General features: G+C 65.4%; 40 protein-coding genes and 1 pseudogene. 22 read left to right on the top strand and 19 right to left on the bottom strand.

Annotation, left to right across the window (positions count from 1 at the left end; translation table 11 throughout):
• Positions 1-131 precede the first annotated feature (131 nt).
• The 7 genes from KZZ07_RS24215 (at position 132) to KZZ07_RS24185 (ending at position 7575) form a co-directional block, all read left to right on the top strand.
• On the top strand, positions 132-818 hold the full coding sequence (locus KZZ07_RS24215; RefSeq protein WP_219518597.1) for an adenylate kinase: 687 nt from the start codon (positions 132-134) through the stop codon (positions 816-818).
• 73 nt (positions 819-891) lie between these two features.
• A complete protein-coding gene (locus KZZ07_RS24210; RefSeq protein WP_219518592.1) occupies positions 892-1179 on the top strand; it encodes a DUF4212 domain-containing protein in 288 nt (95 codons plus the stop codon).
• 6 nt (positions 1180-1185) lie between these two features.
• Positions 1186-2973 (top strand): sodium:solute symporter family protein, encoded by a 1788-nt coding sequence (locus tag KZZ07_RS24205; RefSeq protein ID WP_219518589.1) that lies wholly within the window; start codon positions 1186-1188, stop codon positions 2971-2973.
• Positions 2974-3228: 255 nt separating this feature from the next.
• Positions 3229-3795, top strand: coding sequence for a dihydrofolate reductase family protein (locus KZZ07_RS24200; RefSeq protein ID WP_219518586.1), 567 nt, complete (start codon positions 3229-3231; stop codon positions 3793-3795).
• The gene (locus KZZ07_RS24195) at positions 3795-5618 is read left to right on the top strand and encodes a DUF294 nucleotidyltransferase-like domain-containing protein (RefSeq protein WP_219518584.1); all 1824 of its coding nucleotides are present in this window, start codon (positions 3795-3797) and stop codon (positions 5616-5618) included. The genes KZZ07_RS24200 and KZZ07_RS24195 overlap by 1 nt, the downstream gene beginning before the upstream one ends.
• A 45-nt stretch (positions 5619-5663) precedes the next feature.
• Complete coding sequence (locus KZZ07_RS24190; protein ID WP_219518582.1) at positions 5664-6164, top strand: hypothetical protein; 501 nt, start codon at positions 5664-5666, stop codon at positions 6162-6164.
• 4 nt (positions 6165-6168) lie between these two features.
• Positions 6169-7575, top strand: a complete 1407-nt coding sequence (locus tag KZZ07_RS24185; protein ID WP_219518579.1) for a 3'-5' exonuclease — start codon at positions 6169-6171, stop codon at positions 7573-7575.
• Here the strand turns inward: KZZ07_RS24185 and KZZ07_RS24180 are convergent.
• The 17 genes from KZZ07_RS24180 to KZZ07_RS24100 all read right to left on the bottom strand — a co-directional run bounded on the left by KZZ07_RS24180 (position 7572) and on the right by KZZ07_RS24100 (position 23933).
• Positions 7572-8183 carry a 3-hydroxyacyl-CoA dehydrogenase family protein gene (locus tag KZZ07_RS24180; protein WP_219518576.1) on the bottom strand — a complete coding sequence of 204 codons (612 nt, stop codon included), beginning with the start codon at positions 8181-8183 and terminating at the stop codon, positions 7572-7574. The genes KZZ07_RS24185 and KZZ07_RS24180 overlap by 4 nt on opposite strands.
• Positions 8176-9072 carry a helix-turn-helix transcriptional regulator gene (locus KZZ07_RS24175; protein ID WP_300444152.1) on the bottom strand — a complete coding sequence of 299 codons (897 nt, stop codon included), beginning with the start codon at positions 9070-9072 and terminating at the stop codon, positions 8176-8178. The genes KZZ07_RS24180 and KZZ07_RS24175 overlap by 8 nt, the downstream gene beginning before the upstream one ends.
• A gap of 122 nt (positions 9073-9194) precedes the next feature.
• Positions 9195-9362, bottom strand: coding sequence for a hypothetical protein (locus KZZ07_RS24170; RefSeq protein ID WP_168246594.1), 168 nt, complete (start codon positions 9360-9362; stop codon positions 9195-9197).
• Positions 9363-9498: 136 nt separating this feature from the next.
• Entirely contained in the window at positions 9499-11295 is a 1797-nt protein-coding gene (locus tag KZZ07_RS24165) for a feruloyl-CoA synthase (protein WP_219518572.1), read from the bottom strand.
• 10 nt (positions 11296-11305) lie between these two features.
• Positions 11306-12067 (bottom strand): SDR family NAD(P)-dependent oxidoreductase, encoded by a 762-nt coding sequence (locus KZZ07_RS24160; protein ID WP_219518569.1) that lies wholly within the window; start codon positions 12065-12067, stop codon positions 11306-11308.
• Between the two features lie 93 nt (positions 12068-12160).
• Positions 12161-13477: a TRAP transporter large permease gene (locus tag KZZ07_RS24155; protein ID WP_219518566.1), complete on the bottom strand. Its 1317-nt coding sequence runs from the start codon at positions 13475-13477 to the stop codon at positions 12161-12163.
• The gene (locus KZZ07_RS24150; protein WP_219518565.1) at positions 13474-14082 is read right to left on the bottom strand and encodes a TRAP transporter small permease; all 609 of its coding nucleotides are present in this window, start codon (positions 14080-14082) and stop codon (positions 13474-13476) included. The genes KZZ07_RS24155 and KZZ07_RS24150 overlap by 4 nt, the downstream gene beginning before the upstream one ends.
• 65 nt (positions 14083-14147) lie before the next feature.
• Positions 14148-15203, bottom strand: coding sequence for a TRAP transporter substrate-binding protein (locus KZZ07_RS24145; protein ID WP_219518562.1), 1056 nt, complete (start codon positions 15201-15203; stop codon positions 14148-14150).
• Between the two features lie 46 nt (positions 15204-15249).
• Entirely contained in the window at positions 15250-16284 is a 1035-nt protein-coding gene (locus KZZ07_RS24140) for a TRAP transporter substrate-binding protein (protein ID WP_219518559.1), read from the bottom strand.
• Positions 16285-16606: 322 nt separating this feature from the next.
• Positions 16607-17599, bottom strand: coding sequence for an inositol 2-dehydrogenase (gene iolG, locus KZZ07_RS24135; protein WP_219518555.1), 993 nt, complete (start codon positions 17597-17599; stop codon positions 16607-16609).
• Between the two features lie 187 nt (positions 17600-17786).
• Complete coding sequence (locus KZZ07_RS24130; protein ID WP_219518552.1) at positions 17787-18077, bottom strand: putative quinol monooxygenase; 291 nt, start codon at positions 18075-18077, stop codon at positions 17787-17789.
• A gap of 70 nt (positions 18078-18147) precedes the next feature.
• A complete protein-coding gene (locus KZZ07_RS24125) occupies positions 18148-19116 on the bottom strand; it encodes a 2-hydroxyacid dehydrogenase (RefSeq protein WP_219518551.1) in 969 nt (322 codons plus the stop codon).
• Positions 19117-19259: 143 nt separating this feature from the next.
• The gene (bhcD, locus tag KZZ07_RS24120; RefSeq protein WP_219518548.1) at positions 19260-20252 is read right to left on the bottom strand and encodes an iminosuccinate reductase BhcD; all 993 of its coding nucleotides are present in this window, start codon (positions 20250-20252) and stop codon (positions 19260-19262) included.
• Between the two features lie 89 nt (positions 20253-20341).
• Entirely contained in the window at positions 20342-21505 is a 1164-nt protein-coding gene (gene bhcC, locus KZZ07_RS24115) for a 3-hydroxy-D-aspartate aldolase BhcC (RefSeq protein ID WP_219518543.1), read from the bottom strand.
• Positions 21506-21577: 72 nt separating this feature from the next.
• Positions 21578-22552, bottom strand: coding sequence for a beta-hydroxyaspartate dehydratase BhcB (gene bhcB, locus KZZ07_RS24110; RefSeq protein WP_219518540.1), 975 nt, complete (start codon positions 22550-22552; stop codon positions 21578-21580).
• 10 nt (positions 22553-22562) lie between these two features.
• Entirely contained in the window at positions 22563-23753 is a 1191-nt protein-coding gene (gene bhcA / locus KZZ07_RS24105; RefSeq protein ID WP_219518537.1) for an L-aspartate--glyoxylate aminotransferase BhcA, read from the bottom strand.
• A gap of 18 nt (positions 23754-23771) precedes the next feature.
• A complete protein-coding gene (locus KZZ07_RS24100; protein WP_219518521.1) occupies positions 23772-23933 on the bottom strand; it encodes a hypothetical protein in 162 nt (53 codons plus the stop codon).
• On the opposite strand from KZZ07_RS24100, the gene bhcR reads away from it, so the two are divergent.
• The 15 genes from bhcR (at position 23932) to KZZ07_RS24025 (ending at position 39830) form a co-directional block, all read left to right on the top strand.
• Positions 23932-24753: an HTH-type transcriptional regulator BhcR gene (gene bhcR / locus KZZ07_RS24095; RefSeq protein WP_219518519.1), complete on the top strand. Its 822-nt coding sequence runs from the start codon at positions 23932-23934 to the stop codon at positions 24751-24753. The two genes, KZZ07_RS24100 and bhcR, sit on opposite strands and share 2 nt — an antisense overlap.
• 111 nt (positions 24754-24864) lie before the next feature.
• Positions 24865-25461: a Hint domain-containing protein gene (locus KZZ07_RS24090; RefSeq protein ID WP_219518517.1), complete on the top strand. Its 597-nt coding sequence runs from the start codon at positions 24865-24867 to the stop codon at positions 25459-25461.
• A gap of 281 nt (positions 25462-25742) precedes the next feature.
• Positions 25743-27068, top strand: a complete 1326-nt coding sequence (locus tag KZZ07_RS24085; RefSeq protein WP_219518514.1) for a serine/threonine-protein kinase — start codon at positions 25743-25745, stop codon at positions 27066-27068.
• 16 nt (positions 27069-27084) lie between these two features.
• Entirely contained in the window at positions 27085-27987 is a 903-nt protein-coding gene (locus tag KZZ07_RS24080; protein ID WP_219518511.1) for an FHA domain-containing protein, read from the top strand.
• Positions 27980-28873 carry a PP2C family protein-serine/threonine phosphatase gene (locus KZZ07_RS24075; RefSeq protein WP_219518508.1) on the top strand — a complete coding sequence of 298 codons (894 nt, stop codon included), beginning with the start codon at positions 27980-27982 and terminating at the stop codon, positions 28871-28873. Before KZZ07_RS24080 ends, KZZ07_RS24075 begins: the two co-directional genes overlap by 8 nt.
• Positions 28870-29988 carry a hypothetical protein gene (locus tag KZZ07_RS24070; RefSeq protein WP_219518505.1) on the top strand — a complete coding sequence of 373 codons (1119 nt, stop codon included), beginning with the start codon at positions 28870-28872 and terminating at the stop codon, positions 29986-29988. The genes KZZ07_RS24075 and KZZ07_RS24070 overlap by 4 nt, the downstream gene beginning before the upstream one ends.
• Before the next feature lie 47 nt (positions 29989-30035).
• A complete protein-coding gene (locus tag KZZ07_RS24065; protein ID WP_219518502.1) occupies positions 30036-32021 on the top strand; it encodes a dynamin family protein in 1986 nt (661 codons plus the stop codon).
• Complete coding sequence (locus tag KZZ07_RS24060; protein ID WP_219518500.1) at positions 32018-32890, top strand: P-loop NTPase family protein; 873 nt, start codon at positions 32018-32020, stop codon at positions 32888-32890. The genes KZZ07_RS24065 and KZZ07_RS24060 overlap by 4 nt, the downstream gene beginning before the upstream one ends.
• A gap of 75 nt (positions 32891-32965) precedes the next feature.
• Positions 32966-33307, top strand: a complete 342-nt coding sequence (locus tag KZZ07_RS24055; RefSeq protein WP_219518498.1) for a hypothetical protein — start codon at positions 32966-32968, stop codon at positions 33305-33307.
• On the top strand, positions 33304-34086 hold the full coding sequence (locus KZZ07_RS24050) for a hypothetical protein (protein WP_219518495.1): 783 nt from the start codon (positions 33304-33306) through the stop codon (positions 34084-34086). The genes KZZ07_RS24055 and KZZ07_RS24050 overlap by 4 nt, the downstream gene beginning before the upstream one ends.
• Positions 34087-34283: 197 nt before the next feature.
• Positions 34284-35900 carry a peptide ABC transporter substrate-binding protein gene (locus tag KZZ07_RS24045; protein WP_219518492.1) on the top strand — a complete coding sequence of 539 codons (1617 nt, stop codon included), beginning with the start codon at positions 34284-34286 and terminating at the stop codon, positions 35898-35900.
• 132 nt (positions 35901-36032) lie between these two features.
• Positions 36033-36962, top strand: coding sequence for an ABC transporter permease subunit (locus tag KZZ07_RS24040; RefSeq protein WP_219518489.1), 930 nt, complete (start codon positions 36033-36035; stop codon positions 36960-36962).
• Complete coding sequence (locus KZZ07_RS24035; protein ID WP_370631251.1) at positions 36959-37894, top strand: ABC transporter permease; 936 nt, start codon at positions 36959-36961, stop codon at positions 37892-37894. Before KZZ07_RS24040 ends, KZZ07_RS24035 begins: the two co-directional genes overlap by 4 nt.
• Positions 37891-38844, top strand: a complete 954-nt coding sequence (locus KZZ07_RS24030) for an ABC transporter ATP-binding protein (RefSeq protein WP_219518486.1) — start codon at positions 37891-37893, stop codon at positions 38842-38844. Before KZZ07_RS24035 ends, KZZ07_RS24030 begins: the two co-directional genes overlap by 4 nt.
• Entirely contained in the window at positions 38841-39830 is a 990-nt protein-coding gene (locus KZZ07_RS24025) for an ABC transporter ATP-binding protein (protein WP_219518483.1), read from the top strand. The genes KZZ07_RS24030 and KZZ07_RS24025 overlap by 4 nt, the downstream gene beginning before the upstream one ends.
• Positions 39831-39836: 6 nt before the next feature.
• On the opposite strand, the gene KZZ07_RS24020 is transcribed toward KZZ07_RS24025, so the two are convergent.
• Complete coding sequence (locus tag KZZ07_RS24020; protein ID WP_219518481.1) at positions 39837-40634, bottom strand: glutathione S-transferase family protein; 798 nt, start codon at positions 40632-40634, stop codon at positions 39837-39839.
• A 103-nt stretch (positions 40635-40737) separates the two neighbouring features.
• A pseudogene (locus tag KZZ07_RS28160) lies at positions 40738-40814 on the bottom strand (aldehyde dehydrogenase family protein); the annotation flags it as partial.

The raw sequence follows: 40814 nt of genomic DNA, 5'->3' as shown, positions 1-40814 counted from the left end.
ACTACGGCGCCCTCGGCGACACATCCACCCTCGCCGACCCCTCCGTCGTCGACGACCTCATCGAAAATCGTATGAACCGCCCGCGCTCAAGCAGCGAAGCGGTAGCGCAAGAAAAAGGGGCCTGACCGATGATGGATGGAGCAAACACCCCCGCCACCGCCCCAGTGCTGATCCTGCTGGGCCCTCCGGGGGCCGGCAAGGGCACCCAGGCACGCATGCTGGAAGAGACATTCGGCCTGGTGCAGCTGTCGACCGGCGACCTGTTGCGCGCCGCCGTTGCGGCGGGCACCGAGGCCGGGCAACGGGCCAAGGCGGTCATGGAGGCCGGCGAGCTGGTCAGCGACGACATCGTCATCGCCATCCTGCGTGACCGGCTGGCCGAAGCGGATTGCGCCAAGGGCGTGATCCTCGACGGGTTCCCGCGCACCACGGTTCAGGCCGAGGCGCTGGACGGTCTGCTGTCCGAGAGCGGGCAGAAGATCAACGCCGCCGTCAGCCTGGAGGTGGACGACGCCGCGATGGTGACTCGCATTTCCGGCCGCTACACCTGCGGCGCCTGCGGCGAAGGCTATCACGACAGCTTCAAGCAGCCCGCCAAGGCAGGCACTTGCGACAAATGCGGCGGCACGGAATTCAAGCGCCGGGCCGACGACAACGCCGAGACCGTCGCCGCACGGCTCGAGGCCTACCACGCCCAGACCGCCCCGCTGATCGACTACTACGCCGCGCAACACGCGCTGATCGGTATCGATGCGATGGGCGAGATCGAGGACATCGCGGGCAAGCTTGCCGCGATCGTAAAGACGGCCACCGCCTGAGGCGGGGCCAGACAAACCGCCCGCCGCGACCCCAGCGCGGCGGGTTCCTGGAGGAAAGAGGAGGACCCGCATCATGGCGGATCAAACTAATCACGGCGCAGAGGCGACCCAGAAGTCCGACGCGGCTTACTGGTCGGCCAACGTGCGCATCATCATCATCAGCCTCATCATCTGGGCGCTGGTGTCTTTCGGCTTTGGCATCCTGCTGCGCCCGCTGCTGTCCGGCATCGCCGTGGGCGGCACCGACCTGGGCTTTTGGTTTGCCCAGCAAGGCTCGATCATCGTCTTCCTGGCGCTGATCTTTTTCTACGCCTGGCGGATGAACAAGCTCGACCGTGAATTCGGCGTCGAGGAGGAGTAAGACGTTATGGATCAGTTTACCATCAACCTGCTGTTCGTGGGCGCGTCCTTTGCGCTCTACATCGGCATCGCGATCTGGGCCCGCGCAGGGTCCACGTCGGAATTCTACGCCGCGGGACGCGGCGTGCACCCTGTCACCAACGGCATGGCGACCGCGGCGGACTGGATGTCGGCGGCCTCCTTCATCGGCATGGCCGGTCTCATCGCCTTTACCGGCTATGACAACTCGACCTTCCTGATGGGCTGGACCGGTGGCTACGTGCTGCTGGCGCTGCTGCTTGCGCCCTACCTGCGCAAGTTCGGCAAATTCACCGTGTCCGAGTTCATCGGCGATCGGTTCTACAGCCCGACCGCACGCGTCGTGGCTGTGATTGCCCTGCTTGTGGCCTCGCTCACCTACGTGATCGGCCAGATGACCGGCGTTGGTGTCGCCTTTGGCCGCTTCCTGGAGGTGTCCAATACCACCGGCCTGCTGATCGGCGCCTGCGTGGTGTTCGCCTACGCAGTGTTCGGCGGCATGAAGGGCGTGACCTACACGCAGGTCGCACAATACGTCGTGCTGATCATGGCCTACACCATCCCGGCCGTCTTCATCTCGCTGCAGCTGACCGGAAACCCTGTCCCGGCGCTGGGTCTGTTTGGCGAGCACGCTGCAAGCGGCGAGCCTTTGCTGGCCAAGCTGGACGCCATCGTGGCCGAACTGGGCTTTAACGAGTATACGGCGCACCACGGCGACACCTTCAACATGGTGCTCTTCACCCTGTCGCTGATGATCGGCACCGCCGGTCTGCCCCACGTCATCATGCGCTTCTTCACCGTGCCGCGCGTTGCTGATGCACGCTGGTCCGCTGGCTGGGCGCTGGTCTTTATCGCGCTGCTGTACCTCACGGCCCCGGCTGTTGGTGCCATGGCACGCCTGAACATCACCGACATGATGTGGCCGAACGGCGCATCTGGGGATCCGGTTTCGGTCGAAATGATCGAAGGTGACGAGCGTTACAACTGGATGGCCACATGGCAAAAGACCGGCCTGCTGGGCTGGGAAGACAAGAACGGTGACGGACGGATCGCCTATTTCAACGATGGCGATGCCGATACCGTGGCCAAGATGCAGGCGGCCGGTTGGGGTGATGCGAACGAGCTGACCAACTTCAACCGTGACATCCTGGTTCTGGCCAACCCGGAAATCGCCAACCTGCCCAGCTGGGTCATCGGTCTGGTCGCGGCTGGCGGTCTTGCCGCCGCCCTGTCCACCGCTGCGGGCCTGCTGCTGGCGATTTCCTCTGCTGTCTCCCACGACCTGATCAAGGGCTCCATCAACCCGTCGATTTCGGAAAAGGGTGAACTGCTGTCCGCACGGGTCGCTATGGCGGTTGCCATTGCCGTGGCCACCTACCTGGGCCTCAACCCTCCGGGCTTTGCGGCGCAAACAGTGGCACTGGCCTTTGGCCTCGCCGCCGCTTCGATCTTCCCGGCGCTGATGATGGGCATCTTTACCAAGGTGAACAACAAGGGCGCGGTTGCGGGCATGGTCTCAGGTCTGCTGGTCACGCTGATCTACATCTTCCTGCACAAGGGCTGGTTCTTCATCCCGGACACCAACTCCTTTACGGATGCCAACCCGCTGCTGGGCACCATCAAGTCGACCTCCTTCGGGGCCGTGGGTGCACTGATCAACTTCTGCGTCGCCTTCACGGTGTCGAAGATGACCCAGCCGATCCCGCAAGAGATCGAAGAGCTGGTGGAATCGGTCCGCGTGCCGCGCGGCGCCGGGGTTGCCGTGGACGGTCACTGATATGGGGTGGGCTGTCGCATCGGCAGCCCGACCCTTGCGCCTTTGTCCCGTCCGGCTCTCTGCCGGGCGGGGCTTTTCTTTTTGTGATTTTGAGATCGAGTCGCCGCAACCGGGCGCGGAACAAGCCCGCAGTGCGCGGCGCCATCGACGGGCCGCCCCTCTCCCCCTGAGACTGCCCGCCCCATGTCCTTCGCCCGGATCCGGCGGTATGCGTGGCCAAACGCGGCGCCACCTCTGGATCGGAGGACACGACCAATGACCACCGGGCATGTTTTCATCGCCATGAGCCTCGACGGCTATATCGCCCGCAAGGACGACAGCCTCGACTGGCTGACCCCCTACCATGCTCCGGACGAGGACCACGGTTTCGACGCCTTCATGGCCTCTGTCGACGGTCTGGTGATGGGCAGCGGCACCTTTCGCACTGTGTTGGGTTTCGGCGGCGACTGGCCCTATGCAAAGCCGGTCACCGTGCTCAGCCGCAGCCTGACCCAGGACGACATCCCAGACGCCCTGCGCACCCGAGTCACGCTCAGCCGCGAGGCCCCTGCCGCCCTTATGGACCGGCTTGCCTCGGAAGGTTGGCAGCGCGTCTACGTGGACGGCGGGCAGGTCATCCGGTCCTTCCTGCGCGAAGGCCTGATCGCGGACATGGAAATCACCCTGGTCCCCGTCCTGATCGGCCGGGGCCGCAAGCTCTTTGGCGAGATGGACCTCGCCGCCGACATCCGGCTTGACCAGCTCAGGGTGCGCCGGTTCGCCTCGGGCCTTGTCCTGACCCGCTACGCCGTTTCCTCCCCTCCTTCCAGCAAGGACGCCTGATGCCCATCGACCACGCCGACCTGCTTCGCTTTCTTTCCGCTGTTCATCCCTATGACGCGCTGGACCCCGAGGTTCTGGAAGAGTTGCTGCCCGCCTTTCGCCCGCAGGCGATGGCGGCCGGAGAGGCGATCTACACGTTGGGAGAAACGCTGGACGGGCTCTACCTGATCCACAAGGGCGCGGTGGAGGTGCGCGACCAGAACGGCGTTCAGATCTCTCTTTTGGGGCCGCGCAACTCCTTTGGCGAACGCGGGCTGATGCGCGACGGGCTGGCCGCGACCAGCGCCAGCACGCGCGAGGATACGCTGCTGCTGGTCCTGCCCGCGGAGCAGTTCCAGAAACTGCTGGAAACCCAGCCCGCCGCGCGCAAGTTCTTTGATCGCCAGCGCGCGCCGAAACCCCGGCGCGCCGACCTGTCCACCAGCCGGGTCGAAACGCTGATGGCCCCGGCGCCGCTGACCTGCCCGCCGGACACGCCGGTGCAATTCGCCGCCCAGCTGATGCATTCGCGGCACATTTCCTCTGTCTGCATCACCGAGGGCAAGCAGCTGCGCGGCATCGCCACGATCCGCGACCTGTCGGGCAAGGTGGTGGGCGGTGCCCTGCCCTACGACACGCCGCTGTCCGAGATCATGACCGCCGATCCCATGACCCTGCCGCCCTCGGCCATCGGCTCGGACGTGCTGCACATGATGATGGAACGCCGCATCGGCCATGTCCCCGTGACCGAGAACGGCGAACTGGTGGGCATCGTCACCCAGACCGACCTGACGCGCTTTCAGGCCATGACCTCGGCCGAACTCGTGTCCGAGATCGCCCGCGCGGCCAACGCGCAGGACATGGCCCGCGTCACCGCCCGCATTCCGCAATTGCTGGTGCAACTGGTCGCCGGGGGAATCCGGCACGAGGTGGTCACACGCCTGATCACCGACATCGCCGACACGGCCACCCGCCGCCTGCTGGCGCTGGCCGAGGACCAGCTTGGCAAGCCGCCGGTGCCCTACCTCTGGGCCGCCTGCGGCAGCCAGGGACGGCAGGAACAGACCGGCGTGTCCGACCAGGACAATGTTCTGATCCTCTCGGACGAGGTAACCGACGACCAGATGCCCTACTTCGAGGCGCTGGCGACCTTCGTCTGCGACGGGCTGAACACCTGCGGCTACGTCTATTGCCCCGGCGACATGATGGCCACAAACCCGCGCTGGTGCCAGCCGGTCCGCGTCTGGCGTCAGTATTTCGACAGCTGGATCGCCAAGCCCTCGCCCGAGGCGCAGATGCTGGCCAGTGTCATGTTCGACCTGCGCGCCATCGGCGGCACAACAACGCTGTTCGAGGACCTGCAGGAAACGACCCTAGCGCGGGCCGCCAAGAACTCGATCTTCGTGGCACACATGATCTCGAACTCGCTGAAACACACACCGCCCCTGGGCCTGTTGCGGGGTTTCGCCACGATCCGGTCGGGCGAGCACAAGAACCAGCTGGACATGAAACACAACGGCGTCGTGCCGGTGGTCGACCTGGGCCGCATCTATGCCCTGCAGGGGAGGTTGACCCCGGTCAACACGCGCGCGAGGCTTGAAGCGGCCATTCCCGCCGGTGTGCTCAGCCAGTCCGGCGGGCAGGATCTGCTGGACGCCTACGACCTGATCGCCGAAACCCGGCTGGAACAGCAGGCCCGCCAGATCAAGTCCGGCAATGCGCCGGACAACTACCTGGCCCCCGCCGACCTGTCGGATTTTGAGCGCAGTCATTTGCGCGACGCCTTTGTCGTGGTCAAATCGCTGCAATCGGCGGTGGGTCACGGCAAGGGAATGCTGTCGTAACAGCGGCCCGCGCTCGGAGGAGAGCACGGGGGAGGAGGAGAGAGTATGTTTCTGGAATTGATCGCCGTCTTTGTCGCGGGGTTCTTCGGCGCGGGCATCATGATGCTGCTGAACTGGATCTCGGGGCGGCGCCTGCCGCGCTGGTTCGTGCCGCTGGGCGCCGGGGGCGCAATGCTGATCGCCGCCATCGCAAGCGAGTACAGCTGGTACGGCCGCACCGTGGACAACCTGCCCGACGGGCTGAGCGTGGCGCAAACGGTCGAAAGCCGCGCGATCTGGCGGCCCTGGACCTACATTTATCCGCTGACCGACCGGTTTGTCGCCGCCGATACCGCCAACCCGCTGAAAAACACCGAACAGGACGGCCTCTACCTGGTGAACCTTTATTTCTATGGGCGTTGGCGGACCAACCAGGTCGTGCAGGTCATGGTGGATTGCCCCGGACTGCGCCGCGCCGACCCGGTGCTGGGCGATGGCTCGGACCCGCTGTGGCGCGACGTCGGTCCCGAGGACCCTATCGTCAAGACGGTTTGCGCAGAGGTCTGATCCCATGAGCAAGCTCAGCCTGCGCCTGCGTATCTTCCTCTTTTTCTGCCTGCTGGCCCTGGGCGGCACCATCCTGACGCTTGGCGCGCTCTACGCGGGCCATGCCCGCGCGCTGTCCAGCACGCCCGCGAACGGCTTTGTCTTTGCCGGTATCCTGGCCAGTTTCGGCCTCGTGGCGCTGACAACGGGCGTCTGGCTGCTGTTTGACGAGAATGTCGCGAAACCGATCGAACGCCTGTCGGGGCAGTTGCGTGCCCGCGCCCATGCCGGGGCCGGGTTGCAGGTGGACACCGATGCCGCGCGCTACCTGGGGGACCTCGCCCCGGCGGCCAGTGCGATCACCTCCGCGCTGTCGGACAGCGCGGTCAGCACCGCCGAACGCATCGCCGCCGAGACCGAGCGCCTGTCGGCGGAAAAGGCCCGGCTGACCGCGCTGTTGACAGAGATCCCGGTGGCCACCCTGCTGGTCAATGCCGACGATCAGATCGTGCTGTACGACGGACAGGCCGCCGAGGTGCTGGCCCAGCAAGCCATGCCCCGCCTGAACGCCCCGCTGGCTGACTACTTCGATCCCGCAAGCCTGCGCGCCGCCCGCAACGCGCTGATGAAATGCGGCAAGGAAATCAGCCGAACGCTGGAAGGGCTGGATGGAAAGCAGAGCTATGACGCGCGCATGAAACCGACCGAGGGCGGCGGCTACATGATGATCATCGACGCGGCCCATATCGAGATCTCACCCGAGGCGGCGCGCCCGCTGGTCTATGATTTCGACCTGATGCAGGGACGCAGCGGCGCCAAGCTGGACGAAACGCCGCTTTCGGCGCTGACCTTCACCGTTTTCGACACGGAAACCACCGGTTTGTTGCCGCATAAGGACGAGATCGTGCAGATCGGCGCGGTGCGCGTGGTCAATGGCCGGATCGTCGAAGGCGAAAAGATCGACCAGCTGGTCGATCCAGGTCGCCCGATCCCGCCCGCCTCGACCAGGGTTCACAAGGTCACGGACGCGATGGTGGCGGGCCAGCCCAATATCGCGCGGGCCGGACGGCTGTTCCACGGCTTTGCCCGGGACTCTGTCATCGTGGCGCATAACGCGCCCTTCGACATGGCCTTTCTGCAGCGCCACAAAGGGCGGATGGGCGTGGTCTGGGATCACCCGATCCTGGACACCGTGCTGCTCTCGGCGGTGCTGTTCGGGGCCTCGGAAACCCATACGCTTGATGCGCTCTGCGAAAGGCTGGGCGTCACCATCCCCGAGCCGCTGCGTCACACCGCCCTGGGGGATGCGCGCGCCACGGCAGAGGTGCTGGTGCGGATGCTGCCCATGCTCAAGGCGCGAGGGCTGACCACCTTCGGCGAGGTGATCGCCGAGACACGCCGCCACGGCAGGCTGCTGGAGGACCTGAACTAGGGGCGCGGCCCCTCAACCCGCCTCAGGGGCACCTTGCCCTCGTCCAGCACGGCCCGTGTCATCGCGGCCAGCCCCGCCGGGTCCTGCGCCGCCCAGCAGAGCACGCCGCCCCGGTCTGCCGGGAATCCCAACGCCTCGACCGAGACCGCGTCGATGTCGCTGGCCGCAACCCCTTCGGCCTGCAACTCCCGGGCCGCCGCGACAAGGGCCACCAAGAGCCGTTCCCGGATCTCTTCCGGCGTGTAATCGCCCCGGTCCATCCGGTGGAAATGCGCCTCTTCCAGCGCCAGGTCCGCGACGATGGGGTCGTCGACCTTGCCGTTGCCACCGGGATAGCGATACCAGCCGGCCCCGGTCTTGCGCCCCAGCTTGCCCAGCTCCATCATCCGCACCAGGATCGGCAGGCCCTCGGGCGCCTTTCCAGCCTTGCGCCGGGCCCAGGCCAGGTCCAGCCCGATCCGATCCTCGATCTCGAAGGGACCGGCGGCAAAGCCGAACTCCTCCATCGCCTCGTCCACCTCCCAAGGGGTCGAGCCATGCAGGAACACCGCCTCCGCCGCGTCCCGGAAGGGCATCCGCAGCCGTTCCGTCAGGGTGTCGTCAGCCAAGGAAACGCTCCTGCCCGATGAGGGCCAGCAGCCGTTCCAGCGTGTCTTCTACCGCGGCGCCGGAGGTATCCAGCAGCGCGTGGGCCCGTTCATACAAAGCCTCGCGCGCCTGGAGAATGGATTTGAGCTGTGCCATCGCCTCGGGCTGCCCCGCCATCGGCCGTTCATCGCCCTGCGCACGCACGCGCGCCATGTGTTCCTCGGGCGCGGCCTTGAGCCAGATGGTGTGAAAATGCGCCAGGAGGCGGTTGTAGGTGCTCGGCTCTGCCACGATGCCACCGCCCACTGCAAGGATCACCTGGTCATGGGTCGCGATCACGCGGTCCAGCGCATCCGCTTCCAGCTTGCGATACCCCTCTTGCCCGTAAAGCGCCATGATCTCGCCCACCGGCATCCCGCCGACCTCGGCGATCTCGCGGTTCAGCTCGACAAAGGGCACGTCCAGCGCCGCGCCCGCCAGTCGGCCCAGCGTCGACTTGCCCGCGCCGCGCAGACCCACAAGGCAGATCCGCTGCGCGCGCCGCCCGCCGGGGGCCGACTCCAGCAGCAATTCGCGCACCTGCGCCTGAACTGGCCCCTCGGCCTGCCGGTACATTTCGGCCATGTGCAGGGCTTCGGAGGTCCAGGGATCCTCTTCGCCCACCAGCCATTCAATGCGCAGGTCAAGCGCCTCTGCCACCTTGCACAACAGCCCGATCGAGATATTGCCTGCCCCGCTTTCCAGCTGGGCCAGGTAACGCGGCGACACACCAGAGGATTCCGACAGCACCCGGCGCGAGATGCCCCGCTGTTCGCGCGCCTGCCGCACGCGTTGCCCGACGCGGGTCAAAAGGCCCGCGACCGGGCCGCTTTCCGCCGGTTCGATATCGAGGACTGCCCGATCCGCCACCTCAGGTCCTTCCGTTTGCGCCATATGCCCTATGAACTATAGTGCATAGCTCAATTCGAAGGCGCAGGAAAGAACCGCCTTTCCAAGGCGGGACGTAACGTCACGAACAGGGGTTCAGGGGGTCAGTCCCCGCGGCCCAGCACGCTGTCGGGGACGACAAGCGCCTCGATCAGGGCGTGACAGAGGCCGGTGCATTCCTTGCAGCCGATGCAGGTCCCTCCGGTCTCGTAGAATTTCTCTCCGAAGGCACGGGCGCGCGGGGCATGGCCAATGAGGCGGTCGCTTTGCATGGCATCACTTTCTGTTCGCGGCAGAAGATTCGATTTCCCAGCCTAGCGCCTTTGGAAAGGCTCACCTTGTTCCAGATCAAAAAGGGCCGGGTTTGCACCGCAAACCCGGCCCCCTGCCCGTCATCCGGGCATTTTCCTACAGGCGGACCACGGCCGGATCATCGTCGCTGTACAGCCGGTCCAGCAGCGACGCCCGGCGTGCCAGCACCTTGCGATAGTTCAGGTTGCCCTTGGCGGTGATCTCTCCATCGCCCAGCGAGGGCGGTTCTGCCAGCACCATCACACGGTTCACCCGCGCCGCAGACCCGTGATCGGCGCGCAGCGCCAGTTTCTCGGCCAGGGCCGCGCACAGGGCATCGCTCATCAAGGCCCCGTCCTGTTCCGCCCCGTCCCCGGCAAGCGCCAGCGCCTCTGCCGAGGGGAAGATCATCAGCCCCACCTGCGACTTGTCGGCCCCGCAGATCACCATGTCTTGCACGAGGGTGCCGTATTCCTGCAGCAGTTCCAGCCGCAGCGTCGCCGCCCGCACCCATGTGCCGGTCAACAGCTTGAAATCCTCGGAGATCCGCCCGTCAAAGCGCATGCCTTTGTTCAGGTCGTTGTCATCGACGAATTTCACCGCGTCCCCGGTGCGAAAGAACCCCTCTTCGTCGAAGGCCTCGGCGGTCTTTTCCGCGTCATGCAGGTAGCCCGGCATGATGTTGGGTCCGCGCACGCGGATTTCGCAGCGCATGTCCTCATCCGGGATCAGCTTGACCTCGACCCCGGTCATGGGCACGCCGATGATCCCCGACATATGCGTCGGTTCGTGCTGGATCAGGCAGGCCGGACCGGTTTCGGTCAGTCCCCAGGACGAGTTCATCAACGGCACCGCGCCACGCACCTCGCGCGCCATCTGTTCTAGATCGTCCCAGACGTCCTGCGGCAGCGAGGCGCCGGCGTAGAACAGCATGTCGAGATCTTCGAAATAGCTCTTGCGCAGCTCCGGGTCCGCCTTCATCGCGTTGCGGATCATCGCGAACCCCACCGGCACGTTGAAGGCCAGCGTCCCGTTCTTCATCCGGTTGTTTTCGATCGTCTCGGCGATCTTGGCCGGGATCGGCTTGCCCGCGTCGATATAGAGCGCGCCGCCGTTGGCCAGCATCATGTTGAAGTTGTGCGAGCCGCCAAAGACATGGTTCCAGGGCAGCCAGTCGACGATCCGCGGCGCGCGGTCCCGCAGGAAAGGCAGCGCATCGGCAAGCTGGGCCTGGTTGGCGCACATCATCCGCTGCGTGGTGATGACGGCCTTGGGATGAGAGGTGGAGCCGGAGGTCATCAGGTACTTGGCCACGGTATCGGGCCCGACCTCTGCCGCCGCCTTGTCCACCGACACGTCGTCGCTATCGCCCAGCAGCGCGGTCAGTTCCGTCTCGCCCGCCTGCGGATTGCGGGCCACGACGCGTTCCATCCCGTCAAAGAGGTCATGCGCCAGCGCGGTGGCGAAACGCTCGCCGTCATCGGCAAAGACCATCGCAGGTTTGACCAGCTGCGCGCAATGTTCCAGCTGCGGCCAGGCACCGGGGATCAGTGCATATTGCTCGGCCAGCGGCACGGTCGGCACACCGATGTATTGCGCCGCCAGTGTCAGCAAGCCGTGATCCACCCCGTTGCCGGAAATGATCAGGATCGGCGTGTCGGCGTTCATGCCCCGCGCCAGCAGGCTGGAGGCCATGCGGCGCACACTGTCGCGCGCCTGGACATAGCTCACCTCGCGCCAGCCCGCGCCATCGCGTTCGGCGAGGAACACCGCCTTGGGCGTTTCCTTTGCCCAGTGATCCAGCCAGTCGCCGGTCTTTGCCGCGGGCTTGGTCAGCTCGTAGCCAGAGCGCAGGATGATGGTGCCGTCGGCCCGGTCTTCGCGGGTGACGGAATGGGCGCGGTACTTGCTCATCTCCGCCTCCTCAGCGCTGCGGCAGGCGCACCGCCGCGTCGAGGCGGATGGTGGTGCCGTTGAGATAGGGATTGGCGACGATCTGGCTGACCATCTGGGCGTATTCCGCCGGATCGCCCAGGCGATGCGGGAAAGGCACGTTGGCGACGATCCCGGCGGTCACGTCCTCCGGCAGACCTTCCATCATGGGGGTGTTGAACAGGCCCGGAGCAATGGCCATGACACGCACGCCCTGTTTCGCCATTTCGCGGGCGGCGGGCAGGCACATGGCCGCGATCGCCCCCTTGGAGGCGGAATAGGCCGCCTGGCCGAACTGCCCGTCCTGGTAGGCGACCGAGGCGGTGTTGACAATCACGCCGCGTTCACCGGTGTCCTCGGGCTCCAGCGCCATCATCTCGCGCGCGGCGTAGGACATGACAAAGTAGGTGCCCATCAGGTTCACCCGGATCGTCTTTTCAAAGACATCCGTGGACAGCTTGCCCTCGCGTCCGACGATCCGCGCGGCCAGTCCGACGCCCGCACAGCTGACGGCGATCCGGGGCGCCCCCAGCTTGTCCACGATCTCAGCCATTGCCGCGGCGACCGAAGCCTCGTCGCCGACGTCGGTCTGTACCGCATGCCCACCGATCTCTGCCGCGACGGCGGCGCCACGTTCGGCGTCGAAATCCAGGATGCCGACCCGCGCGCCTTCGCTGGCCAGACGCCGCGCCGTGGCCGCGCCCAACCCGCTTGCGCCGCCCGAAACGACCGCAACTTTATCCGTGATGTGCATAGCTTACTCCTCGCGCCAGACGCGTTACATTGGGCTTGAAAGATCTCCGGGGAATGGTCGTGGCGCGGGGCGCGCCGCAACCCGGGCTGCGCCCTACCCCGGTATCAGGAAGAGGGTGATCGCCGGAAAGGCCACCAGGATGACGACGCGCACCAGGTCGGAGATGACGTAGTAGAGCACTGCCTTGTAGGTCTCGACCATCGGTGTTTCCGGGTCCATCGCATTGATGACAAAGAGGTTCATCCCGACAGGTGGCGTGATCAACCCGACCTCGACCACGATCAGGACCAGGATACCGAACCAGATCGCCGCGTGTTCGGGGCTCATGCCGAAATCCAGCGCCATGATCACCGGAAAGAAGATCGGGATCGTCAGCAGGATCATCGACAGGCTGTCCATGAAACAGCCCAAGAGCAGGTAGATGACCAGGATCACCGCCAGCACGGCGATCGGGGACATGCCCAGTTCGACCACCCAGTTCGACAGCTCCTGCGGCACCCGCGTGCGCGCCAGGAACAGGTTGTAGAAGGCCGCGCCGAAGACGATGAAAAAGATCATGGCCGAGGACCGGGCCGTATCGGTGAAGCTGTCCAGCAGGGTCCGCCATGTCAGCCCGCCGTTGACCAGCGCGATGACCCCGGTGCCCAGCGCGCCCACCGCGGCGCCCTCTGTCGGGGTGAAGATGCCGCCGTAGATGCCACCGACCACGGAGATGAAGACCAGGAGCACAGGCCAGACATCCAGGATCGCACGGAGGCGGTCGGCGTAGGGCACGGGCTCTCGGACGCCAGCGGATTCCGGGTTCACCCGGACGTAGATCGACACCGCGATCATGTAGCCGATGGCCGCCAGCACACCCGGAACAAAGGCCGCGAGGAACAGCTTGGCGATGTTCTGTTCGGTCAGGATGGCATAGATCACCAGCACCACGGAGGGCGGGATCAGGATGCCCAGCGTGCCGCCCGCGGCCAATGTCGCGGTCGAGAACCCGCCCTGATAGCCGTAGCGCTTCAGTTCCGGCAGGGCCACGCGGCTCATGGTGGCGGCGGTGGCCAGCGACGATCCGCAGATCGCGCCAAAGCCCGCGCAGGCGCCGATGGCCGCCATCGCGACGCCACCGCGACGGTGGCCCAGCCAGCTTTCGGCGGCCTTGAACAGCGCCTGGCTCATCCCGCCGAGGGTCGCGAAATAGCCCATCAGCAGGAACATCGGCACAATCGACAGCGAGTAGCTGGAGAAGGTCGAATAGGACAGGTCCTTGAGCTGTGCCAGCGGCAGCCGCGTGCTGCCCATGACCAGCCAGAACCCCGCAAAGCCGGTGCCGAACATGGCCAGCCCGATGGGCACGCGCAGGAATATCAGCAGCAGCAGGGCCGGAAAGGAATAGATCCCGATCTCGAGGTTACTCAATGATCCGCTCCCACGGCATTCGGCACGATCACGCGCCCGGACAAGAGTTCAAACAGCCGCACGATGGCGACATAGACAGAGGTGATGGCCGCCAAAACGGCGCCGAACAAGCTGGCCGCATAGGCCCACCAGATCGGAAATTCGAGCAGAAGAGAGGTCTGCGCCGCACCGAACCCGTTCGGCATCTTGCGCAGCATCCCCTCGTAGAGCTGGAGCGCAATCGTCACCAGGGCGACGGCGAACAGCAACGCAATCAGGAAATCAAGCACGCGGTTCACATTGCGCGACAGCATGTTGGTGAAGACATCGACGGAAGCATGCCCCATCGTCACCTGGCAGAAGGGCAGGAAGGCGAAGATGCAAAAGGCCATCCCGGCCTCGACCAGCTCATAAGACCCCCGGATCGCCCCGACGCCGACGTCGTCGATCAGCCATTTGGCCAGCCCCGGCGCAATGCCCATGACAAGATCCGAGTGCAGGCCGGAATTCACGGCGCGCCCGACAATCGAAATGCAGGTGATCAGGATCAGCGCTGTCAGGATGACCCCGCCCAAGAGCGCCATGAAGCGCGCAACTCCCAATACGATGCGGTGCAAACCGGCCATCGTTGACGTCCCCCCTTGTTTCGTGAAGGGCCGCAGAATTCTCCGCGGCCCCGGGTTTCAGAGGCTTACTTGCCCCAGGTGTCCATATCGGGCGTGTATTCCGCCATCAGGGCCTTGGCCTCGTCGATCAGGGCCTGACCGTCGACGCCCTTCTCTTTCATGTCGGCAACCCAGCTTTCGTAGATCGGGTTCACCAGGGCGTCCCATTCCTTGGCTTCTTCCTCGGTTACGGTGACGATGTTGTTGCCCATGTCCACGGCAAACTGGCGCGCGGGGCCGTCCGCATCGGCCTGGGTACCACCGGCGAAGATCGAGAAGGCAAGACCGGAATTGTCGTCGATCACCTTCTGCAGATCCTCAGGCAGGCTCTCGTAGCGATCCTTGTTCATTGCCAGGACGAAGGTCAGGTTATAGAGGGCCGGGCCGTCGAACTCGGTGTGGTTCTTGACCAGCTCAGGCACCTTGAGGGCCGACGTGACTTCCCACGGGATGGTGGTGCCGTCGATCACGCCCTTGGACAACGCCTCGGGGATCGACGGAACCGGCAAACCGATCGGCTCGGCGCCGACGCGTGTCAGCAGGTCGTTCACCAGGCGCGATCCGCCGCGGATCTTCATGCCTTCAAGGTCGGAAGGCACGCGCACGGGAGCGTTGGTGTGGAACATGCCGGGGCCGTGGACCCAGGTGCCCAGGATCTTGAGATCGGCGAATTCACCGTCTTCCATGTGCTCTTCGAACATCTTCCAGTAGGCGTAGGAGGCCGCGCGGGCATCCGACACCATGAAGGGCAGTTCAAAGACCTCGGTCGAGGGGTAGCGGCCCGGCGTGTAGCCGACCACGGTCCAGACGATATCGGCGATGCCGTCGATGGCCTGGTCCATCAGTTCCGGCGGCGTGCCGCCCAGCTGCATCGAAGGGTAGCGCTCGATCTCGATGCGGCCGTTCGAATCCGCCTCGACCTTGTCGGCCCAGACGTCCAGCACCTGCTTGGGCACATTGGCCTGCGCCGGCAGGAACTGGTGCAGGGTCAACGTGACCTCCTGCGCCATGGCCGAAGTGGTCGTCATCATCGCGGCCAGCGCGGCCCCGGCGATGCCAAGAACGGTTCTGCGTGTGGTCATGTCTTACCTCCCTGAATGACCGCCGCTTTCCCTGTTGGGAAGCGGCTTACTTTGCGTATTCCTGCATGAGGGCCTTTGCCTGGTCGATCAGCGCCTGCCCGTCGATGCCCTTGTCCGCCACGTCGGCGATCCAGGCATCGTAGACCGGGCGCGCAAGTTCCTCCCAGCGGGCGGCGTCCTCTGCACTGATGGTGATGATATTGTTGCCCCTGTCCACCGCGATCTGGCGCGCGGGACCGTCCGCCGCAGCCATCGTGCCGCCGGCGAATACAGAGAATTCCAGGCCCGAGTTGTCGTCGATGACCTTCTGCAGGTCCTCGGGCAGACTGTCGTAACGCTCTTTGTTCATGGCCAGCACGAAGGTCAGGTTGTAGATCGCCGGACCGTCGAATTCCGTGTGGTTGTCCACCAGCTCCGAGACCTTCAGCGCCGCCGTCACCTCCCAGGGGATCGTTGTGCCGTTGATCACGCCCTTGGACAGAGCCTCGGGGATCGCGGTGACCGGCAGGCCGATGGGTTCAGCGCCCAGCAGTTCCAGCAACTGGTTCACCATGCGCGACCCGCCGCGGATCTTCATCCCCTCCAGGTCGGCGGGCTCGTCCACCGGGTCGGAGGTGTGCAGCATGCCGGGGCCGTGCACCCAGGTGCCCAGGATCTTGACCTGCGCGAAATCCGTGTCGGCCATGTGTTCTTCGAACATCTTCCAGTAGGCGTAAGACGTCGCTTCGGCGTCATAGGTCATGAAGGGCAGTTCAAAGACCTCGGTGTGCGGAAACCGCCCCGGGGTAAAGCCGTTCACCGCCCAGACGATGTCGGCCACGCCGTCGATGGCCTGGTCGATCAGCTCGGGCGGGGTGCCGCCAAGTTGCATGGCGGGATAGCGTTCGATCTCGATCCGACCGTTGCTGTCCGCCTCGACCTTGTCGGCCCAGACGTCAAGGATCAGCTTGGGCACATTGGCCTGCGCCGGCAGAAACTGGTGCAGGACCAGCGTCACGTCCTGAGCCGCCAGAGGCGCCGCCGACGTGGCCGCCATGAGTGTTCCGAAAATCGCCCCAAGGGCCGCTCTGCGCGTCTTCATCCTGACCTCCCCTTCAGAATGTACCCGGCTTCCGCCAAGCCTATGCACAATTTTGCACGCGGTGCATTATATCGCAATGCATTTCCCGCCCGTGCGGTCGGTTTACGACGTCCAAAGCCTTGTGTCCACTGCCTTGAATGCCGCCCCTACAAGGGAACAGCTTCAACCGGAATTGTCCAGAATAATCCACTAGGAAACAAAGTTTGCGCTGCTGAGAGCGCTCACACCCGCGTTCGAGCCGGGATTTGGAAAGGAAATCTGACCGGTTTCGCGGGTGTCTTGGCAAGGCGCGCGCCCGGGTGTCCCGGGCGCGTCAGCAGAATCACGCCAGGCTCACAGCCTTGCCTGATCGGGCCGATTCCAGAGCCGCATCCGCCAGTTGCAGGGCTTTCAGCCCATCCTCGCCCGTTGTGGGCAGCGCGGCCCCCTCGTTCACTGCTGCGACGAAAGCAGCGATCTCGTTGGCATAGGCGGCGGCATAGCGGTCCATGAAGAAGTTGAGCAGCGGAGGCCGCCCGTAACCGCCGGTTCCAGCCACCTCAACGGTGCTTTCGTGCCGGTTCGCGGCGGCGGCCATGCCCTCGGACCCGTGCACCTCGATTCGCTGGTCATAACCATAGGTTGCGCGGCGCGAGTTGGTGATCACGCATTGCTTGCCGCTGGCGGTCTTCAGGATCACGTTGACGCTGTCGTAGTCGCCCAGGTCGCCGATCTCGGGATCGACCAGGACCGACCCCTGCGCCATGACCGTCACCGGCTCCTCGCCCAGCAGCCAGCGCGCCATGTCGAAGTCATGAATCGTCATGTCGCGGAAAATGCCGCCCGAGACCTTGATGTAAGAGGCCGGCGGCGGGCCGGGGTCGCGCGAAGTGATGACCACCATTTCGACATCGCCGATGGTGCCGGTGTCGATGGCGGCCTTGACCGACATGAAGTCCGGATCGAAACGGCGGTTGAACCCGACCATCAGCTTGGCGCCGGTTTCCTCCACCGTGGCCAAGGCCTGTTTGACCCGCTCTGCGGACAGGTCCACGGGCTTTTCGCAAAAGATCGCCTTGCCGGCGCGGGCAAATTTCTCGATCAGGTCCGCGTGGGTGTCGGTGGGGGTGCAGATGGCCACAGCATGCACATCGTCGCTGTTGGCGATTTCGTCGATGGTCCGCAGGTCACAGCCATAGCGCGCCGCCATGTCGTCGGCGGCCTGCTGGAACGGTTCGGCCAGCGCGACGAATGAGGCCCCCGGCGTGGCCGAGATCGCGCGGGCGTGGGCCTGGCCGATACGGCCAGCCCCCAGAATGGCAAATCCAAGTGTCATGTCTCTCTCCCTCAAAGGGCCGCCGCGGCGCAATCCTGCGCGCCCGTGCGGTCGGACCGATATGCCGCCGCTGCCCCCCCATCGGTCAAGCGGCCCGCCTCATGGATGCGTGATTTTCTATCAACTCTGAGACGGTGAGGGTCAAAACCTCTCATCCGCATGTCATTCCCCGTCACGGTTTCCGCGCTCAGCGAAAGACCTTGGCAAAGGTCTGTACCGACTTCGACATGACCAGCGGATCGATTGCGGCATCGAAGCTGATGAAATGAGAGGTGGTCATATGCGCCTCGAAAGAGGCCCGGTCGTCATATATCTCGTACAGAAACACCTCTTGCGGGCGCTCCGGGTCGACGCAGACATCGAACTGGCGGCATCCGGGTTCATCCCGCACGGAAGCATGGGCATTCTGGCGGACCAGATCCAGAAAGGCCGCCTCGGCCTCGGGCTTGATCTCGAAACGGACGGTGACTGCGTACATGGGTGCTCCTGTTTACGGTGGGCAGGTTAGCCCCCCTGCCCGTCCCGGTCCATGTCACAGGTCAAACCGCTCAGGCCACGCGGTCGCGCGGCTCCCTTCCGGCAAAGAAGTCCTCGAGGTTGTCCAACACGCGAAAGCCCATCGCCTCGCGCGTTTCGAGCGTTGCGCTGCCCAGATGCGGCAGCATGACCAGATTCGGCGCGGCCTTGAGGTCGGGCGCAATCGCGGGCTCACCCTCGAAGACATCCAGCCCCGCGCCGCCGATCCGGCCCGCCTCCAGCGCCCGGGCCAGCGCGGCGCCATCCACGACTTCGCCCCGCGCCGTGTTGATGAGAAAGGCGCCGGGCCGCATCGCCTCCAGCGCCTGCGCGTCGATCAGGTGGCGGTTGGCCGCCCCGCCCGGACAATGCAGCGAGATGAAATCGCTGGCGCCCAGCAGATCCCGCAGGCTGTCCACCTGCCGCGCGCCAAAGCGCTCAAGCACCTCGGGGGCCACCGGCGACCGGTTCTGGACCAGCACGGTCATACCAAACCCGAAATGCGCGCGCCGCGCCATTTCCTGCCCGATCCGGCCAAAGCCCACGATCCCCAGCACCTTGCCGGACACCTTGGTGCCCACCAGATGCGTCGGACGCCAGCCTGTCCACGCCCCGGCGCGCAGCTCACGCTCACCCTCGCCGGCGCGGCGGGCAGCCATCAAGAGCAGCGTCATGGCAATGTCGGCCGTGCATTCGCTGAGAACGTCTGGCGTGTTGGACACCACGATCCCCTGCCCCGCAGCGACCGCGGTGTCGATATGGCTGAAGCCGGCACCGTAGTTGGCCAGGATACGCGCCCGGGGTGCGCCCTCGAAAACCTCCGGCCCCAGGTGATCCGTGACGGTCGGCAAGACCGCGTCGTGTTCGGCCAGGGCCTTGCGGAAGTCCGCAGCGGTCATCGGTGTGTCGGTCTTGTTCAACGTGACGTCATAGAGCTCTGACGCCCGCGCCTCGACCGCCTCGGGCCAGCGCCGCGATAACAGGACCTTCGGTTTGCTCATGCTCTTTCCTTTTCATGCCGTGGCGCCACCTGGTCCACACTGACAATCCGCGCTGCCCGCGTCCAGCATCCGCGTGCCCCGAAAACGATAAACGGGCCCCGGAAATATCCGGAACCCGCCTGTCGCATCAATGCGGCGCCCTGTTACAGGCTGACCCGCTGCGCGCTGCCCTCCTCCTCGGCTAGGCGCGCGGCGACAGATGCCACGGCGAGATCCTGCAGACCCACGCCGGTGCCATCGAACAACGTGATCTCATCGTCAGAGGTCCGCCCGGGATGGGTGCCGTTGATGACGGCCCCGATGGGCGTGATCCGGTCCTCGGTCAGCGAGCCGTGGGCCACGGCGTGCTGGGCCTCTCCGATGCTGATGGATTGCGCCACCTCGTCGGTAAAGACCGTCGCCGCGGCGACCAGCGCGGCATCGACCTCCTGCTTGCCCTTTGTGTCTGTGCCCATGCAGGCGATATGCGTGCCCGGCTTGATCCAGTCCTTCATCAACAATGGCTCAAAGGCCGAGGTGATGGTGATGATGACATCCGCCTGGGCGCCCAGCTCTTCTTGCGTGACTGCCTCGAAGGGCAGGCCCAGTTCCTCGGCCACGGCACCCAGTTTGGGCAGCATCTCGGGGTGCGGGTTCCAGGCCACGACCTTCTCGAAATCGCGCTGTTCGGCGGCTGCCCGCAGTTGAAACTGCGACTGGTGGCCCGCGCCGACCATGCCCAGAACCTTGGCATCCTTGCGCGCCAGATGCGCGATCGACACTGCGGACGAGGCCGCCGTGCGCACCGCGGTCAGGTAATTGCCGCCTACGAGTGCGGCCAGTTGCCCGGTGTCGGGATCGAAGAGGAAGACCGTGGACTGGTGGTTGGTCAGACCCTTGTCCATGTTGCCCGGCCAATAGCCGCCGGACTTGACGCCCAGGACCTTGCCCGCCTTGTCGAAGCCGGATTTGAAACCGTAAAGGGCATCGGCATAGCCGATCGCCTCGCGCACGACCGGGAAGTTGTATGCATCGCCCTTGGCCATCGCGCCAAAGACCGCCTCGACCGCCTCGAAAGCTTCCTTGCGGCCAACCAGTCGCTCGCACTCTGCCTCGCCCACGATGACAAGGCCCTTTGTCTCGGGCATATCCTTCATCTTTCCTGTCCTTCTTACGATGTGACGGCGCCGGGACTGGCCCGGCGCTTTGTCATTGGGTCAGGTCGGGCCGCGGCCCGACCGCGGCCTCAGTAGGCGCGGCCGCGCGCGGACACCGGCCAGAGCGCCTCGACCTTGCCGTTGCGCACGCCGACGTACCAATCGTGGACGTTTGCGGTGGGGTCGCAATGGCCCGGCACCAGCTTCAGCTTGTCGCGCACCTTCAGCACGCCCTTGGGGTCAGCAATCACGCCGTGTTCGTCGGAACACTTGACGTATTCCACGTCGTCGCGGCCAAAGATCACCGGCAGACCGCTGTCGACGGACTGCGCCTTGAGGCCCGCGTCGCAGATGGCCTTGTCCGCCTTGGCGTGGCTCATGACCTGGGTCAGGATGAAAAAGGCGTTCTCCCACTCACCCTGGTCGATGCGGTTGCCGTCCTTGTCGAGGATGCGGCCATAATCCGCGTCCATAAAGGCGTAGGACCCGCACTGAAGCTCGTTGTAGACGCCCGAGTTGGACTCGAAATAATACGACCCGGTGCCCCCGCCTGACACGAGCTCGCACTCGATGCCCTCGGCCTTGAGGCCCTCGACCGCGTCCTTGACCATCGCGATGGCCACGTCGAGCTTCTCCTTGCGGGCCTCGTAGCTGTCGAGGTGCTGCATGGCGCCCTGATAGGCCTGGATGCCGGTGAATTTCAGTCCCGGCGCGGCCTCGATAGCCTTGGCGATGGCCGCCACATCCTCGGTCGTGGTCACGCCGCACCGGCCCGCGCCACAGTCGATTTCCACGAAACACTCGATCTGCGTGCCGTGTTTCTGCGCGGCTTCGGACAATTCCGCCACGTTGTCGATGTCGTCGACGCAGACGATGGTGCGCGCGCCCAGCTTGGGCAGGCGGGCCAGGCGGTCGATTTTCAGCGGATCGCGCACCTGGTTCGACACCAGCACGTCCTTGATGCCGCCCCGGGCAAAGACCTCCGCCTCGGACACCTTCTGGCAGCAGACGCCGACGGCGCCGCCCAGTTCCTCTTGCAGCTTGGCCACGTCCACCGACTTGTGCATCTTGCCATGCACGCGGTGGCGCATGCCATGCGCCTTGGCGTAGTCGCCCATCTTTTTGATGTTGCGTTCCAGCGCGTCCAGATCCAGCACCAGGCAGGGGGTCTGGATGTCCGCCTCATCCATGCCGATGGCGGCGGGAATGTCGAAGCCGACTTCGTATTCGTCGAGGTTGGTCACGTCTTTCATGGGGTAGCTCCCTTGTCTTGGTGTGGCGGGGCAGGCCCCGCCCTAGATTACGTCACGCGGCCGGGTGAGTGTTCATCCCAATGTCCACGGCAGCCGGTCCAGATCGACGTTGCCGCCGGTGATGATGACGCCCACGCGCTTGCCCCGGAACAGCTCGGGGTTCTTCAGGATCGCGGCCAGCGGCACGGCGCTGGACGGTTCCATGACGACCCGCAGGTACTTCCAGGTCAGCTTCATCGCGTCGACGATCTCCTGTTCGGACACCGTCGGCACATCGGTCACGAAGTTGGAGACGAAATGCCAGGTGTTCTCTTTCAGCGGCACCTTGAGACCATCTGCGATGGTCTCGGGCGCGTCGTCAGCAATGATATGCCCGGCCTTGAAGCTGCGTGCGGCGTCGTCTGCCTGTTCCGGCTCGGCGGCGTAGATCTTCACCTCGGGGGCGAGGTTCGACAGGGTCAGGCAGGTGCCCGAGATCATGCCGCCGCCACCGATGGGCGCAACAACCGCATCCACGCCGCCGGTCTGTTCCAGCATTTCCGCCGAACAGGTCGCCTGCCCGCAGATCACCCGGGGGTCGTTGTAAGGATGCACGAACTCTCCGCCTGTCGCGGCCTGAACCTCGGCAAAGACGGCCTCACGGCTGGATGTCGAAGGCTCGCATTCGGTGATCGTGCCGCCGTAGCGCCGCACCGCGTCCTTCTTGGCCTGCGGCGCGGTGCGCGGCATGACCACGTTGCAGGGAATGCCCCGCCGCCCCGCCGCGTAGGACAGGGACAACGCGTGGTTGCCGGAGCTATGGGTGCAGACACCGCGCCGGGCTGCCTCTTCCGAGAGACCGAAGACCGCGTTGCAGGCACCACGCACCTTGAAGGCGCCCGCCTCCTGAAAGTTCTCGCACTTGAAGAACAGATCCGCGCCGGTCAGTTCGTTCAGGTATTGCGACTGCAGGACCGGCGTTCGGTTGATATGGGGCCGGATGCGCTCATGCGCGGCGCGCATGTCCTCGATGGTCAGCGCTTCGGCCAGGGTCATCGCGTCAAGCATCTGTACCTCCTCAGGCTGCGGACTTCAGCGCCGCAACGCGGCTGGTCCGGTAGTATTCCTGCGCTGCGGCGACACCGCTGCCCAGGGTGATCGGATAGTTCAGATCGGCCATCGCCATCTCGATGCTGGCGAGCCCCGACAGGACCATGACATCGGTCAGGCTGCCCAGGTGGCCGATGCGGAAGGCCTTGCCGTCCAGCTGACCGAGACCGACGCCAAAGGACACCTTGTAGGCGCGATAAGCATGATCGGTCAGCGCGTTGCTGTCGAAACCCTCGGGGACACAAACCGCGCTGACTGTATCAGAATACAGGTCCGGCGTCTTGGCAACAAGGCTCAGGCCCCAGGCATCGACGGCGCGACGCACGCCCTCGGCCAGGCGGAAATGGCGCGCATAGACGTTCTCCAGCCCTTCTTCAAAGAGCATGTCGAGGCTTTCGCGCAGACCGTAGATCAGTTGCAGCGGCGGAGTGTAAGGGAATCCGCCCGTCGCATTGGCCTTCATCATGTCGCGGAAGTCGAAAAAGGTGCGCGACAGCCCGGCGTTTTCGATCGCGTCCAGCGCCTTGGGCGAGACGCAGAGGATCGCCATGCCGGTAGGCAGCATGAAGCCCTTTTGCGAGCCGCTGACAGCGATATCCACACCCCAGGCGTCGAATTCGAAGGGCATCGAGGCCAACGAACTGACGCAATCGACAAAGAGCATCGCCGGGTGATCGGCCCCGTCCAGCGCACGGCGGACGGCGGCGATGTCCGAGCGGACGCCGGTCGCGGTCTCGTTGTGCGTGGTCAGGACGGCCTTGATTTCATTCGCCTTGTCGGCGGCCAGGATCTCGGCGAACTTGTCGGCCGGGGCGCCCTCACCCCAGGGGGTTTCGACGATCTGAACATCCAGGCCGTGGCGCTGGCAGAGGTCGATCCACTTGTTCGAAAAGACGCCGTAGCGACCGACAAGGATCTTGTCGCCGGGGCTCAGCGTGTTGGTGACGGCGGCTTCCCAGCCGCCGGTGCCGCTGGCGGGGAAAGTGATGATCTTGCCCTCACTCGAACCGAAGACCTTCTTCGTGTCTTCCAGCACGGGGGCAAAGGTATCGACAAAGTCCGGCGCGCGGTGATCGCGGGTCTGGATCTGAATCGCGCGACGCAGGCGGTCGGGCATGTTGGTCGGGCCGGGGATGAAAACCGGGTTCTGGTCGGTCATGGCGTGGTCTCCTTCTTGTCACTCAATATCCGCCAAGAGCCCGAGTCGCGCAATTTTCTTGAAAAGCTTTTTCATTTCTGAGATGCTGATAGCAAGCACATGAAATTGAATGATATTCAGTTTCTCATTTTCCACCTTCGCACTTGCGGCGAAAAACTTTTTCGAAAGGCTTGCGCGCATGAACAGCCCCAAACGCCCCCGTGGCCGGCCCAAGTCGGCCTTCAAGGAAAGCTCTGCCGGAACGCTTCAGGCACTGGACCGCGCGCTGGGGGTGCTGACCGCGCTTGCCCGCGATGAGGGCACGACGCTCAGCGATCTTTCGCGCGAGATCGACATTCCCACCGCCACCACCCACCGCATCCTGACAACGCTCGAAAACCACCGTTTCGTGACCTTCGACGAGGAGCGCCAGGAATGGGCCGTGGGGATCGAGGCCTGGCGCACCGGCACCGCCTTTCTCAAACGCAACAGCGTGGTCGAGGTCGGCCGCCCGGTGATGCGCCGCCTGATGAAGGAAACCGGCGAGACGGCGAACCTTGCCGTTCCCGACGGGCGCGAGGTGGTCTTTGTCGGCCAGGTCGAAACGCCGAACCCGATCCGCGCCTTCTTTCCGCCGGGCACCCGGACCGCCATGCATGCCTCGGGCATCGGCAAGGCGATCTTGGCCGCAATGCGCCCGCAGGCGCAGCAGCGGCTGATCGAGGACATGGACCTGACGCCCTTCACTGCCAGCACCCATGTCACCCTGTCCGGCCTGACCGCCGACCTGCACAGCATCGCCGCGCGCGGCTGGTCGCATGACCGCGAGGAACGGCACGCCGGGATGTCCTGCATCGGGGCCGCGATCCTGAACGACCAGGGAGAACCCTGCGCCGGGATATCCGTCTCCGGCCCCACGGTCCGGTTCAGCGGCGAACGCATCGCGGATCTGGGCCGCCGCGTGGCCGAAGCCTCGCAAGAGATCACCGACCTGTCCGGCGGCGCGATGCACGACGTCTGATCCTTCGAATCCGGATCAAATCCCGCATGTTTCGCAGGGTCGCGTTGATCAAATCTCCATCTCTGGGGCCGAGCCTGCGGGCATTTCATCACGCCTCGGGTCGGGGAACCTATGGACCGCAGCGCCTTTCTTGCCGGGCTGGACAGCCTGTCGGCAGAGCCTGTCACGCTGAACGACGGCGCCCCGGCGCCGCCAACGCCTGTCGGTGGCCTGCTGGCCGGCACGCGGATCAAGACGCTGCGCGGTCACGTGCGGATCGAGGATCTGCGCCGGGGGGACAAGATCCTGACCCGCGACAACGGCTACCAGGTCCTGCGAAGCTGCCTGCGTATCCGGCCCGAAACAGCGCAGGGCCATGCAACACCGGTGCGTCTGCGCAAGGGGACACTCGGCCGTGGCGCGCCGGACCGCGCCTTGCGCACCGCCCCGGCCCAAAGGCTGCTGATCGGCGGCCCAGGACAGGGCCAGCCCGAGCTTCTGGTCGAGGCATCGCGCCTGTGTACCCTGCCCGGCGTGGCGCGTCTTCCCGGCCCCGGCGTGGGAGTCATCCAGCTGCTGTTTGATCGCCATGAACTGATCATGGCCAACGGCGCCTGGACGGAAAGCCGGCCGCCTTCGGGCAGTTCAGCCCGGGGCCTCGCCCGTCCGGTGATCCGGGATAGTGACCTGCGCGCCCTCTGCCTTGGCAAGCGGAGCGGTGCAGGCTGAAGGACACAGGTCACGCGGGACTCGACCTGTTTTTTATGGATCGCGGCAATTCGGTCGCAGCTCTCTTCTCAGTCCCCAGAGCTCCGATATCAGGCACCCAACGCGAAAACTGTCGCAATTACCTATAAAGATTGAATTTCCTTCGATCCAAGCGACGCATTTTCGTCCCAATTCGGACACCGCCCGGCCCGCAACGGCTGGTGATTTCGGGTCTGAACGCAACCCTGCACCGCATCCGGCCCCACCCGCAGCCTGTCCCGTTCGAACAGGAGTATCGAGGTATGACATACCAGTCGCAGATTCCGGTTTCCCACCCCGCCGAAGCCCTCGGTGACGGGCTGCCCCCGGGCACGACCCTGTGCAACGGACAATACACGGTCGACACCTACCTGAACTCCGGCGGCTTCGGCATCACCTACCTGGCACGCGACAGCCTGGGCCGCCGTGTCGTCATCAAGGAGTGTTTCCCCAACGCCATCTGTTGCCGCCGGGGGGAGAACGTGCGCCTGCGCTCGCAAAGCTATGACATGGATTTCACCCGCGCGGTCGAACTGTTCCAGAAAGAGGCGCGCGCGCTGGCGCAGCTTCAACATCCGAACATCGTCGGCGTACACCAGATCTTCGAGGCCAACGGCACCGCTTACATGGCGCTGGATTTCGTCGAGGGCACCGATCTCTTCGACCTGCTGGACCGGCACCCCGACGCGCTGACACCCGAGGCTCTGCGCGAACTGGCGGTGCTGCTCTTGCAGGCGCTCAGCTATGTCCACCGCAACGGCATCCTGCATCGCGACATTTCCCCGGACAACATCCTGCTGGACACGATGGGAACGCCGGTCCTGATCGATTTCGGGGCGGCACGGCAAAGCGCGACGCAGGCCAGCCGCGTGCTGTCCCGGGTTCATACGGTCAAGGACGGCTATTCCCCGCAGGAATTCTACATCGCCGGCAGCGCGCAGTCGCGGTCGAGCGATCTTTATGCCCTGGCGGCGACCTTCGTACACCTGATCGAAGGCAGCCCGCCGCCGAACAGCAGTCTGCGGCTGGCCGCCGTGGCCGAACAGCGCCCCGATCCCTTCCGCCCCCTGTCCGGGCGGTTCCCGCAACACGATCCGCGCCTTCTGGCGGCGATCGACCGCTGCCTGAACCTGTTCTCCAAGGACCGATTGCAAAGCGCCGACGACTGGCTGGATGCGCTGGCGGGACGGCGCCCGTCGCTGCTGTCCCCTGCGGCCCAGGCGCATGCCGCAGAGCCGCCTGTGGACCCGGTGCCCGTGGACCCGGAGATCGAGACAAAGATCGCCGAGATGGTCGCCATCAACCATGCCGCCATCGCCGAGGACAGTGTCGGGCGCAGCGCCCCCGTCAAGCGCGCGCCCCGTCCCGACCCCGAAGAGGCAAAGCGGGCCGCCGAACGTGAATACTGGGCGATCCTGAACGAGGATCCCGCCGACTGGGGCCGCGAGGCCGAACCGGACCCACCACAGCAAGAAGTTGCAGAAGAAGAACAGGCCACGCCGCCACCGCGCCGCCGCCGCTTTTCGCTGAGCGCGCTTCTGCCCTGGTCGGGCCGTGGCCAGCGGCAGGCGCTGGAAACGAACCTTTGAGGAAAGGGTGAAGGACATGCAGGGTATCAAGAACCTGATCGCGCGGAGACGCCCGGCTTCCGGTCCCACGCCGGACACAGCGCCGCAGGAGGCGCCCGTGCGCGACCCCTGGGATGATCTTGCCGGGCGCATGACCGGGGAACAGGACCCGCGCAACTGCGACATCGACAGCGCCCGCGCCGCACGCAACCATGTGCCCCGTCCGGAACGGCCGCAACCGTCACCCCGGCAGGAATGGGCCGCGCCCGCCGCAGCCGTCGCGTCCGATTCCGTCGATCTGCCGCCGCTCGACCTGGACGCAGCCGCACCCGCCAGCCCCCGGATCTGGGACCTGGAGCCGGACAGGCCCGAAGAACCCACCACGCCTTCACCCAGCAGCGCAGAGTCCCCGGCGCTGGCGCGCAGCGCCACCACGATTGGAACAGAGCCCCCCGAGGCGCCCAGACCCGGCTCGCAACGCGTCAAGACGCGGCTCCTGGGGTTTCATTCCGACCCCGCCGGGCCGGACCCGATGAACGGCCCCACCGCAAGCACTCCCAGCGCGGACCCCTTCTTTCCCATTGGCTGGATCGTCGTGATCGACGGGCCGGGGCGCGGGGCGAGTTTTACGCTGACGGCAGGCCTGTCAACCGTGGGCCGCGACCCGGACCAGACCGTGACCCTGGATTTCGGCGACACCGCCATTTCCCGAGATCGCCACCTGGCCATCGCCTATGACGAGGACGACAACCGCAGCTATATCGGCCACGGCGGCAAGGCCAATATCGTGCGCCTGAACGACAGGCCCCTGCTCAGCACCGAGGAATTGAACAACGGCGACAGCATCCGCATCGGCAAGACCGTGTTGCGCTTCGTGGCCTTCTGCGGCGACGGCATGTCCTGGGCCGCCCCGGACGGCGGGGCACAGGACAATGGCTGAGCTGGCCACCGACGCGGCCTCGGGCCAGTATCTGGGGCTGCGCAGCCGACAGGAAGACGCGCTGATCGCGCAGTTCCCCGAGGGGGACATGCCCGGGTTGGCCGTGCTGTCGGACGGCATGGGGGGACATGATGACGGCGACCTCGCCAGCCGCATTCTTGTCAGCGAGATGTTCGCCGAGATGTACCTGGCCGCAGCCCGCGCGCCATCGGAGGGCGACCCCGGCTTTCGTGCCGCTCTGGACAGCGCCAATGCCCGCCTGAAACAGCACATCGACGCGGAGTGCATCAGCGCCGACACGGGCGGGACGCTTGTGGGCCTGCGCGTGGACGCCGCCGGGCTGCGCTGGCTGTCTGTCGGGGACAGCCCGCTTTACCTGTTTCGCGACGGCGCGTTGCGGCAGCTGAACATACTGCATTCGATGGGCGCGCAACTGGACCTCCTGGCGGAACGCGGTGCGATCCCCCCCGAGGCCGCCCGCGACCACCCGCAACGCCATTGCCTGACCTCCGCCGTCACCGGCCAGAACGTGCCCTTGGTCGATTGCCCGGCAGAGGCCGTGACGCTGCAGCCGGGCGACATCGTCCTGCTGGCCAGCGACGGGTTGAACGTGCTTGATGCGTCCGAGATCGGACAGATCCTGCGACGGCGCCCGCAGGCGGGCAGCGCCGCCGTGGCCCGTGCCCTGCTGGCCGCGGTCAAGGCAAAGCAGGCCGAGCACCAGGACAATGTCTCACTGGTCGTGATCCGCATGATCCCCTGCCCCGACAGTGCAGTGGCCCGCCGCCCGGCGCGCCGCGCCGGACAGCTGGCCGCGCATTTGCCACGCCTCGGGATCGCCGGGCTGGGTGGCCTGATCCCCGTCAAGCGGAGGGCCGGCCCGTGACCCTGCAGCGCTCCGTGCATGACGATACCCTTGCCGGTCTGAAAGCACTCTGCTCCGACGCCCGGCTCTCCGCCAAGGCGCAGGCCAGTTGCGCCGCGCTGGCCGGGAAACTGGCAGCGCCGGTGCGCATCGGCCTGCTGGGCCTGCCGGGCGCGGGAAAACGGGCAATCCTGGCCGCCCTGGGCGGACTGCCGCCCGATCTGGGGACGCAGCCGTTGCCAACACTGGAGCTTAACCACGGCCCGACCGCCCGGACCGACGCCATGTTGGCGGACGGCAGCCGGATCGAGACCGAGGGCCTGCCCACGCCCGACCTCCTTGCTCAAGACCCCGTCTTCCTGCAGATCACATCGCCCGCCCCCGCTCTCTCGGGCCGCAGCCTTCTTTTGCTTGTCACCGATGCCAGCGCCTCGGATCTGCGCGCGGGATTGGCTTGGGCGGCGCCGCGCCTGGACCTCGCGCTCTGGTGTTCGCGGGACTGGGGCGATTTCGAGCGCGACCTGTGGCAAGCGGCACCGGATCGGATGCACAACCATGCCTTGCTGGTCCTGACCGGCGACCACCCTGCCCGGCCCCAGGACACGGAGTTCGACGGGCAGTTCCAAGTAAGTCCCGCCACCGCCCTAGGGCTGGCCCCGCTGGTGGCGCATCTCGACCGGGTGATCGAGGACGCCAGCCTGCAGGACATCCACGCCGCCCAGATGCTGCTGCACCGCTATGGCGCGCCGGCCCCTCGTATCGTCCTTGCAGAGCAGACACAGCCCGCAGAGATCATTCCGCACCCCGCCACCCTGCCGCCCGAGGCCGCGCGTGACCTCGCCCGGGTCTTTCACGCGGTACGCGACGCGGCGAATGACCTCTCCGCAACCCTCGAGAGCGGCTGCGACGAGGATACCCTGTTCACCGCTTTCGAAGAGACATTTTCCACGCTGTCCAGCAGGGCGGCCAGCGCCGACAGCCTGCAGGAACACCTGCCCGACCTCGCCGCGCTGTTCGATGAGGCGCAGGACCTTGCGCTGCTGCTGCGGATCGAAGGCGGCACAGACCAACTGGCCGATGCGGCGCAGCTGCTGCTTCAGGTCCGGCAGGATGTCGAGCAGCACATGGCCGCGTGACGGCCCCACAAGATCCCGCAAGAGGATACACAGGTGAGACAAGACCGATGACACAGGTTTCGACGGACCCGAACGACACTCCGCCCACCGCCTTTGACGGCTTTTCCGCCCTGGCCGAACGGCTGGCCGACATCGACCTGCGCTTTGCCGAACTGGGACAGTGCAGCGAAGAGAGCATCGCCCATCAGGCGCGCGAATATCGCCGCCAGATCCGCAGCTTCGAGCCCTCCGTGACCTTTATCGGGCAGGTCAAGGCGGGCAAGACCACGCTGGTGAACGCGCTCACCGGCTGGCCGGACCTGCTGCCCGCGGATGTGAACCCCTGGACCTCTGTCGTGACCTCGCTGCACATGTCGCCGCAGCTGAAACCGCAGGACCGCCGCGCCGCCTTTCGGTTCTTTACCAACGAGGAATGGGACCACCTGATCCGCCAGGGCGGTCGCGTGGGCGAAATCGCCGCGCGGGCCGGGGCGGACACGGAGCTGGAAAAGGTCCGCGCGCAACTGGACGAGATGCGCGAGAAATCCAAGGCAAGACTGGGGCGCAAGTTCCAGATGCTGCTGGGCCAGACCCATGACTATGACACTTTCGACCAGGAGCTGATCCAGCGCTATGTCTGCCTTGGCGACGATTTCTGGGAAGAGGCGGATGGCAGCCCCGACCAGGGCCGTTTTGCCGATATCACCAAGTCGGCGGACCTCTGGTTCCCCGCTCCGGACCTGCCCCTGGGCCTGTGCATTCGCGATACGCCAGGCGTCAACGACACCTTCATGATCCGCGAACAGATCACCATCAACGCGCTGCGCGGCAGCCGGCTTTGCGTGATGGTCCTGTCCGCGCAACAGGCGCTGTCCTCCGTGGATCTGGGCCTGATCCGGCTGATCTCGAACGTGAAATCGCGCGATGTCATCATCTTTGTGAACCGCATCGACGAACTGGCAGACCCGGTAAGCGCCGTTCCCGAAATCCAGGCCAGCATTCTTGCCACCCTGCGCCGCTTCGATGGCCCCCAGGAGGCCGAGATCATCTTCGGCTCTGGCTACTGGGGTCATCACGCCGTGGCGGGCCGCCTGGACGATCTGGGCAGTGACAGCGCCGAGGCGCTGGTCAACTGGGCCGAGGCGCATGTCACCGGCGCGCTGGCCCACCTGCCCCCGCAAGAGATCATCTGGCGGCTTTCCGGACTGCCCGCGCTTGGTGACGCCATTGCAGGGCGGATCGAACAGGGGGTGGGGGCCCGCCTTGAACAAACCTTGGGCGTGGCGCTGGATAACCTGCGCACGGGCAAGGCCGCCAGCGGGTCCCGCGACGGCTCCGGCGGCTTCGAGCCGAAAAACTTGACGATGGCACCGGCGGATATCGCCCACCAACTCGACCGGATCGAGGACCGCGCCTCTGCGGCGCTGGAGTCTCATCTTGCCCGGATGCACGAGGCCTTTGCCAGCCGGTCCGACAATGCCCGCCGCGCCTTTCTGGGGCGGGCCACCGGGTCCCTGGTCAAGCACCTGGAACAGTATGGCGAGGGAGAGGTCTGGACCTACGATCCCTCGGGCCTGCGGATGCTGTTGCGCAGCGCCTACAAGGTCTTTGTCCAGGGCGCGGGCAAGGCCGGGACAGAGGTTCTGGCCGGGGCGGCCGAGGACATCGGCGCGCTCTACCGGACAGCCTTTGCGCTGGAAACCGAAGGACCCGCGATCAAACCGCCGCCGCTGCCCTCGGCCCCCGCGCCGATCAGCCTGGGCCAGACCATCGCATTGGACCTGCGGGGCAGCTGGTGGGCGCGTTTCTGGCGGCGTCAGCGTGGCTACCACGCCTTTGCCGACGACTTCTCGCGCCTGATCCACGAGGAAACCAAACCCGTGGTCGAGGCCCTGCACCACCAGTGTGCCGCGCCCTTCTCGCAAGAGCTGCGCAACACGCTGACCGGGTTCATCCAGGGCCAGCGCGAGATCCTGACCGGCCTCACGCAGGACAGCACCGTCCCCCCGCACGCCCAAAGCCCCCGGAACCGACTGCAGAGGTCCGCATCATGACAGACGATCGCCCCACCGACCCGAGCCCCCGCAAGCCGCGCGTTGCCCTGATGGGAGAATTCAGCGCGGGCAAGAGCACCCTGGCCAACCTGCTGTTGGGGCAGAACAGCTCTCCGGTGCAGGTCACGGCCACGCAGCTGCCCCCGGTCTGGTATCAGCTGGGCACCCCCGGCGCCCAGCGCATCGGCCTGGACGGCGCTGCGACGCCCCTGCCCGCCGAGGACTGGACGGCGGTTTCGCCCGAGGACACCCAGATGATCCTGGCCCGGCTGGACGCGGATATCCTGCAGGCCTGCGACCTGATCGACCTGCCCGGAACGTCGGACCCGAACATGGCACCGGATTTCTGGGACACCTTCCTGCCCAAGGTCGACCTGGCGATCTGGTGCACCCCCGCCAACCAGGCCTGGCGCCAGTCCGAGGCCGCTCTTTGGGAACAGGTGCCGCCGCAGCTCTGGACAAAGAGCCTGCTGCTGATCACCCGCATCGACAAGATGCAGGGAGAGCGGGATCGGGCGCGCGTTGTTGCGCGGGTCCGGGCAGAGGCCGGGGCGCTGTTCCGTGACGTTCTGCCGATCTCGCTGACCGGCGCGCTGGCGGGCCGCGACAATGACGATGTGCTGGAGACAACGGGCGCCGCCGCCCTGGTGCGTTTTCTCTGTCATGCGCTCGAGGGGCTGGACCCGCCTGCCCCGGTTGAGACACCGCGCGCCGCCGCGACAGTGACTCCGGTGCACCGAAATCCGCCGCCATCGCCTGCTGCCGGTGCCGACATTGATACAGGCACAGAACCAAGGATCGTGCCCCGCCGGATCACGCGCAGCAAATCGCAGGGCGCCCGGTCAAGGCCCGAGCATCGTACCGCCTGACGTCCGGAATACCTTCCGGGGGTAAGGCGACCTTAACCCCGCGCAGGTCATGACAGAGGCAGCAGAGGCTGCCCGATGACCCGTGACGATCTTGCCAGTTTCCGTGCCGGTTTCGCCCATTGCGAACTGGTGATGCTTGCCGACACGTCGGCAGGCACGGTGCTGACCTTCGCCAGCGCCATTCACCAGGGACAGGAACGTCTTGACGATCTCTGCACCACGGCATGCACCCTGTTCCGTTCGGAGCTGCCGGTTTTCGGCTTAGCGGTCCTGAGCGGCCCCAGAGGCAGCAAACTGTTCCTGCAATCCCCCCGCGACCCATCCGAAGTGATCTGCGCGGTACTTGGGCCCCGGGCCGACGTGCCTACGATCTGCGCGGCGCTGGGGCGCCTCGCCGACCAGGAAAGCGTGACATGACCGATCATCCTTCGATTGCGACCATCCTGGCCCGGGCCGCTGCCCTGGGCACCGACAGCCAGACCCTGAACGCTCCTACGGCAGAAGAGGCGCAGGGCTTTGTCCTGGACGCCCTTGCTGCCTGCATTGCCCCGCGTGACCTGACCATCCTCGACGGCGGGCAGCCCCTTTTGCGGCTGGAAGCAGCGGCAGGACAGCTATCGCGCCTTGTCAGCCTGCCCGACACTGCCCCGGCGGAGGCGCGCGCGCTGGCGGGCCACCCTCTAATGTTCACGGATCTGGAGACCGTAGCCCGGACCCTTGCCCGGTTGCTGCCCGGCGACCAGCAGTTGCAGTGCAGGTCTGCCCCGCCCGCGCAGCCCCCCGATCCCGCGCAACCCGGAATTGCCGTCGACGCGCTCTATCGCCAGCTTGGGCTGGCCCCGCCGGACGCGGTTATACCCGACCGTTGGGCCTATCTTCTCGACGCTGCCGAGGAGATGCTGATCGCCGTCGTCGAACCGGGAAAAGCGCCCCGGCAGATTTGCCCGGACCGGCCCATGACCGGGGCATTGGAAAGGCAGATACGGACCCTGCTGGACCCACCAACCCCCGCCATCAACACGCTGGACAAAAACGAAATTCTGTTCTTCACCCTTGCCAGCGACCCCGATCTGGCCATCGGGTTGGCGCAGGAGGGCGCCCATCCCCGCGCCATGGTCATCGAGGCCGGGGCCATGGCAGAGGTCGCCGCCTTCTGGGCCAGTCTGGCGCATGTTCCCCTGGCCTGCGCCCGCTGAAAACCACCGCTGACAGACCAGGTGGAAACAGCTACGGCGTGATCCCGCCATACCGCCGCCTTCCTCCCTTGACCTCCCACCGCGTTTCACCCCACGGTTGACCCGACGACGGGCTTGCAGGCATCGAGAAAAGCCTTTGCAAGGTCCGGCAACTCGGGCACGCTTTGCCGCAAGAGCATCCAACCAAGGGGAAAACTATGAAATATCGTTCCGCGATTGTTCCATTTCTTTTGTCGACCACGCTGATGACCGCCGCCTTTGCCGCCGACGTCCCCGAGGGCACCCAGCTGGCAGCCGACCAGACCTTCACCTACCGCGTGCTTGACGAATTCTCCTCCTTCGACCCACAGGTGGTCGAGGACGTGAACGGCTCGGAGGTGGTGCGCGACCTCTTTGAAGGGCTCTACAACCAGAACGCCGATGGCGAGATCGTGCCCGGCGTCGCCCTCAGCCACACGGTCAGCGAAGACAACATGACCTACACCTTCACCCTGCGCGACGATGCCAAGTGGTCGGACGGCAAACCCGTCACAGCCAGCGATTTCGTTTATGCTTGGCAGCGCGCGGTGGACCCGGAACTGGCCTCGCCCTACGCCTGGTACATGGAGCTGATGTCGATCCAGAACGGCGCCGCGATCATTGCAGGCGAAAAGCCGATCACCGACCTCGGCGTCTCCGCCCCCGACGATCACACGCTGGTGGTGCAGCTGAGCCAGCCGCTGCCCTATTTCGCCAAGATGGTCACCCATGCCACCACCTTCCCCGCGCCGAAATGGGCGATCGAGGAACATGGCCAGGAATGGACCCGTCCCGGCAACATCGTCTCGAACGGCGCCTATGTGCTGACCGAACATGTGCCGAAGGAACGCTCGGTCCGTGAGCGCAACGAGATGTACTGGGACAACGACAAGACCGTGCTGGAACGGGTCGTGACACTGGTCATCGGCGACGAGGCGCAGGGCCTGACCCGCTGGCGCGCAGGCGAGGTCGACAAGACCGACATCCCCTCGGGGCAGTTCCCCACCTTGAAAGAGGAATTCCCCGACCAGGCCTATGCCCTGCCGCGGCTGTGCAACTACTACATGACCTTCAACCTCAAGGACGGCCCCGAGCCATTCCAGGACGCGCGGGTCCGCCAGGCGCTGTCCTACGCGCTGGACCGTGACGTGATCGTGGAGCGGGTGCTTCAGGGCGGGCAATTCCCGGCCTATACCTTCACCCCCGGCGCCACCGACGGTTTCGAGGTGCCCGAGGTCGACTACGCCAACATGACCCAGGCCGAGCGTGACGCCAAGGCCAAGGAACTGCTGGCCGCCGCGGGCTATGGTCCGGACGGCGACACGCTGTCCTTCACCTATCTCTACAACACCTCTGAAAGCCACCAGCAGATCGCCATCGTGGCCAGCCAGATGTGGAAGCAGAAGCTGGGCGTGGACGTGACGCTTGAGAACCAGGAATGGAAGGTCTTCCTCGAAACCCGGGGCAACCAGAACTTTGAACTGGCCCGCGGCGCATGGTGCGGGGATTACAACGAGGCCTCCACCTTCCTCGATCTGCTGACCTCGCAGTCTGGCTATAACGACGGCAAGTATTCCAACGCACGCGTCGATGAGCTGATGGCAGAGGCCAAGTCCTCGCAGGATACCAACCCGCTTTACTTCGAGGTCGAAGAGATCCTGTCCCAGGACATGCCGGTGATCCCGATCTACCACGCTTCGATCAACATGATGCTGAGCGACCAGATCAAGGGCTGGCCGGTCAACAACGTCGAGCAGAACTGGTACGCCAAGGACCTCTACAAGGTCGCCGAATAAGCGCCACGCCGCCTTCCCGCATCCCCCGCCCCGGACCAGATCCGGGGCCTCTGCCCGGTCCCACCGGCGCAGAGGTCCCGGGTCAGGCCCGGGACGGGGTCACCTTGCTCGAACCCCAGGTCCGGTTCCCAAATGTTCAACTACACCCTGCGCCGATTGCTGACGGTGATCCCGACGCTCCTGGTGCTGATCGTCTTTTCCTTCTACCTCATGCGGCTGGCCCCTGGCGGGCCCTTCACCTCTGAAAAGCCGCTGCCGCCCGCGGTGATGCAGAACGTGCTGGAACGCTACGGCATGGATCAGCCGCTCTACGTCCAGCTCTGGACCTACATCAAGAACATCGTCTTCCACTTCGACTTCGGCCCCAGCTTTGCCCAGAAGGACCGCACGGTGAACGACGTGATCGTGCAGGGCTTTCCGGTCACGCTGACCTATGGCTTCTGGTCGGCGGTCTTTGTGCTGGTGCTGGGCATCCCCTTGGGGATCATTGCCGCGCTGCGCCACAATTCGATCTGGGACTACACGATGACCGGCCTGGCGATCTTCTCGCAGATCTTTCCGAATTTCGTGCTGGCGCCGATCCTGGTGCTGCTCTTTACCCTGTCCTGGGGGCTCTTGCCGGGCGGTGGCTGGAACGGCGGCCAATGGGAATACATCGTCATGCCCGCCATCGCGCTGGGGACTTCGTACATGGCCGGCGTTGCCCGCCTGACGCGCGGCTCGATGCTGGAGGTGCTCAACGCGCCCTTCATCCTGACCGCCCGCGCCAAGGGCCTGCCTGAGCGGGTCATCATCTGGCGGCACGCGCTGAAACCGGCGCTTTTGCCGACGCTGACCTACATGGGGCCGGTCTTTGTCTACATGATCACCGGGTCCGTCTTCATCGACGTGTTCTTTTCCACCGGCGGCATCGGGCAGGATTTCATCGACGGCGCCTATAGCCGCGACTATTCCATGCTGCTGGGGCTTGCGATCCTCTACAGCCTGCTGACCTTCACCCTGAACCTCATGCTCGACCTGATGTATGCCTGGATCGACCCCAAGGTGCGGAGCAGCCTGTGACCGACACCCAAAAACGCCTCAACTCCAAGGAGTTCGCCGATCCCGTCGCCGAAGAGATGATCGTCTCGCGGTCGTTCTGGGCGGATGCACGGCGCCGTTTCCTGAGCCATCGGCTGGCGGTCTTTTCCGTGTTCATGCTGCTGGCACTGCTGCTCTTTGCCCTCTTCGGCCAGTATTTTGCGCGCTGGAGCTTCGAGGAAATCGACTGGAACGTTCTGGGACGGATCAAGACCGAGGGCGCGCCCAGCCTGGAGAACGGCCACTGGTTCGGCGTCGATGACCTGGGCCGCGATCTGTATGCCCGTGTCGTTCAGGGCACGCGCACCTCGCTGATGGTCGGGTTTGTCGCCGGGCCGCTGGCGGTCCTGCTGGGGGCGACGCTGGGCGCGCTTGCGGGCTATTTCGGCGGCAGGCTCGACCAGATCATCACCGGGTTCTACACGATCTGGATCTCGATCCCCTACATCATCTTCTTTGTCGTCTGGCAGGCCTTTTTCGGCCGCTCGCTGACGCAAATGATCATCGTCATCATCATCGTGAACTGGACCGCCGGTCTGCTGATCGTGCGCGGGCAGGTCATGATGCTGAAACACCGCGAATTCGTCGATGCCGCGCGGATGCTGGGCATGTCCGACCTCGCCATCATCTTCAAGCATCTGGCACCGAACATCCTCTGGGTGATCGTGATCTACACCTCGATCGTCATCCCCGAGGTCATCATGGCCGAAAGCCTCGTTTCCTTCCTGGGTGTCGGCATCCAGGAGCCGAACACAAGCTGGGGCGCACTGATCTCCGAAGGCGCGCGCACCATGACCTTCGGCACGCTTTGGCAACTGGCCTTCCCCGCCGCCTTCTTCGTCATTGCACAGGTCTCGCTCTACTATATCGGTGACGGCCTACGCGACGCGCTCGACCCCAAGGACCGCCGATGAGCCTGCTTTCCGTTGAAGACCTGCAGATCCGTTTCCGCACCGGCGACGGGCTGATCCATGCGGTGAACGACGTCAGTTTCGACATGGCCGAGGGTCAGAAACTGGCGCTCGTCGGCGAAAGCGGGTCCGGCAAGAGCCAGATCGCCCTGGCCATCATGGGGCTGCTGGCGAAAAACGCCGAGGTCGCGGGCCAGGTCCGTTTCGACGGGCGGGACCTGCTTTCCCTGCCCGCCTCGCAATTGAATGCCCTGCGGGCCGCCCAGATCGCGCTGATCTTTCAGGACCCGATGAGCTCGCTCAATCCCTACATGACCATCGAACGCCAGCTGGGCGAGATCGTGGAACTGCACGAAGGCGCCAGCCGGGCCGATGCCCGCAAGCGCGCGCTCGAGGTCATGGAGGCGGTGCGCATCCCCGACGCCAAGAACCGGCTCAAGGCTTATCCGCACGAGTTTTCCGGCGGCATGCGCCAGCGTATCGTGATCGCGATGGCCCTGATCTGCCGCCCGCGCCTGATCCTGGCCGATGAACCAACCACCGCGCTGGACGTCACCGTTCAGGCGCAGATCATGGCACTGCTGGACGAGATCCAGCGCGACCTGGGTACCGCCGTCCTGCTGATCACCCACGACCTTGGCGTGGTCGCGGGCTTCTGCGACGACACGATGGTGCTTTACGGTGGCCGCGTGATGGAGGCGGCGCCGACCACTGCGATCTTCGATGCGCCGGGCCATCCCTATACCCGGGGCCTTCTGCGCGCCGTGCCGCGGATCACCGAAGGCGACGTCACGCTTTCGGCCATTCCCGGCAGCCCGCCGAACCAGACCGCAGCACCCCGGGCCTGCCCCTTTGCGCCGCGCTGCGTCGATGCCATTCCCGCCTGCCACGACGGCCTGCCCGAATTCCGCGAGGGCCGCGCCTGTATCCGCCCGGTCGAGGAGCTGACATGAGCGATCCCATCCTCTCCGTCAAAGACATGCGCGTGACCTTCCCGGTGCGTCGGGGCCAACGTTTCCCCTGGTCCCCGCCCCGGCGCCTGCACGCGGTCAACGGCGTCAGCTTTGACCTCATGTCAGGCCGGGTGCTGGGCATCGTGGGCGAATCCGGCTGCGGCAAGTCCACCCTGATCCGCGCCATCGCCGGTTTGGGTCCGCATGACAGCGGCACCGTCACGCTGGACGGCAAACCCATCGACTATGCCCGCCGCGCCGACCTGCAAAGGTTGCGCCGGCGGATGCAGATGATCTTTCAGGATCCGATGGCCTCGCTCAACCCGCGCATGACCATCCGCGAGATCGTGGCGGAACCGCTGATCTACTTCTGCCCCGAGCTGAACAGCCGGCAACGGCGGCAGAAGGTGATCGAAATGCTGGACCGCGTGGGCATCGCCGAGCGCAACATGAACCGGTTTCCGCACGAATTCTCGGGCGGCCAGTGCCAGCGCATCGGGATTGCCCGGGCGCTGATCGCCCGACCGCAGATCCTGCTCTGCGACGAACCGGTCTCGGCGCTTGACGTCTCGATTCAGGCACAGGTCATCAACCTGCTCAAGGAGTTGCAGGCGGAAATGGGGCTGACGCTGATCTTTGTCGCCCATGACCTGGGCGTGGTCCGGCATATCTCGGACGACATCCTGGTGATGTACATGGGTGGCATGATGGAGATGGCGCCTGCGGGCGCGCTGGTGGCGAACCCGCGCCACCCTTACACGCAGGCGCTGCTGTCTGCCGTCCCCGTGCCCGACCCACGCGTGAAACAGCAACCGCAGATCCTGACCGGCGATCTGCCCAGCCCGATGGACCTGCCGCGGGGCTGCCTGTTCCAGTCCCGCTGCCCGAAACGGATCGACGCCTGCGCCCGCATCCGGCCTGACCTGCAACACCGTCAGGGGCGGCAGGTCGCCTGCCTGCTGGAGGATGAAAAGGCGCTGGCCTGACCGGCGTCAGACCAGCCCCAGAACCGCGTCCGAGGCACTGCCTGCGTACTTGTCGCGCGGCGGCATCGGCCGATCGCGCCAATGCGGTTCGAAGGCAAAGCTGGACATTTTCCGCCCCTCGACCAACGCCCCGTTCCCGGCCCCCATCGCGTAATCGTAGTAAAGCTTGACGATCTCCTCTTCAGAGACCTGGTCGGTGGCCGGATGCGCCATGCAGGCAGCGCGCCAACGCCGGACGCGGTCGTATTCCGGTCCTTCGGGCAGCGCAAAACCCTCGTAGTAATCGAGGAACCAGAAGCGTTTGAACATTGGCGTGAACACCGCCTCGGCCAGGCCGAAATCCTCGAACAGGAATGGCCCCTCGGGGCTATGCTCACACAGAAAACCGTCAATGTCGCGATAGAGACCCAACAGCTTGTCGCGATGCCCCGCCCGCTGATCGCGATCCTGGTTCAGGACGAAGAGATAGCCCGCCGTGGTGAACGCGCCTTCGCGGGCGATCAGCATGGATTCCACTGCATGTTCAAAGGGGTCCACCCGGCGCAGCGGACCGCCCGGCAGCGCTTCGTCGAGGTAGCGCAGGATGACGAGGCTCTCCTTGAGGATCCGCCCGTCTGAAGTTTCCAGCACCGGCAGGGCCGTGGTGCCACGGGTCTTGCGCAGCAATTCTGGATCGCGGGGCCTAGTGATGTCGACCACACGGAATTCAACGGCCTCCGGCGTGCCACGCAGGGCGAGCAGGATTTCCAACCGCTGCGAAAAGGGACAGACGGGGATGTGATAGACGATCGGTTTTTTGGTCATGCTCGGCTCCTTGGGCGCAGTCGCACCGCAGGATAGCCGCGATCGCCTGTTCGCACAGCCCCCGAGGGCCTGCCCGCAACCGGACAGGCCTTCGGGACGTTTCTTACCGCAGGTCCCCGGGCAGCAGGGCGTCGGGGAGGTTCTGGTAGCAGACCGGGCGCAGGAAGCGGCGGATGGCCA

It is taken from the genome of Mameliella sp. CS4, assembly GCF_019392335.1.
GTDB lineage: Bacteria > Pseudomonadota > Alphaproteobacteria > Rhodobacterales > Rhodobacteraceae > Antarctobacter.
The sequence above is the reverse complement of the archived record's forward strand: the minus strand, read 5'-3'. Positions and strand labels throughout refer to the sequence as shown.

Bases quoted from the DNA above. Each gene is read 5' to 3' on its own strand.
- KZZ07_RS24150 (WP_219518565.1), bottom strand. From the start codon at position 14,082: ATGGCCGGTTTGCACCGCATCGTATTGGGAGTTGCGCGCTTCATGGCG.
- KZZ07_RS24055 (WP_219518498.1), top strand. From the start codon at position 32,966: ATGACCCGTGACGATCTTGCCAGTTTCCGTGCCGGTTTCGCCCATTGC.
- KZZ07_RS24185 (WP_219518579.1), top strand. From the start codon at position 6,169: ATGAGCAAGCTCAGCCTGCGCCTGCGTATCTTCCTCTTTTTCTGCCTG.
- KZZ07_RS24130 (WP_219518552.1), bottom strand. From the start codon at position 18,077: ATGTACGCAGTCACCGTCCGTTTCGAGATCAAGCCCGAGGCCGAGGCG.
- iolG (WP_219518555.1), bottom strand. From the start codon at position 17,599: ATGACACTTGGATTTGCCATTCTGGGGGCTGGCCGTATCGGCCAGGCC.
- KZZ07_RS24100 (WP_219518521.1), bottom strand. From the start codon at position 23,933: ATGCGCGCAAGCCTTTCGAAAAAGTTTTTCGCCGCAAGTGCGAAGGTG.
- KZZ07_RS24020 (WP_219518481.1), bottom strand. From the start codon at position 40,634: ATGACCAAAAAACCGATCGTCTATCACATCCCCGTCTGTCCCTTTTCG.
- KZZ07_RS24215 (WP_219518597.1), top strand. From the start codon at position 132: ATGGATGGAGCAAACACCCCCGCCACCGCCCCAGTGCTGATCCTGCTG.
- KZZ07_RS24080 (WP_219518511.1), top strand. From the start codon at position 27,085: ATGCAGGGTATCAAGAACCTGATCGCGCGGAGACGCCCGGCTTCCGGT.
- KZZ07_RS24145 (WP_219518562.1), bottom strand. From the start codon at position 15,203: ATGACCACACGCAGAACCGTTCTTGGCATCGCCGGGGCCGCGCTGGCC.
- KZZ07_RS24190 (WP_219518582.1), top strand. From the start codon at position 5,664: ATGTTTCTGGAATTGATCGCCGTCTTTGTCGCGGGGTTCTTCGGCGCG.
- KZZ07_RS24090 (WP_219518517.1), top strand. From the start codon at position 24,865: ATGGACCGCAGCGCCTTTCTTGCCGGGCTGGACAGCCTGTCGGCAGAG.
- KZZ07_RS24195 (WP_219518584.1), top strand. From the start codon at position 3,795: ATGCCCATCGACCACGCCGACCTGCTTCGCTTTCTTTCCGCTGTTCAT.
- KZZ07_RS24200 (WP_219518586.1), top strand. From the start codon at position 3,229: ATGACCACCGGGCATGTTTTCATCGCCATGAGCCTCGACGGCTATATC.
- KZZ07_RS24170 (WP_168246594.1), bottom strand. From the start codon at position 9,362: ATGCAAAGCGACCGCCTCATTGGCCATGCCCCGCGCGCCCGTGCCTTC.
- bhcD (WP_219518548.1), bottom strand. From the start codon at position 20,252: ATGAAGGATATGCCCGAGACAAAGGGCCTTGTCATCGTGGGCGAGGCA.
- KZZ07_RS24210 (WP_219518592.1), top strand. From the start codon at position 892: ATGGCGGATCAAACTAATCACGGCGCAGAGGCGACCCAGAAGTCCGAC.
- KZZ07_RS24045 (WP_219518492.1), top strand. From the start codon at position 34,284: ATGAAATATCGTTCCGCGATTGTTCCATTTCTTTTGTCGACCACGCTG.
- KZZ07_RS24140 (WP_219518559.1), bottom strand. From the start codon at position 16,284: ATGAAGACGCGCAGAGCGGCCCTTGGGGCGATTTTCGGAACACTCATG.
- KZZ07_RS24085 (WP_219518514.1), top strand. From the start codon at position 25,743: ATGACATACCAGTCGCAGATTCCGGTTTCCCACCCCGCCGAAGCCCTC.
- KZZ07_RS24050 (WP_219518495.1), top strand. From the start codon at position 33,304: ATGACCGATCATCCTTCGATTGCGACCATCCTGGCCCGGGCCGCTGCC.
- bhcC (WP_219518543.1), bottom strand. From the start codon at position 21,505: ATGAAAGACGTGACCAACCTCGACGAATACGAAGTCGGCTTCGACATT.
- KZZ07_RS24025 (WP_219518483.1), top strand. From the start codon at position 38,841: ATGAGCGATCCCATCCTCTCCGTCAAAGACATGCGCGTGACCTTCCCG.
- KZZ07_RS24075 (WP_219518508.1), top strand. From the start codon at position 27,980: ATGGCTGAGCTGGCCACCGACGCGGCCTCGGGCCAGTATCTGGGGCTG.
- KZZ07_RS24040 (WP_219518489.1), top strand. From the start codon at position 36,033: ATGTTCAACTACACCCTGCGCCGATTGCTGACGGTGATCCCGACGCTC.
- KZZ07_RS24125 (WP_219518551.1), bottom strand. From the start codon at position 19,116: ATGAGCAAACCGAAGGTCCTGTTATCGCGGCGCTGGCCCGAGGCGGTC.
- KZZ07_RS24165 (WP_219518572.1), bottom strand. From the start codon at position 11,295: ATGAGCAAGTACCGCGCCCATTCCGTCACCCGCGAAGACCGGGCCGAC.
- bhcB (WP_219518540.1), bottom strand. From the start codon at position 22,552: ATGCTTGACGCGATGACCCTGGCCGAAGCGCTGACCATCGAGGACATG.
- bhcR (WP_219518519.1), top strand. From the start codon at position 23,932: ATGAACAGCCCCAAACGCCCCCGTGGCCGGCCCAAGTCGGCCTTCAAG.
- bhcA (WP_219518537.1), bottom strand. From the start codon at position 23,753: ATGACCGACCAGAACCCGGTTTTCATCCCCGGCCCGACCAACATGCCC.
- KZZ07_RS24205 (WP_219518589.1), top strand. From the start codon at position 1,186: ATGGATCAGTTTACCATCAACCTGCTGTTCGTGGGCGCGTCCTTTGCG.
- KZZ07_RS24160 (WP_219518569.1), bottom strand. From the start codon at position 12,067: ATGCACATCACGGATAAAGTTGCGGTCGTTTCGGGCGGCGCAAGCGGG.
- KZZ07_RS24030 (WP_219518486.1), top strand. From the start codon at position 37,891: ATGAGCCTGCTTTCCGTTGAAGACCTGCAGATCCGTTTCCGCACCGGC.
- KZZ07_RS24065 (WP_219518502.1), top strand. From the start codon at position 30,036: ATGACACAGGTTTCGACGGACCCGAACGACACTCCGCCCACCGCCTTT.
- KZZ07_RS24060 (WP_219518500.1), top strand. From the start codon at position 32,018: ATGACAGACGATCGCCCCACCGACCCGAGCCCCCGCAAGCCGCGCGTT.